The following is a 54,558-nucleotide window of genomic DNA, read 5'->3' on the forward strand; positions in this document are numbered from 1 at the left end:
GTGTCGACCTCCACACGCTTGACCCAATCGTGCAGCGTCTGCGGCACGCATCCAATCTTGGGTGCGATGGATTCGATAGCTGCCCACAGCGACGGGTACTCCCCACGGTGCTCCTGCACCATCCTCACCGCGCGCTCACGCACCTCGGGTGAGAACTTGTTCGACTTGCTCATGGCTCAATCCTCTCAGAGTGTTGAGCCTCCTCAAAAACCGGGGCGATTCACACTGTCAGTCGGGCGCTTTCATTCTGAGCAAATTGCTGATCAAGTTTTGCTACAGCCGCGGCTGCCTCTGCCCTTTCTTGAGCAACCCGCTCGGACAGTGCATCAAACTTCGACTGCTGGGCCTCAGCTGCGATCTTTAAGTCCGTAAGCGTGATTCCAAGCGCGTCTCTTTGAGCACTAACCTCAGCAATGGTCTGCCTGCTGAACTCAGCCTGCTGCTGGAATAGCCGCACCACGGTTTCAGGAGAAAGCGTGTCAATCTTTGGGCCGAACGCCCATAGCAGCGACAGGATCTGTTGTTCTACGTAGTTGCTGGCGTTCGCGATATGCCCGGCGTTCTTGTTCGAAATGAACGCATTCAGCTCGGCGAGGATTTGCTGAAAGCCGGTCTGGAGCTGAGAAAGGCCAGGCGCACTTGTCAGTTCCGCTGGGGATTGGTCGAACAGAGCGGCGACCGTCTCCGCTACAAGGAAGACTTTGTCCCGCATTGCCGCGTAGGGCGCATTCGAAAGCATTGGCTCTTCGGCGAATGCCGGGGCCCCCTTTAGATCCAGGATGCTTGCAACGATAGTGCGAGCCGGATGTGCGGTCAGAGCCGTTGCCATACTGTCTCCTCGTCCGTTACTACCGATCTCCTGGAACCTCCAGACGCCGGCAGCTTTGTGGGTCTTATTGTGGGAACTGAAAGAAAAAACGCCCCGAAAGGGGCGTATTTCTTAGTCTGTTGGCGGAGCAGGCGGGATTCGAACCCGCGGAGGGCTATTAACCCTCACACGCTTTCCAGGCGTGCGACTTAAACCGCTCATCCACCGCTCCGAACAGCCTTCGATTCTAACCTGCACTCGGGCCCGTTTTGCCAGCCTGCACCATCCGCATGGCCGAAGCGATGAGCGCGGCTGTTTCCGACATGTTGCTGGGCACGATCAGCGTGGTGGTGGCGTCGGCCGCGACCTTGCCGTAGGCATCGACCGCGCGCTCGGCCACCTTGAGCTGCACCGCCTGCTCGCCGCCGGGCTGGCGGATGGCGGCGGCCACGCGCTCGATGGCGTCGGCGGTGGCGGTCGCGACGGCGGTGATGGCCGCGGCTTCGCCCTGGGCGTTGTTGATCTGCGCCTGCTTCTCCCCCTCGGAGCGGGCGATGAAGGCCTCGCGCTCGCCGGTGGCGATGTTGATCTGCTCCTGGCGCCGGCCTTCGGAGGCCGCGATGAGTGCCCGCTTGCCGCGCTCGGCGGTGATCTGCGCCTGCATGGCCAACAGGATCTCCTTCGGCGGCGTCAGGTCCTTGATCTCGTAGCGCAGCACCTTCACGCCCCAGTTGAGCGCCGCCTCGTCGATGGCAGCCACCACCTGGGCATTGATGATGTCGCGTTCCTCGAAGGTCTTGTCCAGCTCCAGCTTGCCGATCACGCTGCGCAGCGAGGTCTGCGCCAGCTGCGTGACGGCCATGATGTAGTTCGACGAACCGTAGCTCGCGCGCATCGGGTCGGTCACCTGGAAATACAGGATGCCGTCGACCTGCAACTGCGTGTTGTCGCGCGTGATGCAGATCTGGCTGGGCACGTCGAGCGGGATCTCCTTCAGGCTGTGCTTGTAGGCGACCTTGTCGATGAAGGGGATGAGGAAGTTCGGGCCGGGCGTCATCGTGCTGTGGTACTTGCCCAGGCGCTCGCGCACCCAGGCGTTCTGCTGCGGCACGAACTTGACCGACTGGCTGATGAAGATGACGGCGATGACGAGGATGACGAGGGGGACGGTGTATTCCATGGAGTGCTTCCTTGTTGAGGGGCTTCGGCTCGATTCAGATCTTGTCGAGGACGAGGCGGCTGCCGATGATTTCGGCCACGCGGTGCTCGCCGGTGCGGGGCGAGTCGCCGGGGCGGGGTACCACGGTCCACAGGGCCCCGCGGTAATGCACCTGGGCTGTCCCGTCGTCGTTCCAGTGGTCGACGTGCACGCGCTCCCCGATGTCGAGATTGACGTCGCGGTTGGCGCCGCTGGGTGCGGCTGGCGGATGGCGCCGGCGCACCAGGTACCACGCCGCCACGGACCCGACGCCCACGACGGCCGCGACGAGCAGCTGCGTGCGCAATCCGAAGCCCGCATGCGCGGAAATCGCCGCAGCGGCGAAGCCGGCGCCGAGCAGCAGCAGGTAGACCGTGCCGGTGAGCAGTTCCAGCACGATGGCGCCACTGGCGATGAGCCACCAGAGGGTGGAGTCGGCCATGTCATCTCCTCGTTGTTGCGGGCCGGCCATTCTCGGGCAAAAGGCGCACGGCGCTTTCACGCGAATTCCGTACACTTCGCCCCTCTTTGCGCTTTTGCCTCTTCGTCTCTTCGCGTCTCCGGAGCCACCCGCATGAAATTTCGCTTTCCCATCGTCATCATCGACGAGGACTTCCGCGCCGAGAACACCTCGGGGCTCGGCATCCGCGCGCTCGCGCAGGCCTTCGAGAGCGAGGGCTTCGAGGTGCTGGGCGTCACGAGCTACGGCGACCTGTCGCAGTTCGCCCAGCAGCAGAGCCGGGCCAGCGCCTTCATCCTGTCGATCGACGACGAGGAGTTCACGCCCGGCCCCGACCTCGACCCGGCCGTGCTGAACCTGCGCAGCTTCATCGAGCAGGTGCGCCGCAAGAACGCCGAGGTGCCGATCTACATCTACGGCGAAACCAAGACCTCGCGCCACATCCCGAACGACATCCTGCGCGAGCTGCACGGCTTCATCCACATGTTCGAGGACACGCCGGAGTTCGTGGCGCGCCACATCATCCGCGAGGCCAAGAGCTACCTCGAAGGCGTGCAGCCGCCTTTCTTCAAGGCGCTGATCGACTACGCGGAAGACGGTTCGTACTCGTGGCACTGCCCGGGGCACTCGGGCGGCGTGGCCTTCCTGAAGAGCCCGGTCGGCCAGATGTTCCACCAGTTCTTCGGCGAGAACATGCTGCGTGCCGACGTGTGCAACGCGGTGGAAGAGCTCGGCCAGCTGCTCGACCACACCGGCCCGGTGGCGGCCAGCGAGCGCAATGCGGCGCGCATCTTCAACGCCGACCACTGCTTCTTCGTGACCAACGGCACCAGCACCAGCAACAAGATGGTGTGGCACCACACGGTGGCGCCCGACGACGTGGTGGTGGTCGACCGCAACTGCCACAAGTCGATCCTGCACGCGATCATCATGACCGGCGCGATTCCGGTCTTCATGAAGCCCACGCGCAACCACTTCGGCATCATCGGCCCGATCCCCAAGAGCGAGTTCGAGCAGAGCGCGATCAAGGCCAAGATCAAGGCCAACCCACTGCTCAAGGACCGCGACCCGAACAAGGTCAAGCCGCGCGTCATGACGCTCACGCAGTCGACCTACGACGGCGTGATCTACAACACCGAGACCATCAAGAACATGCTCGACGGCTACGTCGACACCTTGCACTTCGACGAGGCCTGGCTGCCGCACGCGGCCTTCCACCCGTTCTACGGCGCCTACCACGCGATGGGCAAGCGCCGCATCCGGCCGAAGGAGTCGCTGGTGTTCGCCACGCAGTCCACGCACAAGCTGTTGGCCGGCATCAGCCAGGCCAGCCACGTGCTGGTGCAGGACTCGCAGAACCGCGCGCTCGACCGCGACCTGTTCAACGAGGCCTACCTGATGCACTCGTCGACCAGCCCGCAGTACGCGATCATCGCGAGCTGCGACGTGGCCGCCGCCATGATGGAGCCGCCCGGCGGCACCGCGCTGGTGGAAGAAAGCATCCTGGAGGCGCTCGACTTCCGCCGCGCGATGCGCAAGGTGGAAGCCGAATTCGGCAAGGACGAGTGGTGGTTCAAGGTCTGGGGCCCCGAGAAGCTGGTCGAGGAAGGCATCGGCCGCGCCGACGACTGGATCATGAAGGGCGAGGGCAGCACCGACAGCAAGGCCAAGAGCGCCAAGCGCAACTGGCACGGCTTCGGCAAGCTGGCCGACGGCTTCAACATGCTCGACCCGATCAAGTCGACCATCGTCACGCCGGGCCTGGACCTGCAGGGCAAGTTCTCCGACACCGGCATTCCCGCCAGCGTGGTGACCAAGTTCCTCGCCGAGCACGGCGTGATCGTCGAGAAGACCGGCCTCTACAGCTTCTTCATCATGTTCACCATCGGCATCACCAAGGGCCGCTGGAACACGCTGCTGACGGCGCTGCAGCAGTTCAAGGACGACTACGCCCGCAACCAGCCGATGTGGCGGATCATGCCGGAGTTCTGCCAGAACCATCCGGGCTACGAGCGCCTGGGCCTGCGCGACCTGTGCCACCGTGTGCACGAGCTCTACGCGCGCTACGACATCGCACGCCTGACCACCGAGATCTACCTGAGCGACCTGACGCCGGCGATGAAGCCGAGCGACGCCTTCGCCCACATCGCGCACCGCAAGACCGAGCGCGTCGAAATCGACCAGCTCGAAGGCCGCATCACGACGAGCCTGATCACGCCGTACCCGCCAGGCATCCCGCTGCTGATCCCTGGCGAGGTCTTCAACAAGAAGATCGTCGACTACCTGAAGTTCGCGCGGGAGTTCAACGCCGAGTGCCCGGGCTTCGAGACCGACATCCACGGCCTGGTGGCGCGCGTCGACGAGACGGGCAAGAAGCGCTACTACGCCGACTGCGTGCGCGCCGCCCAACCGGCCTGAGAGCGCTGGGCAGACGCGCTATCGGATGCAGTCCCATGGCGCGTCTGGACCCCGGCAACACCTCTCGCTACTGGCATGCGCCCGGCCTGTCGGGCATGGATCTGCTGCAGGCCGATTTCACGACGCACGACTACGCGCCGCACGTGCACGACTCCCTCGTCGTCGCGGTCACGGAGCTCGGCGGTTCGGAGTTCAGGAGCCGTGGCCGCACGGATGTCGCCCATCCGCGCGCGTTGCTCGTCTTCAATCCGTCCGAGCCGCATTCGGGCCGCATGGCCGGCAGCGCGCGCTGGCGCTATCGGTCGTTCTATCTGGCCGAGCCGGCCCTCCGCGACATGCTGCAGGCCGTCGGGCTCGATCGACCGGGGTATTTCACGTCGAATGCGGTGCCCGACCAGGACCTCGTCACGCGGTTCATGGCCCTTCACCACGCGTTGGAGGCGGATGCGCAGAACGCGTCCCTTCATCGCGAGTCGCTCGTCCGCACCTTCGGTGACCTGCTGCAGCGACACGGGCAGGCGGCCAAGCGCCTCCCCAAAGCGCCACGTGACGCGGCCGCGCTGGCACCCGCGCTCGAACTCGTGCGCGATGGCTATGCCGACAACCTGACGCTCGAGCAGCTGGGCGCGGCCGCGGGCCTGACGCCGTTCCAGCTGATCGTTGCGTTCAAGCGAACGCTGGGCCTGACGCCGCATGCGTACCTGACCCAATGGCGTCTGCGGCGGGCGCTCCGGCATCTGCGGGAGGGCCGGTCCGTCGCCGAGGCGGCGCTGGCTTCCGGCTTCTATGACCAGAGCGCCCTGAACAAGCACTTCAAGCGCACCTTCGGCATGACACCGCTGCAGTACGTGCGCGCGGGCGCATCCTGACGTCCGCGCGACGCTCAATTTCGACCAATAGCTTTCCGAGCCGTCCTGCCATGCTGGCCCCATCAGCAAGGCCATCCATGACGCGACTCTTCTGCCAAGACAACCCTGAGATCCTGACGCTGGACGCCACGGTCGTCCGGACCCGGCCCGGCGCGCTGCTTCTCTCCCGACATCCGCTCTATCCCGGCGGCGGCGGGCAGCTTCCGGACAGGGGCGTCATCCGGTGGCAAGGCGGCGAAGCCGCAGTCACCGGGTTTTGCGAGGAGGGCGGCGCGGTCTGGATCGAAGTGGCCGGCGGCATCGAGGTCGAGGGCGACGTGCAGGTTGGGGTCGACCCGGTGTTCCGCCAGCGCATGCGGGAGCTCCACACCGACCTGCACGTCCTGAATGCGCTCGTCTACCGGGACTTCGACGGTGCGTTGGTGACCGGCGTCCAGATGAACGACGACGGGACGGCGCGCATCGACTTCGACCTGCCGGATGCCGACAACGATCGTCTGCGCGCTCTGGAGCCGGAACTCAACGATGTCATCGCCCAGGACCTCGCGGTCGAGACAAGCTACGTCTCCATGACCGCCGCCCACGCCGAGAAGGGTCTGCTGCGTTCTCGCTCGGTGGCGCCGCCACCATCTTCGGAAGGCCTGATCCGCATCGTCGAGATCGCCGGGCTGGATCGTCAGGCCTGCGGGGGAACACATCTGGCCTCGACCGGGGCATCGCGTCCGATCCGAATCCTCAAGATCGAGAACAAGGGCCGTTCGAACCGCCGGGTGCGCATCGGCTTGCAGGGCCTGTGATGCGCAACGCGTTGTTCGCCCTGTGGACCCGCCCGGTCTGGCTGCTGTGGCTGCCGCCGGCGTTCTGGGCCGGCAACCTCGTGCTGGGCCGCGCACTCGGGCCTGTCTTTCCACCGGTCTCGCTGGCGGTCGGCCGCTGGGTCGTTGCGCTGGTCGTCCTGGCCCCCTTCGTCTGGCGGCAGGCCTGGCTTGAACGGGACCTGCTGGCCAGGCACTGGGCGTTGATCGCCGCCTGCGGCGCCTTCGGCATCGCCGGCTACAACGCACTCGGCTACCTCGCCTTGCAGACCGTGCCCGCCGCCAGCGTCGCTTTCCTCAATTCGACCCTGCCGCTCATGGTGCCGCTGGCGGCCGTGGCCCTCGGCGTCGAGCGCATCACGGGGAGGGCGCTGGTCGGCATCGCGATCTCGTTCGCGGGCGTTGCCTGGATCGTGGCCCGTGGCGACATGACCAGCCTCGCCGCACTGCGCGTCGACGGCGGCGAACTGCTGGTGCTCCTGGCCGTTGCCAACTACGCCATCTATTCCGTCCTGCTGCGACGCAAGCCCGCGGCGATCAGCCCGTTGGTGTTCCTGGCGGCGACCATGGCGGCAGGGTTGCTCGTGCTGATGCCGTTCTGGGCCGTCGAGCTTGCGCGGGGTGCGCGCATCCCGGCAGACCTGGCCTCGCTCGGCGCTGTGCTCTACATCGGCGTCTTCGCCTCGCTGTTCGCCTTCATCCTCTGGAACCGCTGCGTCGCGTCGCTCGGCGCGACGGTGACCGGCGTTTCGTTCCACCTTGTCGCACTGTTCACGGCGCTTCTTGCCTTCATCGTGCTGGGAGAGCCGGTGCGCGCTTTCCACGTTGCGGGCATGGTGCTGATCCTGCTCGGATTCTTCGTGGCGACACGCCGGACCGCGGGGCGCGCCGCCATGCCCGCGACGTCGTCACGACCTTGAGCCGCGCGGCATCGATCCGCAGCCGCCATCATGGACACGGTCGACATCCTCCGGACGCTGTGCGCCTTCGACACGACCTCCTGCCGGTCCAACCTCGATCTCATCCGCTGGGTGGCGGCGTACCTCGACGACCTTGGCATCGCGGCGCGGCTGGTCCACAGCGACGATGGCACGAAGGCCAATCTGCTCGCGACGATCGGCCCGGACGTGGCAGGCGGCATCGTCCTGTCCGGCCACACCGACGTGGTCCCGGTCGACGATCAGGATTGGCATTCCGACCCGTTCACACTGATCGAACGCGATGGGCGGTTCTACGGGCGGGGATCGGCCGACATGAAAGGATTCATCGCCGCATGCCTGGCGGCCGTGCCGCGCTGGCGCCGCCTGGGCCTGCGCCGCCCTGTCCATCTGGCGCTCTCCTACGACGAGGAGGTCGGCTGCTTCGGCGTTCCGCGCCTCATCGCCGATCTGCAGGCGCATGTGCAACCGCCCGCCCTGGCCGTCATCGGCGAGCCGACCGAAATGCGCATCGGTCGGGCCCATCGTGGCTTCTACGGGCAGCGCACCGTCTTTCGCGGCCGCCCAGCGCATTCCAGCCATCCGGCCCTGGGTGTCAGTGCCATCGAGCCGGCGGCGCTGTGGATCGCGGCGTTGGCGAAGTACGGGCGCACGCTGGCCCTGCACGGCAACCGCACGACCTTGAACATCGGGTGCCTCCGTGGCGGCACCGCGATCAACATCGTGCCCGGATGCTGCGAGGTGCTGTGGGAGTTCCGGCCACCGGATGCGTCCAGCACGGCCGCCGTGAAGGCCGAGGTCGAGCGCCTGCTGTCCGGGCTGCCGACGGGCGTGGCCGTGGAAACGGCCCAGATCGCGGAAGTGCCCGCGCTCGCGGCGAAGAACGCCGGCGAGGCGGCGGCCATCGCCCGGTCGTTCGGCGCGCGGTGGCCACCGGCCGAGCTTCCCTTCGGCACCGAGGCCGGCTTCTTCGAGCGGGCCGGCATCCCTTCGCTGGTCTGCGGGCCGGGCGCCATCGCGCAGGCGCATCAGCCCAACGAATGGATCGCGGCCAGCGAGCTCTGTGCCGCCGATCGATTTCTCGAGGGTGTCGGGAAGTGGCTCGCTGCGGACCGGCCCTAGCCGAAGCGCAGCGCCATCACGCCCGTCACCACCACCGCCGTGCCGGCGGCGCGCTGCCATCCGAAGGGTTCGCGCAGCAGCAGGGTGCCGATCACCGCGGCGAACAGCACGGAGGTCTCGCGTAGCGCCGCCACCAGCGCGACGGGCGCGCGCGTCATCGCCCACAGCGCGATCGCGTAGCTGCCCATCGAGGCGAGGGTGCCGAAGGCGGCGAGCTTCCAGCGCCCCGCCATGTAGCGGACCGCGGCGCCGCGTTGGTCGCCGCGCTGCCACATCACCAGCAGCAGGTAGGGAATGCCGTCGAACAGGAAGAGCGCGGCGACGTAGGCCAGCGCGTCGCCCGAGGCGCGCACGCCCAGGCCGTCGACCACCGTGTAGAGCGCGATGATGGCGGCGTTGCCGAAGGCGAAGCGCAACGCCTGGCGCCGCTGTGCTTCGCCACCGGCATGCAGCGACGAACGCGACAGCCCGAGCGTGAGCACGCCGGCACACACCACGGCCACGCCGGCCCACGAGACGGCCGACAGGTGCTCGCCGATGAAGGCCACGCTGCCGATGGCCACGAGCAGCGGCGCGCTGCCGCGCATCACGGGGTAGGTCAGGCCGAGGTCGCCGTGCCGATAGGCGCCCGCCAGGGCGATGTAGTAGCCCAGATGGATGGCGGTCGATGTGAAGATGTAGGGCCATGACGCCGCCGCCGGCAGGCCGGTCCACAGCAGCACCGGAAGCGCGACGAAGAAACCCAGGCTGTGGATGAGCGCGGTGTCGAGCTGCTTGTCGCGGCCGGACTTGATGAGCGCGTTCCAGCCGGCGTGCAGCAGCGCGCCGAACAGGACGGCCATCACGACCGGGCCGCTGATCGTCACGCGCGGGCCAGCATGCAGCGTTGTGCGCGTGCCAGGTAGTGCGCGAGTGGCGGCGTGGGGCGGTCCGGCGATTTGGCCTGGTCGTCCCACAGGCGCAGCGCGACCGCGTCGGCCGCGTGTTCCTGCGCGATGAAGGTGTCGGCCTGTTCGGGCGAGAAGATGCCGCCTTGCAGTTCGAGGCTGCGCTTGGAGTCGTCCGACAGCTGCTGCCAGTAGCCGGCGCGCGTCGCGCACAGGTAGCGCTTGGCGTCGACGTGCCACTGGATCGCCTTGAGCACGCGTTCGCCGAACACGCCGCGCAGGAAGGGCAGGGCGAAGTACTGGTGCACGTCGTCCACGCCGCGGAGTGTGGGCGTCTCGCCCTGGTCGTTGAGCAGGTGGCCCAGGTCGTGCAGCAGGGCGGCCGTGACCAGTTCGTCGTCGGCGCCCGCCTGTTCGGCGAGCAGCGCGGTCTGCAGCGCGTGCTCGAGCTGGGTGACGGGTTCGCCGCTGTACTGGGCGGCGCCATGGCGGGCGAAGAGCCCGTCGATGTCGCTCAGGCTCAAGGCCATGGTGTCAGGCCTCCACGGCCGCGGCGGGCTTGCGCGCAGGCGTGCGCGCCGCCGCCTGCTTCTGTTCGTAGTTGCGCAGCGTGCGCTCGCGGCTGTTCATCACGTGCTGGTACATGGCCTGGCCGGCGGCTTCGGGGTCGCCCGCGGCGATGGCCTTGACGATCTGGCGATGTTCGCGCGAGTAGACCGTCATCGATTCGGTCGTGAGGTTCTGCCGACGGAACAGCGACAGCTCGTTGACCAGGCGCCGGTAGGTGGCGAGCAGCTTGCTGTTGCCGGCCAGCTCCAGCAGCCGGTCGTGGAACTTGAGGTTGAAGCGGTGGTAGTCGTGCGCGTTGTCGCCCTTGACGGCCTGCTCCATCGCGTCGACCAGCTGCCGCAGCTCGCGCACCTCGGCGGGCGTGATGCCCTGGGCCAGCTTGCGGCCGACATAGAGGTCCATCACGGCGCGCACCTCGAAGATCTCGAGGGCTTCCTCGACCGGCACGTCGCGCACGAACACGCCGCGGTTCTTCTCGGTGCGCACGAGGCCGGCTTCCTCGAGCATGCGGAAGGCCTCGCGCACCGGGCCGCGCGAGACGCCGATCTGGTCGGCCAGCGTGGCTTCGGTGAGCTTGGCACCGGAAGGGAGCGTGCCGTCCAGGATCATGCGTTCGATCTCGCGCTGCACCAGGTTGGCGAGCGAATTCGACTGCAGTTGCGCGATGGCGGGGTTGCTGGAGATCTTGGTAGCCATGGCCTCATCCTACTTTCGACGTCGTAGATTGTCTACGATCTTCAAAAGACAATAGACGAAATGCGCGAGGTGGCCCCGATTTTGCTTGGCGCCTGTGTCACGGATATGTCGTTTCGTGTCGGCACAGTCCTTTCTTTTTCGACAAGGAGCTTCTCGATGTCTCTCGCCAAGTCACTCATCGCCGGCCTGATCGGCCTGGCCTTCGCCGGCGCCGCGCTGGCCCAGAAAACCCAGCTCATCGTCTACACGGCGCTGGAGACGGACCAGCTCAAGGCCTACCAGGAGGCCTTCAACAAGGTCGAACCCAACATCGAGATCAAGTGGGTGCGTGATTCGACGGGCGTGGTCACCGCCAAGCTGCTGGCCGAGAAGGCCAACCCGCAAGCCGACGTGATCATGGGCGTGGCCGCCACCAGTCTGGCGCTGTTCGAGCGCAACGGCATGCTCGAGCCCTACGCGCCGTTGAATCTCGACGCGATCATGCCGGCCTACCGCGACAAGAAGTCGCCGCCCGCCTGGTTCGGCATGGACGTGTTCGGTGCGGTGGTGTGCTTCAACACCGTCGAAGCCAAGAAGAAGAACATCCCGATCCCGACCACCTGGAAGGATCTGACCAAGCCCGAGTTCAAGGGCCAGGTCGTGATGCCGAACCCGGCATCGTCGGGCACCGGCTACCTCGACGTGGTGTCGTGGCTGCAGCTGTGGGGCGACGACGGCGGCAAGGGCGGCGGCTGGAAGTACATGGACGCGCTGCACGAGAACATCGGCCAGTACACGCACTCGGGCTCCAAGCCCTGCAACATGGCGGCGGCCGGCGAATACGTGGCCGGCGTGTCCTTCGAGTACCGCGGCCACACCAACAAGGCCAAGGGCGCCCCGATCGAACTGGTGTTCCCGAAGGAAGGCCTGGGCTGGGACCTGGAAGGCTTCGCCATCTACAAGGGCACCAAGAAGCTCGAGGCCGCAAAGAAGCTGGCCGACTGGGCCTCGTCGAAGGACGCGATGATCCTGTACGGCAAGAACTTCGCCATCACCGCGCAGCCCGGCGTGGCCCCCAAGCTCGCGAACATTCCGGCCGACTACGAGTCGCGCCTGATCAAGCTCGACTTCGACAAGGCCGCTGCCGGCCGCGAGCGCACGCTGGCCGAATGGTCCAAGCGCTACGACGCCAAGAGCGAGCCGAAGAAGTAAGCCGGGGCCGCGCGTGACCAAGGCCTACCTCGAACTGCAGGGCATCCACAAGCGCTTCGGCAGCTTCACCGCGCTCGACGACATCCACCTGTCGATCGAGCGCGGGGAGTTCGTCTGCTTTCTGGGGCCCTCGGGCTGCGGCAAGACCACGCTGCTGCGCATCATCGCGGGCCTGGAGACGCAGACGGCCGGGCGCATCGTGCAGGCCGGCCGCGACATCTCGGTGCTGCCGCCGGGCGGGCGCGACTACGGGATCATGTTCCAGTCCTACGCGCTGTTCCCTAACCTCACGGTCGCGCAGAACGTCGCCTACGGGCTGGTCAACCGCAAGCAGTCGCGCGCGCAGGTCGCGCCGCGCGTCGACGAACTGCTGAAGCTGGTCGGCCTGCCGGGCAGCGGCGGCAAGTATCCGGCGCAACTGTCGGGCGGCCAGCAGCAGCGCATTGCGCTGGCGCGCGCGCTCGCGACTTCGCCGGGGCTGCTGCTGCTCGACGAGCCGCTGTCGGCGCTCGACGCCATCGTGCGCGTCCATCTGCGCAACGAGATCCGCTCGCTGCAACGCGAGCTCGGCGTGACGACCGTGATGGTGACGCACGACCAGGAAGAGGCGCTGTCGGTGGCCGACCGCATCGTCGTCATGAACCATGGCGTGATCGAGCAGGTCGGCACGCCGATGCAGGTGTACCGCGAGCCGGCGTCGCCCTTCGTGGCGGACTTCGTCGGCAAGGTGAACCGCCTGACCGGTGTGGCCGAGGGCGAGCGCTGGTTCCGCTGCGGCGAGAAGCGGCTGCAGTGCGCGCCGGGCGCCGGGGCGGACTTCCGCGCCGGACGCGAGGTCGCGCTGTACCTGCGCCCCGAAGACCGCGTGGTCGGCGTCGGCGTGCGCGACGACGATCCGCTGCGCTGCGAGGGCACGGTCCGGCACATCGAGTTCCTCGGCGGCAACTGCCTGGCCGAGGTCGACGTGCAGGGCATGCCCGGCCAGCCGCTGCAGTTGCAGTACTCGCTCAACCAGATGGACGAGTTCGGCGTGCATGAAGGCGCGAACGTGCGTTTCGCGCTGCGCGCCGACCGGCTGCGCGTGTTCCCGGTGGCAGCGGGCTGATGGTCGCCCCCCCTGTCTACGTGAAGACGCCGCCGCTGCGGCAGCAGGCGCACTGGAGCGACCGGCTCGCGAACCTGGCGCTTCTGGGCATCGTGGCGCTGCTGTGCATCGGCCTGCTGGCGCCGCTCCTGCTGATCCTGTCCAAGGCGCTCGATGCACCCCAGGGTGGCATCGCCTCCGGCACCAGCGCCTTCGCCGCCTACCTCGCGTCGCCGGCGCTGCTGCAAAGCCTGTGGCACAGCGTGTGGGTGTCGCTGATGGTGACCGCCATCGTGGTGCCGCTGGCCTTCACCTTCGCTTACGCGCTCACGCGCAGCTGCATGCCGTTCAAGCCGCTGTTGCGCACCGTCACGCTGCTGCCGCTGCTGGCGCCGTCGCTGCTGTCGGCCATCTCGCTGATCTACTGGTTCGGCAACCAGGGCCTGGCCAAGGAGTTCTGGCGTGTGCTGGGCTTCAGCAGCATCTACGGCGCCCCCGGTATCGTGCTGGCGGAGTGCTTCGCGGCGTTCCCGCACGCGCTGATGATTCTCGTCACCGCGCTCACGCTGGCCGATGCGCGGCTCTACGAGGCGGCCGACGCCCTGGGCACCGGCACCGTGCGCAAGTTCTTCACCATCACGCTGCCCGGCGCGAAGTACGGATTGATCTCGGCAGCGCTGGTGTGCTTCACGCTCGTCGTCACCGATTTCGGCATCCCGAAGGTGGTCGGGGGCAACTTCAACATGCTGGCGACCGACGTGTTCAAGCTGGTCATCGGCCAGCAGGACTTCCAGCGCGGTGCGGTGGTCGCCTTGCTGCTGCTGACGCCGGCGGCGCTCACCTTCGGCATCGACTACCTGGTGCAGCGCAAACAGACCGCCACGCTCACGGCGCGCGCCGTGGCGCTGGTGCCCAGGCGCGCGCGCGTGTTCGACGGCGCCATGACGCTCTACTGCATCGTCATCGTCGCGCTGATGCTCGCGATGTTCCTGATGGCGGTCTTCGCGTCCTTCGCGACGCTCTGGCCCTACAACCTGGCACCGAGCCTGACGCACTACGTCTCGGGCCTGGTCGACGCGGAGCTGGGCGACGCGATGATCAACAGCCTGAAGCTCGCGGCCTGCACGGCTGTGCTCGGCACGGCGGTGGTGTTCGTCGGCGCCTACCTGCTGGAGAAGACCCACGGCCTCGATGGGGTGCGCCCGATCGTGCGCCTGCTCGCGATGCTGCCGATGGCGGTGCCGGGCCTGGTGCTCGGCCTGGGCTACATCTTCTTCTTCAACGCGCCGTCGAATCCGCTCAACGTGCTGTACCAGACGCTGCCCTTGCTGGTGCTGTGCACCATGGTCCACTTCTACACGACCGGCCATCTGACGATGGTGACCGCGCTGAAGTCGATGGACGCGGAATTCGAGGCGGTGTCGGCCTCGCTCAAGGTGCCGTTCTACAAGACCTTCTGGCGCGTTACGCTGCCGATCTGCCTGCCCACGCTGCTCGACGTGTCGCGCTACTTCTTCATCAACGCGATGACGACGATCTCGGCCGTGGTGTTCCTGTACTCGCCGGATACCAAGCTCGCCTCGGTCGCCATCCTGAACCTCGACGAAGCCGGCGACACCGGCCCGGCCGCCGCCATGGCGGTGCTGATCGCGGCCACCTCGGCGGTCGTCACGGTGCTCTACATGGCCCTGGGCAAGTGGGTCGACCGGCGCACGCAGGCCTGGCGGTCACCGGGCCGATGAGCGGCCGCTTCGACGGCCGCACGCGTTCTTCCTTTTCTTCCGAACCATGACTTCAGCAAGCACGAATTTCGATCTCATCGTCGTCGGCGCCGGCATCGTCGGCCTGGCGCACGCCTATGTGGCGGCGCGCCGCGGCCTGCGCGTGTGCGTGGTGGAGCGCGACGCGGCCTGCGTGGGCGCGTCCATCCGCAACTTCGGCTTCGTCACCGTCACGGGGCAGGGCGCCGGCGACACCTGGCGCCGCGCCCGACGCGCCCGCGAGATCTGGGGCGAGGTTGCGCCGCAGGCCGGCATCGAGGCGCTGCACCGGGGCCTGTACCTCACGGCTTTCCGCCCGCAGGCGCTCAAGGTGCTCGAGGCCTTCATGGCCACCGAGATGGGCGAGGGCTGCGAACTGCTCGACCTGGGCGAAGCCGCCCGGCGCGCGCCGGTGCTGCAGCTCGACGGTGCGCAAGGCGTGCTCTACAGCCCGCATGAGATGCGCGTCGAGTCGCGCACCGCCATCGGCCTGCTGGCGCGCTGGCTGGCCGAGGCGCACGGCGTGGAGTTCCGATTCGGCGAAGCCGTCCTCGAGGTCGCGGCGCCGCGCGTGCGCACCTCGCGTGCCGTGCTGCATGGCGAGCGCGTGGCCGTCTGCACCAACACCGACCTGAATGGCCTGTTCGCCGAGCGCCTGGTGCCCCACCAGTTGTGCCTGTGCCAGCTGCACATGCTGCGGGTGCAGCCCGAGCCGGGCTTCAGGCTGCCGGGCTCCGTGATGGCCGACCTGAGCCTGGTGCGCTACCACGGCTACAGCCAGCTGCCCGAGGCGGCGCCGCTGATCGAACAGATGCGCCGGGAGGAGGGCGAATCGCTGGCCCACGGCATCCACCTGATCGTCGTGCAGAGCGCCGATGGCTCGCTGGTGGTGGGCGATTCGCACCACTACGGCGCCGTGCTCGAACCCTTCGCGGATCAGCGCGTCGACGACCTGATCCTGCGGCACCTGCGCGAGACGCTCAAGCTGCAGCAGGCCACCGTGACCCAGCGCTGGGTCGGCACCTACCCCTCGTCGGCCAGCACCGACTGCCTGATCGACCGCCCCGACGACGCCACGCGGATGGTGATCGTCACCAGCGGCACCGGCGCCAGCACCGCCTTCGGCATCGCCGAGGACGTGTTCGCCGATTGGTAACCCTATTCATCCCGTCCACCATGACCTCCCCACCCACTTCCCTCGGCGCCGTCGTCTTCGACTGGGCCGGCACCATCCTCGACTTCGGCTCCTGCGCTCCGATGGGTGCCTTCGTGCGCCTGTTCGAGAAGTTCGGCGTCGCGCTCACCATCGACGAGGCGCGCGGCCCCATGGGCATGGCCAAGTGGGACCACATCCACGCGCTCGGCCAACTGCCCCGCATCGCCGCGCAGTGGCAGCAGGTGCACGGCAAGCCCTTCACCGATGCCGACGTCGACCATCTCTACGAGGTCTTCACGCCGATGAACGCGGCGGTGGTAGCCGACTTCGCCGATTTCATTCCCGGCGCGGTGCAGATAGTCGATACGCTGCGCGCGCGCGGGCTGAAGATCGGCTCCACCACCGGCTACAACCGCCCGATCATGGACATCGTGACGCCCATCGCCGCGGCCGGCGGCTACGTGCCCGACAACCTGGTGTGTGCCGGCGACCTGGCGGCCGGCCGGCCGTCGCCGCTGATGATGTACCGCACCTTCGCCGACCTCGGCGTGTGGCCGCCGTCGCGCGTGGTGAAGGTGGACGACACCGGCGTCGGCATCGAGGAAGGCCTGAACGCCGGCACCTGGACGGTGGGGCTGGCCGTCAGCGGCAATGCGGTAGGCCTGCCGCTGGCGCAATGGGAGGCGCTCGACGCCGCGCAGCAGGATGCACTGCGCCAGACCGCCACCGCCAAGTTGAAGGCGACTGGCGCGCACTACGTGATCGACAGCGTGGCCGATCTGTTGCCGGTGCTCGACGACATCGAGGCGAAGCTGAAGCAGGGCCTGACGCCCTGAAGGCGATCAGTTCGGCGCGTCGGTCCGCACCCGCATGAAGCGGGCGAAGCGCGGCAGCCCGCTCGGGTGGGTGCCGTTGTAGCGGTAGGTCACCCAGGTGCCGATCGGCGGCGGGTCGCGACGCTGCGCATCGGTGAAGCCGCTGCCCAGCCGGAAGCGCTGCCCCTGCGGCGTCTCGACGATCAGGGCGCCGAGGCGGCCGGCGTGCCTGCCCTGGCCGGGCGTGTGGCCGACGACGCGTGCCTCGGCATCGTCGTAGGGCTTGAACTTCAGGAGGTCGGCGTTGCGCTCGCCGCGGTAGGGGGCGCTGCCGCGGTGGAGCATCAGGCCCTCGCCGCCGAGCTTCACCGTCTTGGTCAGCAGCGCCTGCAGATCGGCATGCGTGGTGGCGCGCTGCTGCGCGACCGGCACCACCCACGGCGCCGCCGGGATCGGCAGCAGCTTGCGCAGCGCGGCCAGCCGCATGTCGAAGTCACCGGGCTCGGCGGGCAGGTCGAACACCATGAATCGCATCTCGCGCCAGGCCGCGTCGCTGGGGCTTTCGCTGCGCACGGTCGAGGTGGCCAGTTCGAAGCGGCCGCGGCCGGCCCAGAGTTCGCCGTCGAGGGGCACGGCAGGCAGCGGCGCGGTGAACCAGGCCGGCGCCGCGACGCGGATGCCACCGCGCGTCCAGAGCCGCTGGCCGTCCCAGTAGCCGCGCACGCCGTCGTATTTCTCGCTGACCCAGTAGCCGTCGAGCGGCATGCCGGGCCGGTACACGTCGGCCAGCATGAGCGCCGGTGCGGCGGCGTGAGCAAGCGGCGCCAGCACAGTCGCCAGGCCGGCCATCATCAGAAAGTGACGTCGTTGCATCGCGACCCTCCCAGGCCGCTCTCCGCGCGAAGAGCAGGAAATCAGGCAGCCGGCTCGTCGATGCCGCCCACCACGTTGCTGAAGCCGCCGTCGACGTAGGTGATCTCGGCCGTCACGCCGCCGGCCAGGTCGCTCAGCAGGAAGGCCGCGACGTTGCCGACATCCTCGATCGTGATGTTGCGGCGGATCGGCGACACCTCGGCCACGGTCGCGAGGATCTTGCCGAAGCCCTTGATGCCGCTGGCCGCGAGCGTCTTGACCGGGCCGGCGCTGATGCCGTTCACGCGCATGCCCTTGGGGCCGAGCGACTGCGCCAGGTAGCGCACCGAGGCTTCCAGGCTGGCCTTGGCCAGGCCCATGGTGTTGTAGTTGGGCAGGGCGCGGATGGCGCCGAGGTAGGTCAGCGTGAGCAGGGCCGACTTGTCGCGCAGGTAGGGCAGGGCCGCCTTGGCCATCGCCGGGAAGCTGTAGGCGCTGATGTCGTGCGCGATCTTGAAGCCCTCGCGCGACAGGCCGTCGAGGAAGTCGCCCGCGATCGCCTCGCGCGGTGCGAAGCCGATGCTGTGCACGAAGCCGTCGAACTGCGGCCAGGTCTGCGACAGGTCGGCGAAGAGCTTCTCGATCTGCGCATCGTCGCCCACGTCGCAGTCGAAGATCAATTTCGAGTCGAAGTCGGCGGCGAATTCGGTGATACGGTCCTTGAAGCGCTCGCCGACGTAGCTGAAGGCGAGTTCCGCGCCCTGTTGATGACAGGCCTTGGCGATGCCATACGCGATCGACCGGTTGCTCAGCACGCCGGTGATCAGAATTTTTTTGCCTGAAAGAAAGCCCATGGAGTTGCCTCGTGAAAATCTTGGGCAGAATTCTCGCATGCGTGGTTGGCTGCTCCTGGTGATGTTGCTCTCGGCGGCCCCCTCGTGGGCCGCCCATGCCTACGCGCAGTTCGGCGACGTCAAGTACCCGGCGGGGTTCACGCATTTCGACTACGTGAACCCGCAGGCGCCCAAGGGCGGCGAGATCCGCATGGTGCCGCCCACGCGGCCCACCAATTTCGACAAGTTCAACCCGTTCACGCTCAAGGGCACTGCGCCCTACGGCATCGGCTCGCTGATGATCGAGAGCCTGCTCACGGGCAATTCCGAAGAGCCGACCACCGCCTATGGCCTGCTGGCCGAGGACGTGGAGGTGGCCGAGGACAAGCGCTCCGCCACCTTCCGGCTGAACCCGAAGGCGCGCTTCCACGACGGCTCGCCGGTGCAGGCGGCCGACGTGGTGCACTCCTTTCGCATGCTGATGAGCAAGGAGGCGGCGCCGCAGTTCAAGACCATCTACGCCGAGGTCAAGGACGTGATCGCCGTCGACGCCCGCACCGTGCGCTTCGACTTCGCCAGCCCGAACCCCGAACTGCCCCTGGTGGTGGGCGGCATGGCCGTCTTCAGCCGCGCCTGGGGCCAGGGCAAGGCCTTCGACCAGATCATGACCGAGGTGCCGATCGGCTCCGGACCCTACCGGATCGCCAACCCGCGCATGGGGCGCGACATCACCTACACGCGCGACCCGGCCTATTGGGGCGCCGACCTGCCGGTGCGCAAAGGCCTGTTCAACTTCGACCGCGTGTCTTTCAAGATCTACCTCGACGAGACCTCGAAGTTCGAGGGTCTGAAGGCGGGCGAGTACGACTTCATGCGCGAATTCACCTCGCGCAACTGGGCGCGCCAGTACACCGGCAAGCAGTTCACCTCGGGCGAGATCGTCAAGCGCGCTTTCGAGAACAAGAACCCGGGCGACTTCCAGGGCTACGTCTTCAATGTGCGCAAGGACAAGTTCAAGGACATCCGCGTGCGCCAGGCCATCGGGCTCGCGATGGACTTCGAGTGGCTCAACAGGCAGCTCTTCTACGGCCTGTACAAGCGGGTCGAGGGCTACTACCCGAACAGCGAGTTCCATGCCGAGGGCCTGCCCAAGCCCGACGAGCTGGCGCTGCTCGAGCCGCTGCGCAGCCAGTTGCGGCCCGAGGTCTTCGGCCCGGCCGTGGTGTCGTCCAGCACCGCGCCGCCCGGCAGCCTGCGCGAGAACCTGCGCAAGGCACGCACGTTGCTTGCGGAAGCCGGATGGACCTACCGCGACGGCGCGCTGCGCAATGCGAAGAACGAGCCCTTCACCATCGAATTCCTGAACGACCAGCCCTCGCTGATCCGGGTGGCGACACCGTTCCAGACCGCGTTGCAGAAGCTGGGCATCCAGATGAGCTTCCGCACGGTGGACTTCTCGTTGTCGCAGCAGCGCATGGACAACTTCGATTTCGAGATGACGACGATCCGTCTGCCCGGCAGCACCGCGCCGGGCGGCGAACTGCTCGAACTGTTCGGATCGAAGGCCGCGTCGACCAACGGCTCGGCGAACATCTGGGGCATCGCCGACCCGGCCGTGGACGCGCTGCTGCAGAAGGTGGTGGCGTCCAGGACCCGGCCCGAACTCGTGACGGCCATGCGCGCGCTCGATCGGGTGCTGTCGCACGGCTACTACTCGGTGCCGCAGTATTACGGCGACGCCTTCCTGATCGGCTACCGGCCGGCACCTTTCGTGCTGCCACCGACCGTCCCGCCGTACTACCAGGCCGACACCTGGGCGATGAGCACCTGGTGGGCCTCGCCCGCGAACAAGTGATCGGGCGCCACGCATGACCAGCTACATCCTCAAGCGCCTGCTGCTCATGGTGCCGACCCTGTTCGGCGTGCTGCTGCTGACCTTCGCCGTGATCCAGTTCGTGCCGGGCGGCCCGGTGGAGCAGATGGTGGCGCAACTGCAGGGGCGCGATTCGGGCGGCGAACGCGCCGCCGCAAGCGGTGCCGGCTACCGCGGCCGCCAGGGTCTGGACGAGAAACGCATCGAAGAGATCAAGCAGCTCTACGGCTTCGACAAGCCCGCGCCGGAGCGCTTCTGGCAGATGCTCAAGAGCTACGCGCGCTTCGACCTGGGCACCAGCTTCTACCAGCGCAAGGACGTGTGGCAGCTGGTGAAGGAGAAGATGCCGGTGTCGATCAGCCTCGGCCTCTGGACCTTCTTCATCAGCTACCTGATCGCCGTGCCGCTGGGTGTGGCCAAGGCGGTGCGGGCCGGCTCGCGCTTCGACTTCGTCACCACGCTCATCGTGCTGATCGGCTATGCGATACCGGGCTTCGTGCTGGGCGTGGCGCTGCTGGTCATCTTCGGCGGGCAGCTGCAGTGGTTCCCGCTGCGGGGGCTGACCTCGCCCAATTGGGAATCGATGGGGTGGGGCGCGCGCATCGTCGACTACCTCTGGCACATCACGCTGCCGATCACGGCGATGGTGCTCGGCAGCTTCGCGGTCACGGCCATGCTGACCAAGAATTCCTTTCTCGAGGAAATCCGCAAGCAGTACGTGCTGACCGCGCGCGCCAAGGGGTTGAGCGAGCGGCAGGTGCTGTGGAAGCATGTGTTCCGCAACGCACTGATCCCGATCATCACCGGCTTCCCGGCGGCCTTCATCGGTGCCTTTTTTACCGGCGCGCTGCTGATCGAGACCTTGTTCTCGCTCGATGGCCTCGGCCTCCTGAGCTACGAGAGCGTGATCCGGCGCGACTACCCGGTGGTGCTGGGCACGCTCTATCTCTTCACGCTGATCGGGCTGGTGACCAAGCTGATTTCCGATCTCTGCTATGTATGGGTCGATCCGAGGGTGAAGTTTGACTAGCGCCGTGCCGCCCCTCTCCGACAGCCCCGGCCGGCGTGCCTGGCACCGCTTCAAGCGCAACCGCCTGGGCTTCTGGAGCCTGCTGCTCTTCAGCGTGCTGGTCGTGCTGAGCCTCTTTGCCGAGCTGCTGTCGACCGACAAGCCGCTGGTCGTGCGCTACGAAGGCACGACCTACTTCCCGGTTCTGCGCGACTATTCGGAGAAAACCTTCGGCGGCGACTTCGAGACACCGGCCGACTACCTCGACCCCTTCATCCGCGAGCGCATCACGCAGGGCGGCAACTGGGCGGTCTACGCGCCCAACCCCTACGGCCCCAAGACGCTGAACTACTTCGCGACCTCGCCGAACCCGGCCGCGCCGTCGCGCGAGAACTTCTTCGGCAGCGACGACCGCGGGCGCGACCTGCTGGCGCAGCTGATCTACGGCTTCCGCGTGAGCGTGCTGTTCGCGCTGGCGCTGACCTTCATCGGCGTCGTGCTCGGCGTCATCACGGGCGCGATCCAGGGCTTCTTCGGCGGCAAGATCGACCTGGCCTTCCAGCGCTTCATCGAGATCTGGGGCTCGATGCCCGAGCTGTACCTGCTGATCATCTTCAGCGCCATCTTCGCGCCCAGCGTCGCGCTGCTGCTGGTGCTGCTGAGCCTGTTCGGCTGGATGGGCCTGTCGGACTACGTGCGTGCCGAATTCCTGCGCAATCGGCAGATGGACTACGTGCGGGCCGCGCGCGCCCTGGGCGTGAGCAACCTGCAGATCATGTGGCGCCACATCCTGCCCAACAGCATGACGCCGGTGGTGACCTTCCTGCCGTTCCGCATGAGCGCGGCGATTTTGGCGCTGACCTCGCTCGACTTCCTCGGCCTCGGCGTGCCCCCGGGCACGCCGTCGCTGGGCGAACTGCTGAGCCAGGGCAAGGCCAACATCGACGCCTGGTGGATCTCGCTGTCGACCTTCGGCGTGCTGGTCGTGACGCTGATGCTGCTGACCTTCATGGGCGACGCGTTGCGCGATGCACTCGACCCCCGAAAGATGGACACATGATGACACCGCTGCTCGACGTTCAAGGGCTGCGCGTCGCCTTCGGCGGCAAGGCGGTGGTGCATGGCATCGACTTCCAGATCGGCGTCGGCGAGAAGCTCGCGCTGGTGGGGGAGTCCGGATCGGGTAAGACCGTGACGGCGCTCAGCCTGCTGCGCCTGGTTCAGAACGCCGAGGTCCAAGGCAGTGCGCGCTTCGCCGATGCGGCGGGCGGCGAGCGCGACCTGCTGGCGTTGTCCGAACATGCGCTGCGCGGCATCCGCGGCAAGGAGATCGCGATGATCTTCCAGGAGCCGATGACCGCGCTGAACGCGCTCTACAGCGTGGGCGACCAGATCGCCGAGGTGCTCGAACTGCACGAGGGCCTGTCCAAGCGTGACGCGCTGGCGGCGGCGGTGCAGCTGCTCGCCGACACCGGCATTCAGGAGCCGGCCCGGCGCGCACAGGCCTTTCCGCACCAGCTCTCGGGCGGCCAGCGGCAGCGGGCCATGATCGCCATGGCGCTGGCCTGCAAGCCGCGCCTGCTGCTGGCCGACGAGCCGACCACCGCGTTGGACGTCACGGTGCGTGGTCAGATCCTCGACCTGCTGAGCGCGCTGCAGCAGAAGCACGGCATGGCGGTGCTGCTGATCACGCACGACCTGAACCTGGTGCGCCGCTTCGCCGACCGCGTGGCAGTGATGGAAGGCGGCCACATCGTGGAGCAGGGCGCGGTGGCCGATGTGTTCGGTGCGCCGCAGCACGCCTACACACGCCGGCTGATCGACAGCCGGCCGACGCGCGACGTCGTCCCACCACCGGCCGCCGACGCGCCGCCGGTGCTGGCCGCGCAGGGCCTGCGCGTGAGCTACCCCGTGCCGCGCCCCGGCGTCGCAGGCTGGTTCCGCGCCGGCGCCTTCGTGGCGGTGGAGGGCGCCGATTTCCGGATCGCCCGGGGCGAGACGCTGGGTGTGGTCGGCGAATCGGGCTCGGGCAAGTCGACGCTCGCGCTCGCCACGCTGGGCCTGCTGCCCCATGAGGGCGCGCTGGAGGTCGATGGCCGACACTGGGGTGCCGGCAGCACGCAGGACCGCGCGCTGCACCGGACCATGCAAGTGGTCTTCCAGGACCCGTTCTCCTCGCTCTCGCCGCGCATGACGGTGGAACAGATCGTCGGCGAGGGGCTGACCGTGCACTCGCCCGAACTCGACCGCGCCGCGCGCCGGGTGCGCGTACTGACGGCGCTGGCCGATGTCGGCCTGGGCGAGGCGCAGTTCCCGGCCTTGCTCGACCGCTATCCGCACGAGTTCTCGGGCGGACAGCGCCAGCGGCTGGCGATCGCGCGCGCGCTGATCGTCGACCCGTCGCTGCTGGTGCTCGACGAGCCGACCAGCGCGCTCGACGTCACCATCCAGAAGCAGGTGCTCGGGCTGCTGCAGCGGCTGCAGCGCGAGCGCGGGCTGAGCTATCTGCTGATTACGCACGACATCGAGGTCATCGCCGCCATGGCGCACCAGGTCATCGTGATGAAGGACGGCGCCATCCTCGAACACGGGCCGGTCGAGCGGGTGCTCGACGCCCCTGAACATCCCTACACACGCAAGCTCGTGGCGGCCGCTGTGGCCGATTAGACAAAGAGACGCCCCTAAGAATGTCGAATATCGGAAAAGATCGGCGGGACGCATGGCGTGCCGCGCTGGCGTGCATGGTCACGCTGGCCGTGGCGATGGGCCTGGGCCGCTTCGCCTTCACGCCCATGCTCCCCCTCATGCTGCACGAGGGCAAGCTCGACCTGCAGGCGGGCGGCGTGCTGGCCTCGCTTAACTACCTCGGCTACTTCATCGGTGCCGTGTCGTGCGCGTCGATCCGGCTGCGGCCGGCCTTCATGGTGCGCAGCGGCCTGCTGGCGACGGCGGCGCTGCTGCTGGGCATGGGGCTGTTGCACGGTTTCACCGTGTGGGGTGCGCTGCGTGGCGCGGCCGGGGTGGTCAGCGCCTGGGTGTTCGTCTTTGCCTCCGGCTGGGGCCTTCGGCGCCTGGCCGAAACCCATTCGCCGGCGCTGGGCGGCGTGATCTACACCGGCCCCGGGATCGGGATCGCCGTGACAGGCCTGCTCGGCGGCGTGACGGGGCGCTGGGGCTCGGATGCCGCGTGGATCGGCTACGGCCTGCTGGCGCTGGCGCTCATCGCGCTGATCTGGCGGGTGTTCGACGACGGCGCGGCGGCGTCGACGGGCGCGGGCAGGGCGCCCGAAGCGCCGCAACCCGAGACGACGGCCCGCCACCGCAGCGATGCGCGCTGGATCGTCGGCCTCTATGGCCTGGCCGGCTTCGGCTACATCATCACGGCGACTTTCTTGCCGGTGATCGCGCGACAGGCGCTGCCGGGCTCGTCCTGGCCCGATTTCTTCTGGCCGCTGTTCGGCCTGGCGATCGTGCCTGGCGCCTTGATCGGTGCCCGCGCCCCCGTGCAATGGGACAACCGGCTCCTGCTGGCCATCGCCTATGCGCTGCAGGCGGCCGGCGTCGTGCTGTCGGTGCTGTGGCCGACCATCGCGGGTTTCGCCGTGGGCAGCCTGCTGCTGGGCATGCCGTTCACCGCGATCACCCTGTTCGCCGTGCGCGAGGCACGGCGGCTGCGCGGGAACGCGGCGGCAGGGCTGATCGGCTATGCCACCGCCGCCTACGGCGTCGGCCAGATCCTCGGGCCGCTGTTCGCGGCTCCACTGGCGCAGCGCACCGGCTCCTTCGCCGTGCCCTTGCTGGTGGCTGCAGCCGCTCTGGCATTGGGTTCCTTGCTCTTTCTGGGGGTCTGGCGAAAAGCGAGAATGCGTGCCACCGCTTTCTCGGCTTAAAGCGTCACTCATTTGAGAACCTTTTGGCATATAATTCGAGGCTCACGACCAAACGGGCGGGTACCAACCGCCCGTTTTTTATTGGGCGAAGCATTTCTCGATGACAGCGAGCATGGCGAACTCGGTGGTATCCATCGAATGATGGCGCGGAGCGATCGGCAAGAGCAATTTCAAGGGCATATACAGACACGTGGCATTGCAGCAAGTAGTGGAACAAACCGTGGCCGGACTCGGCTACGACCTGGTCGAGATCGAACGATCGGCCGGGGGATTGCTGCGCGTCACGATTGATCTGCCCTGGGTTGCCCCCACCTCCGAGGCTGTGATCGGTGCGCCCGAGCCGTTCGTGACGGTCGAGGATTGCGAGAAGGTCACGCGTCAACTGCAATTTGCGCTGGAAGTCGACGGGGCCGACTACAAGCGCCTCGAGGTGTCGTCGCCGGGCATCGACCGCCCGCTGCGGCACGAACAGGATTTCGAGCGTTTCGTCGGCGAAGTGATCGACGTGACGCTGAAGGCGCCGATGGGCGCCGCGGCCGGCGGCCAGGTGGCGGCCAACCGCAAGAAGTTTCGCGGCACGCTGGAGCGTGCCGACGGCGGAGGGTGGCAGATCGTCTGGAGCGAGGCCCCCGAACCCAAGCCCGGACAAAAGATCAGCAAGAAGCGCGCGCCTGCACCGTTGCATGCGCTCGGCTTCGCATTGGACGAACTGCGCGAAGCGCGGCTCGCGCCGATCGTGGACTTCAAGGGCCGCAGGCCCAAGACCCCGGCGGGGTCGCTGGAACAGGCCCCCGAGGGCCTTTCGGACATTGGCGACACGGACGTGTCGGACTGACAAGAGGAGCGTAGTGGCATGAATCGCGAAATGTTGATGTTGGTGGATGCGATCTCGCGCGAGAAGAACGTCGAACGCGACGTGGTCTTCGGCGCGGTCGAATCCGCACTGGCGCAAGCCACCAAGAAGCTCCATCAGGGCGACGTGGACATCCGCGTGGCCGTGGACCGCGACAGCGGCGACTACGAAACCTTCCGCCGCTGGCACGTCGTTCCCGATGAAGCCGGCCTGCAGCTGCCCGACCAGGAAATCCTCCTGTTCGAAGCCAAGGAAGAGATGCCCGACATCGAGGTCGACGAGTACATCGAGGAAACGGTGGACTCGGTGCCGATCGGCCGTATCGGCGCCATGGCCGCCAAGCAGGTGATCCTGCAGAAGATCCGCGACGCCGAGCGCGAGATGCTGCTCAACGACTTCATGTCGCGCGGCGACAAGATCTTCGTGGGCACCGTCAAGCGCCTGGACAAGGGCGACATCATCGTGGAAGCCGGGCGTGTCGAAGGGCGCCTGCGCCGCAGCGAGATGATCGCCAAGGAAAACCTGCGCAACGGCGACCGCGTGCGCGCCATGATCATGGAAGTCGACCTGACGCTGCGCGGCGCGCCGATCATCCTGTCGCGCTCGGCGCCCGAGTTCATGATCGAGCTGTTCCGCCAGGAAGTGCCCGAGATCGAGCAGGGTCTGCTCGAGATCAAGAGCTGCGCCCGTGACCCGGGTTCGCGCGCCAAGATCGCCGTGCTCTCGCACGACAAGCGTGTCGACCCGATCGGCACCTGCGTCGGCGTGCGCGGCACCCGTGTGAACGCGGTGACGAACGAACTCGCCGGCGAGCGCGTCGACATCGTGCTGTGGTCCGAAGACCCGGCCCAGTTCGTGATCGGCGCGCTGGCCCCGGCCAACGTGTCGTCGATCGTGGTCGACGAAGAAAAGCATGCCATGGACGTGGTGGTCGACGAGGAAAACCTCGCCATCGCCATCGGCCGCGGCGGCCAGAACGTGCGCCTGGCGTCCGACCTGACGGGTTGGAAAATCAACATCATGGACGCGAACGAGTCTGCCCAGAAGCAGGCGCTCGAAACCGATTCGAGCCGCAAGCTCTTCATGGAGAAGCTCGATGTGGACGAGGAAATCGCCGACATCCTGATCAACGAAGGTTTCACCAGCCTCGAAGAAGTGGCCTACGTGCCGATCTCCGAGCTGCTCGAAATCGAGAGCTTCGACGAAGACACGATCAATGAGCTGCGCACCCGTGCCAAGGATGCTTTGCTCACGATGGAAATCGCGAAGGAAGAAAGCGCCGAAGGCGTCTCGCAGAATCTGCGCGACCTCGAAGGCCTCGACCCCGAGCTCATTCCAAAGCTGGCCGAGGCGGGTGTCCACACCCGCGACGACCTGGCCGACCTCGCGGTCGACGAACTCACCGAGATCACCGGCCACAGCGCCGATGACGCCAAAGCCCTCATCTTGAAAGCCCGTGAACATTGGTTCGCGGGCCAAGAGTGACGGTCATGGGAGCACGAAGCACATATGTCCAGCACCACAGTCGCCGAGTTCGCGAACGAACTCAAGAAGACCCCCGAAATCCTGCTTGACCAGCTCAAGAGCGCAGGCGTGGCGAAAGCCGCGCCGACCGACGCGCTCACCGAGGCGGACAAGCAACGCCTGCTCGGCTTCCTGAAGGCCAGCCACGGCACGGCGGAGCCCGAGCGCAAGAAGATCACCCTGGTCAAGAAATCGACCAGCGAGATCAAGCAGGCGGACGCCACCGGCCGTGCCCGCACGATCCAGGTGGAAGTGCGCAAGAAGCGCACCTTCATCCAGCGCGACGAAGGCCCCGGCAGCACGCCCGAGCCGACGCCGGCCGCCGCGGCACCCGTGAGCGAGCCTGCTGCGCCCAAGATTGACGAAGCCGAACTCGGCCGCCGTGAGGAAGAGGCACGCCGCCAGGCCGAGCTGATCCGCCGCCAGGAAGAAGAACTGGCCGAGAAGCGTCGCCAGCGCGAGGAAACCGAAGCCCGCGAACGCGAGAAGGCCGAGCGCGCCGAGCAGGCCGAAGTGGCCGAGCGCGAAGCCAAGGCGGCTGCGGCTGCCAAGGAAAAGGCCGCTGCGACCGCCGTGGTCGGCAAGGCTGCGCCCGAGGTCGCGCCTGTCGCCGCGGTAGCCGACGCCGCCACGAGCAAGGCGACGGCCGATGCGGTCGCCGCCACGCAGGCCAAGGAAGACGCCAAGGCCAAGGCCGCCGCCGAATCGAAGGCCCGCGCCGACGAGGAAGCCGCCCGCGCCAAGGACCTGGATGAGCGCCGCCGCAAGGCCCTGGCCGAAGCCGAGGCCATCCGCGCCATGATGAACGCACCGGCCCGTGTGCTGGTGCCGCACAAGGCGCCCGAAAAGGAAGTGCCGAAGCCGGCCGTCAAGGGCACGCTGCACAAGCCGGTCGCGCCCGCAGCGCGTCCGGGTGCACCTGCCGCCCCGGGCGCCGCGACGGCTCCGGGTGCCAGCAAGGACGTGAAGTCGGCCAAGCTCTCGTCGAGCTGGGCGGGCGATCCGGCCAAGAAGAAGGAAATCAAGACACGCGGCGATGCCAGCGGTGGCGTCGGTCGCGGCAATTGGCGCGGGGGCCCGCGCGGCCGTCGCGGCAACGACCGTGGCGGACACGAGGACCACACGCCGGCCGCACCGGTCGAGGCGCGCGTGCTCGAAGTGCATGTGCCCGAGACCATCACGGTGGCCGAACTGGCCCACAAGATGGCCGTCAAGGCGCAGGAAGTCATCAAGCAGCTGATGAAGCTCGGCATGATGGCGACCATCAACCAGTCTCTCGACCAGGACACCGCGATGATCATCGTGGAGGACATGGGCCACACGGCCGTGGTCGCTGCGCTGGACGATCCGGAAGCCTTCACCGACGAGGACGTCGGCGCCCAGGCCGGTGAATCCCTGCCGCGTGCGCCAGTCGTGACCGTGATGGGTCACGTCGACCACGGCAAGACCTCGCTGCTGGACTACATCCGGCGCGCCAAGGTCGCCGCGGGCGAAGCCGGCGGCATCACGCAGCACATCGGCGCCTACCACGTCGAGACGCCGCGCGGCATGGTGTCCTTCCTCGACACCCCGGGTCACGAGGCGTTCACCGCCATGCGTGCCCGCGGTGCGCAGGCCACCGACATCGTCATCCTGGTGGTGGCGGCCGACGACGGCGTCATGCCGCAGACCAAGGAAGCCATCAAGCACGCGAAAGCGGCAGGTGTGCCGATCGTGGTCGCGATCAACAAGATCGACAAGCCCGATGCCAGCCCGGACCGCGTCAAGCAGGAACTGGTGGCCGAAGAGGTCGTGCCCGAAGAGTATGGCGGCGACGTGCCGTTCGTGCCGGTGTCGGCCAAGACCGGCCAGGGCATCGACGAACTGCTCGAGCAGGTGCTGCTGCAGGCCGAAGTGCTGGAACTCAAGGCGCCGGTGGATGCCGCCGCCAAGGGTCTGGTCATCGAAGCCCAGCTCGACAAGGGCCGCGGCCCGGTCGCGACCGTGCTGGTCCAGTCCGGCACGCTCAAGACCGGCGACGTGGTGCTCGCAGGCTCGACCTACGGCCGCGTGCGCGCCATGCTCGACGAGGACGGCAAGCCGATCAAGACGGCCGGTCCGTCGATCCCGGTGGAAATCCAGGGTCTGACCGAAGTGCCGCAGGCGGGCGACGAGTTCATGGTGATGGCCGACGAGCGCCGTGCGCGCGAAATCGCCACCTACCGTGCCGGCAAGTTCCGCAACACCAAGCTGGCCAAGCAGCAGGCGTCGAACCTGCAGAACATGTTCACCGACCTGTCGGCGGGCGAGGTGCAGACGCTGCGCCTGATCATCAAGGCCGACGTGCAGGGTTCGCAGGAAGCGCTGGCCCAGTCGCTGCTCAAGCTGGCGACCGACGAGGTCAAGGTGCAGATCGTATACGCCGGTGTCGGCGGCATCAGCGAGAACGACATCAACCTGGCCATCGCGTCGAAGGCGGTCGTCATCGGCTTCAACGTGCGGGCCGACGCCGGCGCGCGCAAGCTGGCCGAAGGCAACGGCGTGACGCTGAACTACTACAGCATCATCTACGACGCCGTGGACGAGGTGAAGGTGGCGATGTCCGGCATGCTGGCGCCCGAGCGTCGCGAAGAAATCATCGGCTCGGCCGAGATCCGCACGGTGTTCGTGGCCTCGAAGATCGGCACGGTCGCGGGTTCGTACATCACCTCCGGGTCGGTCAACCGCAGCGCGCATTTCCGCCTGCTGCGCGACAACGTGGTGGTCTACACGGGCGAGGTCGATTCGATCAAGCGCATGAAGGACGACGTCCGCGAAGTACGCGAAGGCTTCGAGTGCGGTATCAAGCTCAAGAACTACAACGACATCAAAGAGGGCGATCAGCTCGAATTCTTTGAAATCAAGGAAATCGCCCGGACGCTGTAAGGCGCCCCAGCGACAACGACGATGCCAAAGCGCAAAGCCGCCGCCCCCAACCGCGCCTTCAAGGTGGCCGATCAGATCCAGCGCGATCTGACGGAGCTGATCGCGCGCGAGTTGAAGGACCCGCGCGTGGGCATGGTCACGATCCAGGCGGTCGAGGTCACGCCCGACTACGCGCACGCGAAGATCTACTTCAGCCTGCTCGTGGGCGACCCGGTCGTCACGACCGAAGCGCTGAACCAGGCTGCGGGGTTCCTGCGCAACGGCCTGTTCAAGCGCCTGCAGATCCACACGGTGCCCACGCTGCACTTCCTGTTCGACCGCACCACCGAGCGTGCGGCCGACATGAACGCGCTGATCGCCCAGGCCGTCGCTTCGCGCTCGAAAGAGGAATAGCCATGCACGCGCCACGCACACGGGTGCAGCGGCGCCCTGTGCATGGGGTGTTGCTGCTCGACAAGCCGCTGGGTTTCTCCAGCAACCAGGCCTTGCAGAAGGCCAAGTGGTTGCTGCGCGCCGAGAAGGCGGGCCACACCGGCACGCTCGATCCGCTCGCGACCGGCGTGCTGCCGCTGTGCTTCGGCGCGGCGACCAAGTTCAGCCAGCTGCATCTCGATGCAGACAAGACCTACGTGGCGACGGTGCAGCTTGGCGTGAAAACGTCGACTGGCGATGCCGAGGGCGAGGTGATCTCCGAACGCCCGGTGCAGGTGACGCCCGACGATCTGACGCGCGTGACGGCGCAGTTCACCGGCCCCATCCGCCAGGTGCCGCCGATGCACAGCGCCCTGAAGAAGGACGGCAAGGCACTCTACGAATACGCCCGCGAGGGGATTGACGTCGAGCGGGCACCGCGCGACGTGTCGATCCACGCGCTGGCGCTGACCGCGCTGTCGCCAGACACCCTCCGCCTCGTCGCCACCGTCAGCAAGGGCACCTACATCCGGACGCTCGGCGAAGACATCGGCGAGGCGCTGGGCTGCGGCGCGCACCTCACGTCGCTGCGGCGCACCGCCACCGGCAACTTCACCGAGACGCAATGCGTCACGATCGAGGCACTGGAAGCGATGTCCGAGGACGAACGCCTGGCCCGCCTGCTGCCGGCCGAAGCGCTGGTCGCCGGCCACAGCCGCGTCACGCTGGGCACGGAAGATGCGGCGCGTTTCCTGTCGGGCCTGCGCCGCCGCGGCGGTTGGGCCGACGCCACCGAGGTGGCCGTCTTCGGCGAGGAGCCGGCGGCCTTCCTCGGCACGGCCCATGTCATGGCCAACGAATTGATCCCGGGGCGCTTGCTGAACCCCATCGAAATCCAGCAAATCCTTTTGAACGCACCAGCGAACGCAACTCTCTGCGAGACCACACCATGAGTACCCCCAAGCAAATCCGCAACATCGCCATCATTGCCCACGTGGACCATGGCAAGACCACGATGGTCGACCAGCTGCTGCGCCAGTCCGGCACCTTCGCCGAGCACGAGAAGGTCGTCGACACCGTGATGGACAACAACGCGATCGAAAAAGAACGCGGCATCACCATCCTGGCCAAGAACTGCGCCGTGACCTGGGAAGGCACGCACATCAACATCGTCGACACCCCCGGCCACGCGGACTTCGGCGGTGAAGTGGAACGCGCGCTGTCGATGGTCGACGGCGTGGTGCTGCTGATCGATGCGCAGGAAGGCCCGATGCCGCAGACGCGCTTCGTGACCAAGAAGGCGCTGGCCCTGGGCCTGAAGCCGATCCTGGTGGTGAACAAGGTCGACAAGCCGGGCGCACGCCCCGATTTCGTGGTCAATGCCGCTTTCGACCTGTTCGACAAGCTCGGCGCGACCGACGAACAACTCGATTTCCCCGTGGTGTATGCCTCGGGCATCAACGGCTGGTCATCGCTGGAAGAAGGCGCAGCGGGCGAACAGTGGGGCCCCGACATGTCGGCCCTGTTCAACACCATCCTCAAGCACGTGCCGGCCCAGAAGGGTGATCCGGACGCCCCGCTGCAACTGCAGATCTCGGCACTCGATTTCTCGACCTTCGTCGGCCGCATCGGCGTGGGCCGCATCAGCCAGGGCACCATCAAGCCGATGATGGACGTGGTGGTCATGGAAGGCCCGGATGGCAAGGCCATCAAGGGCCGCGTCAACCAGGTGCTGACCTTCCAGGGCCTGGAGCGCGTGCAGGCGACCGAGGCCGGCCCGGGTGAAATCGTGCTGATCAACGGCATCGCCGACCTGAACATCGGCGTCACCGTGACCGACCCGGCCAAGCCGTCGCCGCTGCCCATGCTCAAGGTCGACGAGCCGACGCTGACCATGAACTTCTGCGTCAATACCAGCCCGCTGGCTGGCCGCGAAGGCAAGTTCGTCACCAGCCGCCAGATCTGGGACCGCCTGCAGAAGGAACTGCAGCACAACGTGGCGCTGCGCGTGGCCGAGACCGACGAAGAAGGCATCTTCGAAGTCATGGGCCGCGGCGAACTGCACCTGACCATCCTGCTGGAAAACATGCGCCGCGAAGGCTTCGAGATGGCCGTGAGCAAGCCGCGCGTGGTGATGAAGGACGTGAACGGCGAGAAGCACGAACCCATCGAGCTGGTGACCGCCGACATCGAAGAGCAGCACCAGGGCGGCGTGATGCAGGCCCTGGGTGAGCGCAAGGGCGAGCTGGTCAACATGGAACCGGACGGCCGTGGCCGTGTCCGCCTCGAGTACCGCATTCCGGCGCGCGGCCTGATCGGCTTCACCAACGAATTCCTGAACCTGACGCGCGGCTCGGGCCTCATCAGCAACATCTTCGACAGCTACGAGCCGCACAAGGGCGACATCGGCGGCCGCAAGAACGGCGTGCTGATCTCCATGGACGACGGTGAAATCTTCACCTACGCCCTGGGCAAGCTCGACGACCGCGGCCGCATGTTCGTCAAGGCGAACGACCCGGTGTACGAAGGCATGATCGTCGGCATCCACAGCCGCGACAACGATCTGGTGGTGAACGCCACCCGCACCAAGCAGCTGACGAACTTCCGCGTGTCCGGCAAAGAAGACGCGGTCAAGATCACGCCGCCGATCGAACTCACGCTGGAGTACGGCGTGGAATTCATTGAGGACGACGAGCTGGTCGAGATCACGCCCAAGAGCGTTCGCCTGCGCAAGCGCTTCCTCAAGGAAAGCGAACGCAAGCGCGCCGGCCGCTGATCTTCGGCTCAGCGTTTGGGGCCGCCTTGACCCTGACCCACGGCCGTGCGGTCTGGATGATGGTCGGCGTGACCCTGATGTGGGCCACGGCCGGCGTCGTCACGCGCCATCTCGAGGGGGCGCGAAGCTTCGAGGTGACCTTCTGGCGCAGCGCGTTCACCGCGCTCGCGCTTTTGGTCATCCTGCCGGCCTGGCAGGGGCGCAGCGTTTTCTCGAACATCCGCCAGGGCGGGCGAGCGCTGTGGGTCTCCGGCGTCTGCTGGAGCGTGATGTTCACCGCCTTCATGGTGGCGCTCACGCTGACCAGCACTGCGAATGTGCTGGTCACGCTGGCCACGGGGCCGCTGCTGACCGCGCTGGCGGCACGCCTCTTCATCGGCCACCGACTGCCGCTGCGCACCTGGCTCGCCATCGCGGCGGCCGGCGTGGGCATCGGCTGGATGTACGGCGCGCAACTGGGCAACGGCGAATGGTTGGGCACGCTGGTGGCGTTGTGCGTGCCCATCGCCGGTGCCGCCAACTGGACATCGGTGCAGCATGCGAATGCGCAAGGACAGCGCATCGACCTCGTGCCTGCCGTGCTGATCGGCGCCGTGCTGTCCTCGCTGCTGACGCTGCCGCTCGCCTGGCCGCTCGAGGCCACCGGCCGCGACCTGATGCTGCTGGGCTTCCTCGGCGTGTTCCAGCTGGCGATCCCGTGCGTGATTTCGGTGATATGCGCCCGTGTGTTGAGTGCGCCGGAGGTGTCGCTGCTGGCGCTTCTGGAGGTGATTTTCGGCATCACGCTGGCGTGGATCGGCGCGGGCGAGGTGCCGGGCGCCACCGTGCTGACAGGCGGTGCAGTCGTGGTGGGCGCGCTGGTCGTCAACGAGTTGTTGGCGGTACGCGCGCGTCGCGCAGGCTGAACATCGATTGCCCATGAAAAAGCCGGCGCGAGCCGGCTTTTCGTCGAGGCTCCGATCGGTTCAGGGGCGCGCGATCTTCCAGACGCCGCCCACGCCGTCGCCGGTGCGGTCGCCGGCCTTGGCATCCTTGGCCCAGTAGTAGAGCGGGGCGCCCTTGTAGGCCCACTGCTTCTTGCCGTCGTCGCGCACGACGACGCTGTAGGCGCCCATCGGCTGGGCGGCATCGGGGGCGACCAGTGCAGGCCAGTTGGTGATGCAGGGGCCATTGCAGGCCGACTTGCCGCTGCCCACCGTATCGCGGGCGAAGGTGTAGAGCGTCATGCCGTTCGGGCCGACCAGCACGCCATCGGCCGTGCGGGTGGGCGTGTCGGGTGCCGACGCGGTCTTGTTCATCATGCCGCAGCCGGACAGCAGGGCAATGGCGAGGATGGAAGTGCTGAGCAGTTTCATGGAGAGTTCTCCTTCGGTTAAAAAAACTTGTGTGACAGGGTGGACGCGCAGGAGCGTCACTGCTGACGGTACACCAGCGTGGCCAGCCGCAGCAACGCGTCGCGTGGGAGTTTCCCGGCCAGGGCATACCCGAAGCCGTGGTCGACCCAGTAGAAGCTGGGCACCGGCCCGTCGGTCGAAAAACGGAAGGCCGATTCGCCGGCTTGCGTGGCGTCGGCCGGCGTCGCCAGCGTTCCCAGGTAGAGCGTGACGCGCTGGCCGCCACGGTCTTCAAACATGAACTGTGCGCGCGCACCGGTGTCGCCGGGCAGCAGCCGGCCGCCCACCAGCGCGTAGCCTTCGGCCGACAGGTCGGGCATCTTCAGCGGTTTGTCGAGCCGGCGCGAGAGCCATTGGACCAGGTGCTGTTCCTCCGCGGCGGCCACCTCGACCGGGTGACGCTTCTCGGGCGCGTACACGGCATGGGCCACGGACGCCGCATGCACGAACTCGCGCGTAGCCGGCACGCGGGCCAGTTGACTCGCGCCGCTGGCGGACGTCCATTGCCCGTTGGCCAGCCAGCCGGCGCCGAAGGCGATCAACACTGCTGCAGCCAAGCCGCCCCAGCGCGTCCATCGCGCCTGGCGTGCGAAGCGGCGATCGGCTTGGCCAGCGGCGGCGAGCAGTGCCGGTGGGATCGGTGCATCAAGGACGTCGCGGTGCAACTGGCGCAGGGCGGCACGCTGCGTTTCCCAGTCGGGAAGCTCGTGGTGGGGTGGCGGAGGGTGGTTCATGGCGTGGCCGCCTTCATTTGAGTCGACGCAAGGCCGGACGGCTGTCGGTCGACGCCGCGCCTTCCATCAGCGCGTGCAGGCGGGCACGCGCCCGCGAAAGCCGCGACATCACGGTGCCCACCGGAATCGCGAGGATCCGGGCGACCTCGGCATACGACAGGTCTTCGAGCGCCACCAGCAGGAGCACGGCGCGCTGGTCGTCTGGCAGCAGCATCAGGCAGCGCTGCAGGTCGAGCGTGCGCTCGAGGCCGGCGTCGGCATCGGCGCCGTGCGGTTCATGCCCGACCTCGTCGACGTCCACCATGGCGCGTGGCGGCGCACGGCGCACCTGGTTGGCGAAGACGTTGTGCATCAGCGTGAAGAGCCAGGCCCGCAGGTCGGTGCCGGCCGTCCAGAGCCGCCACTTGACGCAGGCGCGCTCGAGCGTGTCCTGCACCAGGTCGTCGGCGGCCCAGGCGTCGCCGGTCAAGGCCCGCGCATAGCGGCGCAGGCTGGGGATGTGGTCGACGAGCGGGCGGGTGTCCATGGCGATTGCTGGATGAACACCGGGCGACGCGCGCTTATTCCATCGCCCTCGAAATAAGCTCAGGTGCGCAGCACCCGCGTCTTGATCCGCTGGGCCGGGTTGCCGGCGTAGACGCCCCAGGGCTCGAGCGATTTGAAGGTCACGGCGCAGGCACCGAGCACGGCGCCTTCGCCCACCACGACACCGGGCCCGACGAAGGCGCCGGCGGCGATCCAGGCCCTCGCGCCGATGGTGATCGGCCGGGTCGTCAGCTGGAATACCGGCGACGTGATGTCGTGCGTGCCGGCGCACAGGTGGGCGCCCTGCGACACGAGCGCGTCCGGGCCGAGGTGGATCGGCGCCATGTTGTAGCAATTCACATGCTGGGCCAGCACCGCGCGGTCTTCCAGATGCAGATGGGGCGGGTACCAGACACGCGCGCTGCCACGCACGTCGGCGCCGACACCGAGCCTGGCGCCGAACAGCTTCAGCAGGAAGCGCCGCCACGGTTTGAGCGGCGTCGGCGTCCAGGACGCGAAGACCAGCCAGGTCAGGTTCCAGGCGCCTCGCAGCAGGCGGTTGGACAGCGAGAAGCTGGGTCCGCCTTCGCTGGGATTGCTGCGGCTGGCGTCGAGCGGTTGGATGGCCATGGTTGTCGGTCCTGTCGGCGGTTCAGCGGTTTCGGCTCTTCATGGCGCGCTCGACCTCGCGCTTGCCTTCGCGGTCCTTGATGGTGTCGCGCTTGTCGTGCTCGGCCTTGCCCTTGGCGAGCGCGATCTCGCACTTCACCTTGCCGGCCTTCCAGTGCAGGTTGAGCGGCACGAGCGTGTAGCCCTTCTGCTCGATCTTGCCGGTGAGGCGGCGGATCTGTTCCTTGTGCAGCAGCAGCTTCTTGGTGCGGATCGAATCCGGCGTGGTGTGGGTCGAGGCGCTGCGCAACGGGTTGATCTGCAGGCCCACGACGAACATCTCGCCGTCGCGGATGACCACATAGCCGTCGGTGAGCTGCACCTTGCCCTCGCGCAGCGACTTCACCTCCCAGCCCTCGAGCACGAGGCCGGCCTCGAACTTCTCCTCGAAGAAGTAGTTGTAGGCGGCCTTCTTGTTGTCGGCGATGCGGGCGGAGGAGTCTTGTTGTTTCTTGGTGGCCATGGCGATCTCAGATGGGGGCGCATGGCATCAATACAATCGAAACGCACACACCGTGTCGATTCTATGAAAACCGTCCACAAGTCCGTTCTCATCTGGTACAGCGCTGATGAGATGTACGCCCTTGTCACCGATGTGGCCAAGTACCCCGAGTTCCTGCCGTGGTGCGACCGCGCCCGCGTGATCGAGGAAGGCGAGGCGGGCATGACCGCCGAGGTCGGCCTCGCCTTCGGCGGGCTGCGCCAGCAGTTCACCACCCGCAACACGCATGTGCCGGGACGCGAGGTGCAGCTCAAGCTGGTCGAGGGGCCGTTCTCCAACCTCGATGGCCACTGGAAGTTCAACCCCGTCGGCGAAGCGGGCGAGCGCGCCTGCCGCGTGGAACTCGACCTGAGCTACGGCTTCAGCAATTTCGCGTTGCAGGCGCTCGTTGGCCCGGTGTTCGACAAGATCGCGTCCAGCCTGGTCGAGGCCTTCGTCAAACGCGCTGAACAGGTCTACGGAGCCACCTGATGGTCGCCGTCACGCTGGTCTGTGCGCCGGCGCCCCGCACCGTTTTCGAGGAAATGCTGACGCTGCCGCCGGGCACTACCCTGGAAGACGCCGTGCGTGCGAGCGGCCTGCCGGCCCGTTTCGCGGGCCTGGATTGGCGTGCGCTGACCGCGGGCATCTGGGGCCGTGCCGCCGGATGGGATCAGGTGCTGGCCGAAGGCGATCGGGTCGAACTGTGCCGCGCGCTGCTGGTCGATCCGAAGGTCGCGCGGCGCGAGCGCTTCAAGCAGCAGGGCCGCAAGGGCACGGGGCTGTTCGCGCGGCAGCGCGAGGGCGGCAAGGCCGGGTACTGAGGCAAGAGGGTACGGTGAAGCGTCGCAGCCCGGCTCGGAGCGCCGGGCGCACCGTCATTTGCAGTCGCTGTCGATGATGCTCTGCAGGCGCTGCTGCTCGACGGCGCGCGCCTTGTCGTCCATCACCTCCCGCTCGCCCTGGGCATTGAGCCGTGCCACGCGGATGCCGCTGTCGAAGGTGGCCTTGCCCTGGCGGGCCCGGTTGCAGTTGTCGGCCTTGGCCTTCGCGACCTTCTGCGCTTCCGCGGCCTGCTTGGCTTTCTCGGCCTCTTCGGCCTTGCGCGTCTTCTCTTCGAGTTCCTTGTCGACGCCGGTCGGTCGGGCGCCACTGGCCGCGCCGACGGGCGGACGGGCCGGTTCGGAACCCGCCACGGCCGGCTCTGCAGGGGCGGGCGCGAAGGCAGGACGTGCACTCGGCGAGCCGGGGCGCCGCACGATGTTCTTCTCGGGCACGTCGGTGGGCGGGGCCTGATCGCTGAAGACCTTCTTGCCGTCCTTGTCGACCCATTGCCACTGCGCGCTCGCGGCCAGCGGCAGCACGCACACACCCCACAGCATCAGCAAGCGCACGAAGTTCATGCGGGCAGTTTAGCGCTCCCTTACGTTTTGCAATATGTTTGGGCCGCCGCGGGCCGGATGACAGTTGGTATTCGGGCACAGTCCGCGGCGGAACGCGGGGCCGTACGGAAGAGGGCAACCCGGCGTCGCGCCGCGACCGCGGGCAAGCCTCGTTACAATCCGTCTTTTGGAGCCTTCCCCATGCGCCTTCTCGGCAAAGCGCTCACCTTCGACGATGTGTTGCTGGTGCCAGCGTTCTCCCAGGTCCTGCCCAAGGACACCTCCCTCTCCACCCAGTTTTCCCGCAACATCTCGCTGAACCTGCCGCTGGTTTCCGCGGCGATGGACACCGTGACCGAGGCCCGCCTCGCGATCGCGATCGCGCAGGAAGGCGGCATGGGCATCGTGCACAAGAACCTCACGGCGCAGCAGCAGGCGGCCGAGGTGTCCAAGGTCAAGCGCTACGAATCCGGCGTGCTGCGCGACCCGGTGGTCATCACCCCCACGCACACGGTGCGCGAGGTGATGGCACTGTCGGAGCAACTCGGCATCTCCGGCTTCCCGGTGGTCGACGCCGGCAAGGTGGTCGGCATCGTGACCGGCCGCGACCTGCGCTTCGAGACCCGCTACAACGCGCCCGTCAGCGAGATCATGACGCCGCGCGACAAGCTCATCACCGTGCCCGACGGCACGACGCTGGCCGACGCCAAGGCGCTGCTCAACAAGTACAAGCTCGAACGCCTGCTGGTGATCGACGGCGCCTTCGAGCTCAAGGGCCTGATCACGGTGAAGGACATCACCAAGCAGACCACCTTCCCGAACGCGGCGCGCGACCCGAACGGCCGGCTGCGCGTGGGCGCGGCGGTGGGCGTGGGCGAGGGCACCGAAGAGCGCGTCGAAGCGCTGGTGCGCGCCGGCGTCGACGCCATCGTGGTCGACACGGCGCACGGCCACAGCAAGGGCGTGATCGACCGCGTGCGCTGGGTCAAGCAGAACTACCCGCAGGTCGACGTGATCGGCGGCAACATCGCCACCGGCGACGCCGCGCGCGCGCTGGCCGATGCCGGTGCCGATGCGGTCAAGGTCGGCATCGGCCCGGGCTCCATCTGCACCACCCGCATCGTGGCCGGCGTGGGCGTGCCGCAGATCATGGCGGTCGACAGCGTCGCCACCGCGCTGCAGGGCACCGGCGTGCCGCTCATCTCCGATGGCGGCGTGCGCTACTCGGGCGACATCGCCAAGGCCATCGCCGCCGGCGCCAGCACCGTCATGATGGGCAGCATGTTCGCCGGCACCGAAGAGGCGCCGGGCGAAATCGTGCTGTACCAGGGCCGCAGCTACAAGAGCTACCGCGGCATGGGCTCCATCGGCGCGATGCAGCAGGGCAGCGCCGACCGCTACTTCCAGGAGTCGAGCACCGGCAACCCCAACACCGACAAGCTGGTGCCCGAAGGCATCGAAGGCCGGGTGCCGTACAAGGGCTCGATCGTCTCGATCATCTACCAGATGGCCGGTGGCGTTCGCGCCAGCATGGGCTACTGTGGTTGCCCCACCATCGAGGACATGAAGAACAAGGCCGAGTTCGTGGAGATCACGACGGCCGGCATCCGCGAGAGCCATGTGCACGACGTGCAGATCACGAAGGAAGCGCCGAACTACCGCGCCGAGTGACCCTGATTCTGGCCCGACTTTTCGAGTCGGGCCAGATCGTGGTTAAAATTCGGGCCAGACTTTTCAATTCTGGCCCCCATGCAATCCATCGGCATCGCTGAAGCCAAGAACAACTTCTCGGCCCTGATCGACCTGGTCGAGAAGGGGGAGGAGGTTCGCATCACGCGCCACGGCAAAGAGGTGGTGCGGATGCTGCCGGTGCGCCGCAAGCCAGTCATTACCGACGAGCAGATCGAGCGCGAACTGCGGCAGATCGACGCGCTGCATGCATCGATCCGCCCCGGGCCTGCCGTGCGCGCCCTGCGCGAAGAAGGGCAGCAGGCATGACCGCCTTCGTGATGGACGCCTCGGTCACCGCCGCGTGGCTGCTGCCCGACCACGCCAACGCGCACACCCGCAAGCTCTACGCCGCCATCCGCCGCGACGAGGTCGAGCCGCAGGCGCCCAACGCCTGGCAGTGGGAATGTGCCAACATCCTCGCCAACGGCGTGCGCAGCGGCCGCATTCCGTCGTCCGCGATCGAAGGGCTGTGGAGCGTGCTTGATGCCATCCGCCACCGGGTCGAACTGCACGAGCTCGCCCCCGCCCAGCACAAGGCCGTACTGGCCGTCGCCATCGATGCCGGCGTGTCGCTCTACGACGCCGGCTACCTCTGGCTGGCCCGCTCGCTCGACCTCCCGCTCGCCACCCTCGACGAGCAACTCATCCAGGCTGCGCCCTCCGCGGGCGTGAAGCTGTTCGACATTTCAACGCTCTGAGTCCATGCCCATGCAACACGACAAGATCCTCATCCTCGATTTCGGCTCGCAAGTCACCCAGCTGATCGCACGCCGCGTGCGCGAGGCGCATGTGCTGAGCGAGGTGCATCCCTGCGACGTGACCGACGACTGGGTGCGCGCGTACGCCGCCGACGGGCACCTCAAGGGCGTGATCCTGTCCGGCAGCCATGCCAGCGTCTACGAGGACACCACCGACAAGTGCCCGCAGGCCGTGTTCGACCTCGGTGTGCCGGTGCTGGGCATCTGCTACGGCATGCAGGCCATGGCGCACCAGCTCGGCGGCAAGGTCGAGAGTGGCCACCAGCGCGAGTTCGGCTTTGCCGCCGTGCGCGCCCACGGCCACACCGCGCTGCTCAAGGACATCGCCGACTTCACCACGCCCGAAGGCCACGGCATGCTCAACGTGTGGATGAGCCACGGCGACAAGGTCACCGAGCTGCCGCCCGGCTTCAAGCTGATGGCCAGCACCGACAGCTGCCCCATCGCCGGCATGGCCGACGAGGCGCGCCGCTACTACGCGGTGCAGTTCCACCCCGAGGTCACGCACACCGTGCAGGGCAAGGCGATCCTCGAGCGCTTCGTGCTCGGCATCTGCGAGGCCAAGCCCGACTGGGTCATGCGCGACCACATCGCCGAGGCGGTGCAGAAGATCCGCGCGCAGGTGGGCGACGAGGAGGTCATCCTCGGCCTCTCCGGCGGTGTCGACTCGTCGGTGGCCGCTGCGTTGATCCACCGCGCCATCGGCGACCAGCTGACCTGCGTCTTCGTCGACCACGGCCTGCTGCGACTGAACGAGGGCGACCTGGTCATGGAGATGTTCGAGGGCAAGCTCCATGCGAAGGTGATTCGCGTCGACGCCAGCGACCTGTTCCTCGGCAAGCTCGCCGGCGTGAGCGACCCCGAAGCCAAGCGCAAGATCATCGGCGGCGAGTTCGTCACCGTGTTCAAGCAGGAGGCCGCCAAGCTCAAGGCCGGCGATGGGGGCCACAAGGGCGCGACCTTCCTGGCGCAGGGCACCATCTACCCGGACGTCATCGAGTCGGGCGGCGCCAAGAGCAAGAAGGCCGTGACGATCAAGAGCCACCACAACGTGGGCGGACTGCCGGAGCAACTGGGCCTGAAGCTGCTCGAGCCGCTGCGCGACCTGTTCAAGGACGAGGTCCGCGAGCTCGGTGTGGCACTCGGCCTGCCGCCCGAGATGGTCTACCGCCACCCGTTCCCCGGCCCGGGCCTGGGCGTGCGCATCCTCGGCGAAGTGAAGAAGGAATACGCCGACCTGCTGCGCCGCGCCGACGCGATCTTCATCGAGGAACTGCGCAACTTCGTCGACCCGGAAACCGGCAAGACCTGGTACGACCTCACCAGCCAGGCCTTCACCGTGTTCCTGCCGGTCAAGAGCGTCGGTGTGATGGGCGACGGCCGCACCTACGACTACGTGGTGGCGCTGCGCGCCGTGCAGACCAGCGACTTCATGACCGCCGACTGGGCCGAGCTGCCGTATGCGCTGCTCAAGAAGGTGTCGGGCCGCATCATCAACGAGGTGCGCGGCATCAACCGCGTGACCTACGACGTGTCGAGCAAGCCGCCAGCGACGATCGAGTGGGAATGATTGGCCGGCACCCGGCGCGGACGGCAAGGCCGAAACTGCGCCGGGCCACCTGAAAGCGAACTACATTGACCAGGGCAAGCTCGGCGCCGCCTCTGGCGAGGGCTTCTACGTCTGCGAACCACCGGTCGCCTGACCCGGAAACAACCCAAAGAAGGAGCTAGCCATGCGCTACAGCAGCGGAAATTACGAAGCATTCGTTCGTCCCCGCAAACCTGAGGGCGCCGACAGGAAGACGGCGTGGTTCGTCGGATCGGGCCTCGCCGGGCTTGCTGGCGCGGCCTTCCTGATCCGGGATGGCGGCGTGGCGGGCGAACGCATCACCATCCTCGAAGAGTTGGCCATTCCAGGCGGCGCACTCGATGGTCTCGATGTCCCTGAAAAGGGATTCGTCATCCGCGGCGGGCGCGAGATGGAGTCGCATTTCGAATGTCTCTGGGATCTCTACCGCTCGATCCCGTCGCGGGAGATCGAAGACGCGAGCGTCCTGGACGAGTTCTACCGGCTCGACAGAGATGATCCGAACGTCTCGCTGCAGCGCGTGACGCAGAACCAGGGCCAAGACGTGCCCGACAAGGCCCTGCTGACGCTGAACGACAAGGCCCAGAAGGACTTGCTCTCGGTCTTCCTCGCGACCCGGGAGGAGATGGAAAACAAGCGCATCAACGAGGTCTTCGGCGAGGATTTCCTCAAGAGCAACTTCTGGCTCTACTGGCGCACCATGTTCGCCTTCGAGGAGTGGCATTCGGCGCTCGAGATGAAGCTGTATCTGCATCGCTTCATCCACCACATCGGCGGCCTGGCGGACTTCTCTTCGCTCAAGTTCAATCGCTACAACCAATATGAATCGATGGCCCTGCCGCTGGTGAAGTGGCTGCAGGACCGCGGCGTCAAGTTCCGCTATGGCGTCGAGGTCACCGATGTCGATTTCGACATCCAGGCCGGGCGCAAGCAGGCGACACGGATCCACTGGAGCGAGAAGGGCGTCGAAGGCGGTGTCGACCTCGGGCCGGACGATCTCGTCTTCATCACCATCGGCTCGCTGACCGAGAACTCGGACAACGGCGATCACCATACCCCGGCCCGGTTGAAGGAAGGGCCGGCGCCGGCCTGGGACCTGTGGCGCCGCATCGCCGCCAAGGACCCCACCTTCGGCCGTCCGGACGTGTTCGGCGCGCACATCCCGGAGACCAAGTGGGCGTCGGCGACGATCACCACGTTGGACCCTCGCATTCCGAAATACATCGAGAAGATCGCCAAGCGCGATCCATTCAGCGGCAAGGTGGTGACGGCCGGTATCGTCACCGTCAAGGATTCGAGCTGGCTGTTGAGCTGGACCGTGAGTCGGCAGCCGCATTTCAAGAAACAACCGAAGGACCAGATCGTCGCTTGGTTCTACGCGCTGTTCGTGGATAGGCCTGGCGATTATGTGAAGAAGCCGATGCAGGACTGCACCGGCGAGGAGATCACCCAGGAATGGCTCTATCACATGGGCGTTCCGGTCGAGGACATTCCGGAACTGGCCGCGACGGGCGCGAAGGCCGTGCCGGTGATGATGCCGTACATCACCGCCTTCTTCATGCCGCGCCAGGCCGGCGACCGGCCCGACGTGGTCCCCGAGGGTGCCGTCAACTTCGCCTTCATCGGCCAGTTCGCCGAGTCCAGGCAGCGCGACTGCATCTTCACCACCGAGTATTCGGTCCGCACCCCGATGGAGGCCGTCTACACCTTGCTCGATGTCGAGCGTGGCGTGCCGGAGGTGTTCAACTCGACCTACGACATCCGCACGCTGCTTGCCGCGATCGGGCCGCTGAGGGACGGAAAGGGAATCGACATTCCCGTGCCGGCCTTCCTGCGCAATCTGCTGATGCGCAGGCTGGACAAGACCCAGATCGGCGCGCTGCTGCACGAGTTCAAGCTGGTCAGCGAAGACTGACGACACCACGCCCACCAGCGTGGCGGGCAAGGACCGGAGGCTCCATGCATTCTGCCCAGCTTGAACTGGATGCCAGCAACCTGCACAAACTGGCACGTCGGCTGGGCATCAAGGCGCCGTCGGCGGCAGGCAGCCGAGTCCGCGCAGCGTGAGCTCGATCGCCTCGTCCAGCGGCGTATGCGGCTCGGCGCCGAGTGCGCGCGCAAGGCGGGCGCCGTCCAGCCGCACGGGCTGCTGCCAGAGGTAGCGCATCTCCAGCAGTTCGCGCAGCGTGGGCACGAAGGGCGCCGCGAGACGGACCAGCGCCCACGGAAAGGCGGCGGTCGCGGTGGTCAGGCCATGGCGCGCCGCGACGCGGCCGATGGCGGCGGCCATCTGCGTGCCGTCGGCATCCCAATGGCCGGCCATGTGAAAGGCCGCGAAGGGCGGCAGGGCGCTGCGCCGCGCCAGCAGTTCGACCATCGTGCGAGCCACGTCGGGCAGGTATGACCACGCATGCCCCACGCCGGCGTCGCCGGGCAGCCGGATCGTCTTCACCGGACGGCCGGGTTTGACCAGGCCCTGCGAGAACCAGCTGCTGCCGGCTCGCGGACCGAAGAAATCGCCTGCGCGAACCACGATGGCCCGCGCGCCCTGCGCGGTGGCACCATGGATCCGCCGCTCCAGCTCGACGCGAATCGCCCCCTTGCGTGTCTGCGGATGCTGCGGCGCGTCTTCCTGCAGCAGCGGGAAGGCGTCCGGGCCGTAGTTGTAGACGGTGCCGGGCAGCATGATGGTGGCTTGTTCGGCGACGGCCGCCGCGATGGTGTTGTCGATCATCGGCAGCACCAGTTCGGCCCAGCGCCGGTAGCCGGGCGGATTCACCGCATGGACGATCACGGTGCAGCCCTGCGCGGCGCGCCGCACGTCGTCGCGGTTCATCGCATCGCCGCGCAGCCAGGTGATGCCGTCGCGTCGTTCGACCGGGCTGGCCAGTCCGCGCTGCAACGCCTGCACCCGCCAGCCGCTGTCGCGCAGCTGCCGCGCGACCTCGCCGCCGATGCCGCCGGTGGCGCCCAGGACCAAGGCGGCGCCGGAGCAGGAGATGTCGAGGGGTTGCATGCGCTGTTTCCTGAATGTGAGGGGAGGGAATGCGCCGATTCTGGCGACCCGTCACCCGGAAAGAAATTGCCTAAATAAGCGTAGCGGCTATACATTCATGTATGACCAAAAGCATCGGATGGGAGCTGTACCGCAGCTTCCTTGCCGTTCTCGCCGAAGGCTCGCTCTCGGGGGCCGCGCGGGCGCTCGGGTTGACGCAGCCCACGGTGGGGCGGCACGTTTCGGCCCTGGAGGCCGCCTTGGGCCAGGCCCTCTTCACACGGTCGCAGACCGGCCTGCTCGCGACGGAGGCGGCCCTGTCGCTCAGCGCCTATGCCGAAGCCATGCAGCGCAGCGCGGCGGCGTTGGAGCGGGCGGCCATCGGTGCGGGCGAGGGCGTGTCAGGCACGGTCCGGATCTCCGCCAGCGAAGTCATCGCCGTCCATGTGCTGCCGCCGGCGCTGGCGCGCCTGAGGAAGGCGCATCCGGGTCTGCGGCTCGAACTGGTGGCGACCAACCGCGTGCAGGACCTGCTCCAGCGCGAGGTCGACATCGCCATCCGGATGACGCCGCCGACCCAGGAAGCGCTGATCGCGCGGCGCGTCGGCGATGTGGCGCTGGGCCTCTTTGCCCGCGACGACTACCTCGCAGAACACGGAACACCCCAGCGGCTGGCCGATCTGTCGCGGCACGCGCTGATCGGCTTCGATGCGGAGACACCCTTCCTGCGCGCGGCAAGGCAGAAGTTTCCCGCCTGGGCCCGCGAAGCCTTTTCGCTGCGCAGCGACAGCGATCTGGCCCAGTGGGCGCTGGTCCAGGCCGGCTGCGGCATCGGGATCGGTCAGGCCGCCCTGGCGGCGCGAGACAGCCGGCTGGTGCGCGTGCTGGCCAGCGAATGCACCTTCGCACTCGAGACCTGGGTCACGATGCATGAAGACCTGCGCGGCAGCCCGCGGTGCAAGGCGGTGTTCGATGCGTTGGTCGACTGGCTTCGGGCGTACACCGGCTGAATCGCCGGCCCCCCCTACGGCACCCCTACAGCAGGGGAGCGAGCTGGGGGAGGCGTCGACTGGCCCACAGGTTCACCAGGGCGTCGAGTTCGCTCGCGTAAATGCCGGTCGAGCGCTCGGTGCGCCCGTCCGCATCGGGGACACGGCTGTCCAGGCACGCGTGCCACAGCGACTTGCGCAGCTGCCGGTACTGTCCGAGGCATTCGTAGCCGTAGGGGGCCGAGGCCGAGAGCGCACATCGGCGGATCAGCAGGCCGCTGGTGTGCGCATAGGCCAGCCCCTTGGTCGACACCAGCAGGAAGGCGCCATCGTCCTGAATCACACGCTCGCGCGGTATATCGGACGTGAGCTCGGGGATGGAGGATGGCTTCTGCTTGGACATGACTCCAGGTATATCGGCAGCATCGCGGCAGGCTGAAGGACACTGGCCATGACCGCTATGCGTCCGGCCCGGCCTCGGCGCAGAAGGCCGGGCGGCCGGACGGCCTGTGCAACTGTTCGGCCAGCGCCTGCACGCTCAGCGGCGCCGAGCCTTCGGCCTTGTTGCTGATCGTGACGTACACGTTCTGCCCGGCGCCCGCGGTGCCGGCGATCACGCGGGCCAGGGCCGTGCGGGTGTCGATGTCGGGATGGACCATCTTGTCGAACGGCGCATACAGCGCCTCGGCATCTTCGTAGCCGTAGGCGCCGTGTCGGCGATTCACGTTCCAGCGGCAGACCAGCGGCCCCGGCCAGAGGGCGCGCAGCATCGGCAGCTGTTCGGCGATGGGCGGCAGCTTGGGGTGCAGGCCGAGGCAGTAGGTGGCGCCGGCGTCGCGCAGAAGATCGGCGAGCGCCGGGGTGAGCAGTTCGGGGTCGCGCACCTCCACCGCGATCACGCCGTCCGGCGCATCGGGGCGCAGCGCGGGCAGGGCGCGCAGCATCGCTGCCAGGCGCTCGAACAGCTCCGCACGGCGCGCCAGCAAGGGCAGCGGCAGCGGGCTGAGCTGGAACACCAGCGCACCGACCTTGGCGCCCAGGCCGTCGAGCGCCGGCCGGACGAATTCGTGCACCGCGAGTTCGGGATTCAGGAAGGCCGGATTCGGCTGCCGGCCGCGGCCTTCCTCGCCGCGCACCAACGCATCGGTCACCAGGCTCGGCGCCTTGACCACGAAGCGGAAATCGGGCGGCACCAGGGCCGCCAGCCGCGCGTACTGGATCGCGCTGAGTGGGCGGTAGAAGGCACGGTCGACGCAGACGGTGCGCAGCAGCGGGTGGCGGGCATAGGCCGTGAGCCCGTCCTTGGCCAGCCGTGATTCGGCATAGGTGCCGTCCCAGACGATGCCGGCCCAGCCGGGATACGACCAGGTCGAGGTGCCCAGCCGGACGTGGCGCGGCAGGGCGTCCGCCATGGCTTGCAGCGCGGGGGCGACCGGCTGGGCGGCAATGGCACCCCCGCGTGCGGCGCGGGGCGCCGGTGTGGCGGCCGATGCTGTGGCCGGCGACGGCGCATCGGCCTCGTCGGGGAGATCGGGAAAGAGCGAATCCTGCATGTCGAAGCGATGAATGCCGCATTCTCGCTGCGGGCCCCGATGCGCTCGCGGACAATGGGCGCACCGCACGGGAACACGCCACCATGTACATGCCGCCACAGTTCAATGCCAAGGACCGCGCCCATGCGCTGCGGCTTTTGCGCGAACATCCGTTCGCCAGCCTGATCTCGAACGACGACGAAGGCCTGCCCTTCGTCTCGCACCTGCCGGTGGTGGTGGACGATCCGGACGCCGACGAACTGGTGCTGCTCGCCCATTGCGCCAAGCCCAATCCGCATTGGCGGTACCTGCGTGACCGTTCGACGGCGGTGCTCACCGTGATGGGGCCGCATGCGTACCTGTCGCCGTCGGTCTATCCGGACCTGGCGCGGGTCCCGACCTGGAACTACCTGGCGGTGCACTGCACGGTCGAGGCCACGCTGGTCGAGACGCCCGTCGAGAAAGACCAGCTCCTCAAGCGGCTGATCGGCGACCACGAGCCGGCGTATGCGCAGCAATGGCGCGACCTGGGCGACGACTTCCAGCAGAAGATGCTGGCCGGGATGGTCGGTTTCACGCTGCGCGTCACGGCGCTGCAGTGCAAGCTGAAGCTCAACCAGCACCGCCCGGAAGCGCACGCGGCCATGCATGCGCAGTACCGCGAAGGTTCGCCCGACGAACAGGCGCTGGCCCAGTGGATGGAGCGCCTGGGCATGGCGATGCACGCGCCGGAGGGCCCTTGAAACTGCGGGTACTGGGTGCGGCACCGGTTGCGCCGGACGACGCGCACTGGATGGCCCTGGCCCTGGCCGAAGCGCGCGCCGCGGGCGCGGCCGGCGAAGTGCCCGTGGGCGCCGTGCTGATCCGCAACGGCGAACTGGTCGCCACCGGCCGCAACGCACCTGTGGCATCGCACGACCCCAGCGCCCATGCCGAGATCGCCGCCCTGCGCGCTGGCGCGGCGGCCCTCGGCAACTACCGGCTGGATGGCTGCGAACTGTTCGTGACGCTCGAGCCCTGCGCGATGTGCGCCGGCGCCATCCTGCATGCGCGGCTGGCGCGCGTGGTGTATGGCGCGGCCGACCTGAAGACCGGGGCGGCGGGCTCGGTCGTCGACCTGTTCGCGCAGCCGCGGCTCAACCACCGTACCGTCGTGCAGCGCGGCGTGCTGGCCGACGAGTGCGCGCAGTTGCTGCAGTCCTTTTTTCAGGATCGGCGCGTGGCGGCGCGCGAGTCCGCGCAGCCGCTGCGCGACGATGCGTTGCGCACGCCCGAGGCGAGCTTCGCGCAGATGGCCCCGCCGGAGCGCTTCGCGGCCCGTTACGTCAGCGACCTGCCGGCGCTCGGCGGCTGGCGCATGCACTACCTCGACGAGGGGCCGCCGGCCTCATCGCCGACCGTGCTGTGCCTGCACGGGCCGGGGCAGTGGAGCCACGGATTCCGTCATCTGGTCGCGCAGCCCGGCGTCCGTTGGCTCGCCCCGGACCTCGTCGGCTGCGGCCGAAGCGACAAGCCCAAGCGTGATGCCGTGCACCGGTGGACATGGCACCGCGACGTGCTGCTGGCGTGGCTCGATCGCTGCGCCCCAGCCAGCCCGGTGCTGCTGGCGCCCGCGCCGGGCGCCGAGCCGCTCGCGGCGCTGCTCGAGGCCGCGGCGCCCGGGCGCTTCGTCGGAACGCTTGCGGTGCCCGACGCCTTCGACGGTTCGATGGACGGCGCATGGCGCGCACCGTTCCCCGATCGCGGCTACGAGGCGGCCCTGCGCGCGCTCGGCGCCGCGCCGCCGCGTTCGTCGGGCCCCGATGCCGCGCAAGCCGCGCAATGGCTCGACAGGGCAATGGGATACTTCCCGGCGTGAGCAAACATATCTACATCTATTCCCCGTCCAGCGCCGTGCGGGACAAGGCCGCCTTCCGGCGCGGCGTGAAGCGGCTTCAGGCCCTCGGCCATACCGTCGAGATCGACGAGGCCGCGCTCTCCAGCCACCAGCGTTTCGCCGGCGACGACGACACGCGTCTGGCGGCCATCGGCCGTGCGGCCGCCAGCGGCGCGCAGATCGCCCTGATCTCGCGCGGCGGCTACGGCCTGACCCGCATCCTGGATGCGATTCCCTACAAGGCCGTGGCCAAGGCCGTGTCGCGCGGCACGGAATTCGTGGGCCTGAGCGACTTCACCGCCTTCCAGAACGCGCTGCTCGCCAAGACCGGCGCGGTGAGCTGGGCCGGCCCCGCGGTCGGCGAGGACTTCGGCGCGGCCGACGGGCCGGACGACATCATGGAAGCCTGCTTCGAGGACCTGATCGACGGCCAGGGCGAAGGCACCGGCTGGCGCCTGCCGGCGCGTGACGGCGAGGCGCCGGTGCTGCGGCACGTTCGTGAGGCGGTGCTGTGGGGCGGCAACCTGTCCGTGCTGGTGAGCCTGCTGGGCACGCCGTACTTTCCGGCGGTGGACAAGGGGGTTCTCTTCCTCGAGGATGTTCACGAGCACCCCTACCGCCTCGAGCGCATGCTCGATCAGCTTCGGCATGCGGGCGTGCTGGCGCGTCAGCGCGCCGTGGTGCTGGGTCAGTTCACGTCCTTCAAGAAGGTGCCGCACGACCGGGGCTTCAGCCTCCGCACGGTGGTCGACCGGTTGCGCAGCCAGTTGAAGGTGCCGGTCCTGACCGGGCTTCCCTTCGGTCATGTGCCGACCAAGGTGCTGCTGCCGGTGGGCGCGAAGGTCGAAATGGCGCTCGACGGGCGCGACGTATTCATGGTGTGGGGGCACCGTCACGCGCACCACGGCCATCACCACAGCTGACAACCCGCACGAGGAGGCGGGCAGGGCGGCCCGCGCGGGAGGGGCTGTTTCAGGCCGTGAAGCGGTGGACGCGTGGGCCCATCGTTTGCGGCAGACCACCCTTGAACAGGCTGTTGATGCGGCGCATCTGGCGTCGCGCCGACGGCTCGCCGTCGATTTCGGCGAGGGTGGTCAGCACGTCCTGACGCAGGTACCAGAGTGCTTCGAGGTCGTCAGCGAAACGAACGCGTTGGGTGACGCGATGCACGGTATTCCCGGGCCGAGCCTCGAGCAACGACAGCATCGTCGTTCGGATCTCGACCAGCTGACGATCGGTCGACCGGCGAAAACCGAGACCCGAAAACGGCAGGAGACGAAGAAGACTGCTGGGAAACATGGAGCAAAGGCGGTGTGCCTGGAGCCATCGATGGTTATGACGTTATAGGCAGGCCATGTCAGCCACAAGTGAAGAAACAATTAAACATGTTTTAAAACAACATACTTCACGCTTTTGCTCAAGTCGGTTCTCGAAATGAATACCTCCGTCTTATCATCGCTTTGAAGTCTCCCGGCCCACCTCCCCGCGCCTGCGCAGACGCTGTCGGCCGTTGGCCAAGTCGGCAGGCCGGTGTGCGATCCAAGGAGAAAGATCACCCGTCATCACGATGGAAAGCAATTGCTTTGCCATAATCAATCAGCGATTGCTACGAAAAACTGCACAACATGGGCGCCAATTCAACGGTCGTTTTCGCGGACTTGACGGGAAGCACTCGGGTTTTCGAGGCAATGGGGAATGCTCGCGCGACGGACACCGTCACGCGCCTGACCCAGTGGATCGGCGGCGTGTGCGAGGCGCACGGCGGCCGGGTCGTCAAGATGCTGGGCGACGGCGTCCTGGCGATTTTCCCGGCTGGCGACATCGCAACGGCCGCCGTTCTCGAATTGCAGCGCAACCACCAGAAGCGCCTCCAGGCCTGGCCGGCAAGCTTGCGCATGGACCTTCAGATCGGCGTGGCGAGCGGCGACGTGCTGGAAGTGGACGGTGATTGCTACGGTGATGCCGTCAACCTCGCATCGCGCCTGAGCGACCTGGCCGGCCCCGGGCAGATCTGGGTCACCGAATCGGTGGTCGAGCAATTGAAGGAGGGCGAGGTGCGGCACCGCAACCTCGGTCCGATTACCATCCGCGGCAAGAATGAAACGCCCATCGTGCACCGCATCGATTGGCAGGAGGAGATGTCGGAGTTTCTCACGATGCCGGCCACCTTGGCTCAGACGAACCGGGCGGTGGATTCGTCCTTCGGACAGATCGAACTGTCCTGGCTCGACGTGCGCGCCCTGTTCAGCGCCGCAGACCTGCCCATTCATCTGGGCCGCGTGGACGAGGCGCAGTTCGTGGTGAACGATCCGCGCGTCTCCCGCCTGCACGCGCGCATCGAGGCGCGGCAGGGCAGTTGCGTGCTGGTGGACGTCAGCACCTATGGGACCTGGGTCCGCTTCCACGGCAGCGCGGGTGTCAGCGGCGAGATCGCCTTGCGGCGTGACGAATGCGTGCTGCACGGCAGCGGCGAGATCGGCCTGGGAGCACCGCTGAGCGACTTCAGCGCACCCACCATTGCGTTCAAGACGACCGGCGGCGATCTGCTGCTGGCGCGGCGCGACGCCCGCTGACGACCCGACCGCGACGGCGCGGCGCAGGAGCCGCGACCAGCCGCGCCATTTAGAGCCCGCGGCCCACCATGCCTGACATGCCTCCGTCTACCGCAACGGCTTCTCCTCCCGCCATCGCGGCCGCCGACCGTGACTCGCGCCACGCCGCCATCGCACTCGGCGCCACGCTCCCCGGCGACACCGTGCTCTACCTGCTGCTACCGATGTACGGTGCGGTCTTCGGCGTCACACTGGCGGAAACCGGACTGTTGCTCGCGGCCAATCGGCTGGTGCGCATCGCCGGCTATGGCTGGGTGGCGCGCTTCTATGCCCGTCACGGCGACCGGCCGACCTGCACCCTGGCCGTGGTCGCCGCTGCATTCTGCGCACTCGGCTACGCCACGCTCTCGGGATTCTGGGCACTGCTACCGCTGCGACTCGTGTGGGGCCTGTGTTTCGCCGCGCTGAATCTGGCCACGCAGGCGCTTGCAACGGCGGAGCCGAGGGGGGCGGCGCTGCGTTCGGGGCGCTCGCGCGCCTTCATCGCCCTCGGGCCCGTGCTCGCCTTGCCCGCCGGGGCGGTGCTCGCCCAAGCCGCCGGGCCGCGGCCGATCTTTGCCCTGTTGGCCATCGTCGCGCTGGGCGGACTGTTCGCCGCGCGCCGGCTGCCCAGCGTGCCGCATCCGACGCTCGGGCAGTCGCGCCCGCGTCCGCGTCGCCCCAATGCCCTGGACACGTGGTCCTTTCTCGAGGGCTTCACGCTCGATGGCCTGTTCATCATCGGTCTGTCTTTCCTCGGCAAGGATCTGCAGGCAGGCGGCGCCGTGGTGGTGGCCGGCGTGCTGCTGGCGATGCGCTACGGCGCGGAGATCGTGCTGAGCCCGCTGGGTGGCCGGATGGCGCAACGCTGGGGGGCCGAACGGCTGCTGGTCGTGCTGTCGCTGGTCACCGCCATCGCGCTGCTGGGGTTCGGCGCCGGCTGGCTCTGGAGCTGTGCGGCAGCGATCGTGGTGCTGCGCGCCCTGCAACTGCCCTTGCTCGCCCCCATCGTGGCGCATCGCCATCCGGGACCTGGCCGCGTCCAGGCGCTGGCCGCCCGCTCGGTGTGGCGCGACATCGGCGCCGGCGCCGGCCCGCTGGTGGCCGGGCTCGTGCTGCCGATGGTGGCGCCGCTGTGGGTGTACGGCGCGGCCGCGCTGCTGCTCGCGCTGGCGGCGCTGGCTTGCGGGCGCGGGGCTGCGCCCGGGCCAGTGCGCTGAGAAGCGCCACCGGGGCCATCTGTCAGCGGGGGGCACCCCATAGCAGCACGTGCAGACGCTGTACTGTGACCATCCCTCCCTTGATCCAACGCAAGGAAGTGCCCCGGTCACTCCCTAGACTGATGCGGTCGAGTTCTCGCGAGCGGAACGCTCAGTGCTCGATGACCGTTCATCCCTATCAACCTAGGAGATTGCAATGACCACACTGGCGCGCCTTGACAGGATCGAGAACCTCTTCCCGGAGCTCATGCGGCGATGGGCCCGGCCCCTGCAGATGCTCGACGACACGGACATTCCCGCCGACCTGCGCGTGGACGTCAGCGAGAACGACCACGAGTACCTGGTCAGCGCCGAGATTCCCGGCGCGAAGAAGGAAGACAT

At 67.6% G+C, this 54,558-nt stretch carries 54 protein-coding genes, 1 tRNA gene and 1 pseudogene (1 of these 56 only partly in view); 36 read left to right on the plus strand and 20 right to left on the minus strand.

Annotation, left to right across the window (positions count from 1 at the left end; translation table 11 throughout):
• The 5 genes and pseudogenes from N8A90_RS12350 to N8A90_RS12370 form a co-directional block, all read right to left on the minus strand.
• Positions 1-173: pseudogene (locus tag N8A90_RS12350) on the minus strand (IS3 family transposase); the annotation flags it as partial.
• Positions 174-220: 47 nt separating this feature from the next.
• Complete coding sequence (locus N8A90_RS12355) at positions 221-829, minus strand: hypothetical protein (protein WP_262075193.1); 609 nt, start codon at positions 827-829, stop codon at positions 221-223.
• Positions 830-949: 120 nt separating this feature from the next.
• Positions 950-1,040, minus strand: a tRNA-Ser gene (locus tag N8A90_RS12360).
• A gap of 15 nt (positions 1,041-1,055) precedes the next feature.
• On the minus strand, positions 1,056-1,988 hold the full coding sequence (locus N8A90_RS12365) for an SPFH domain-containing protein (protein WP_262075194.1): 933 nt from the start codon (positions 1,986-1,988) through the stop codon (positions 1,056-1,058).
• A 34-nt stretch (positions 1,989-2,022) separates the two neighbouring features.
• Positions 2,023-2,448, minus strand: coding sequence for an NfeD family protein (locus N8A90_RS12370; RefSeq protein ID WP_262075195.1), 426 nt, complete (start codon positions 2,446-2,448; stop codon positions 2,023-2,025).
• Positions 2,449-2,580: 132 nt separating this feature from the next.
• On the opposite strand from N8A90_RS12370, the gene N8A90_RS12375 reads away from it, so the two are divergent.
• The 5 genes from N8A90_RS12375 to argE all read left to right on the plus strand — a co-directional run bounded on the left by N8A90_RS12375 (position 2,581) and on the right by argE (position 8,628).
• Complete coding sequence (locus N8A90_RS12375) at positions 2,581-4,884, plus strand: arginine/lysine/ornithine decarboxylase (RefSeq protein ID WP_262075196.1); 2,304 nt, start codon at positions 2,581-2,583, stop codon at positions 4,882-4,884.
• Positions 4,885-4,919: 35 nt separating this feature from the next.
• A complete protein-coding gene (locus N8A90_RS12380) occupies positions 4,920-5,753 on the plus strand; it encodes an AraC family transcriptional regulator (RefSeq protein ID WP_262075197.1) in 834 nt (277 codons plus the stop codon).
• Between the two features lie 77 nt (positions 5,754-5,830).
• Complete coding sequence (locus N8A90_RS12385; protein ID WP_262075198.1) at positions 5,831-6,550, plus strand: alanyl-tRNA editing protein; 720 nt, start codon at positions 5,831-5,833, stop codon at positions 6,548-6,550.
• On the plus strand, positions 6,550-7,488 hold the full coding sequence (locus N8A90_RS12390) for a DMT family transporter (protein ID WP_262075199.1): 939 nt from the start codon (positions 6,550-6,552) through the stop codon (positions 7,486-7,488). Before N8A90_RS12385 ends, N8A90_RS12390 begins: the two co-directional genes overlap by 1 nt.
• 30 nt (positions 7,489-7,518) lie before the next feature.
• On the plus strand, positions 7,519-8,628 hold the full coding sequence (argE, locus tag N8A90_RS12395; RefSeq protein WP_262075200.1) for an acetylornithine deacetylase: 1,110 nt from the start codon (positions 7,519-7,521) through the stop codon (positions 8,626-8,628).
• Here the strand turns inward: argE and N8A90_RS12400 are convergent.
• From N8A90_RS12400 to N8A90_RS12410, 3 genes are read right to left on the minus strand one after another with little or no spacing between them, the layout of a single operon-like run.
• Positions 8,625-9,494, minus strand: coding sequence for an EamA family transporter (locus tag N8A90_RS12400; protein ID WP_262075201.1), 870 nt, complete (start codon positions 9,492-9,494; stop codon positions 8,625-8,627). The genes argE and N8A90_RS12400 overlap by 4 nt on opposite strands.
• Positions 9,491-10,045 carry a phosphonate degradation HD-domain oxygenase gene (locus N8A90_RS12405; protein ID WP_262075202.1) on the minus strand — a complete coding sequence of 185 codons (555 nt, stop codon included), beginning with the start codon at positions 10,043-10,045 and terminating at the stop codon, positions 9,491-9,493. The genes N8A90_RS12400 and N8A90_RS12405 overlap by 4 nt, the downstream gene beginning before the upstream one ends.
• 4 nt (positions 10,046-10,049) lie before the next feature.
• Positions 10,050-10,781, minus strand: coding sequence for a phosphonate utilization associated transcriptional regulator (locus N8A90_RS12410; RefSeq protein WP_262075203.1), 732 nt, complete (start codon positions 10,779-10,781; stop codon positions 10,050-10,052).
• Positions 10,782-10,937: 156 nt separating this feature from the next.
• On the opposite strand from N8A90_RS12410, the gene N8A90_RS12415 reads away from it, so the two are divergent.
• Genes N8A90_RS12415 through phnX form a run of 5 tightly spaced genes read left to right on the plus strand, consistent with a single transcriptional unit; the run spans position 10,938 to position 16,808 of the window.
• Complete coding sequence (locus N8A90_RS12415; RefSeq protein WP_262075204.1) at positions 10,938-11,972, plus strand: putative 2-aminoethylphosphonate ABC transporter substrate-binding protein; 1,035 nt, start codon at positions 10,938-10,940, stop codon at positions 11,970-11,972.
• Between the two features lie 13 nt (positions 11,973-11,985).
• Positions 11,986-13,077 carry a putative 2-aminoethylphosphonate ABC transporter ATP-binding protein gene (locus N8A90_RS12420; RefSeq protein ID WP_262075205.1) on the plus strand — a complete coding sequence of 364 codons (1,092 nt, stop codon included), beginning with the start codon at positions 11,986-11,988 and terminating at the stop codon, positions 13,075-13,077.
• Positions 13,077-14,798: a putative 2-aminoethylphosphonate ABC transporter permease subunit gene (locus N8A90_RS12425; protein WP_262075207.1), complete on the plus strand. Its 1,722-nt coding sequence runs from the start codon at positions 13,077-13,079 to the stop codon at positions 14,796-14,798. The genes N8A90_RS12420 and N8A90_RS12425 overlap by 1 nt, the downstream gene beginning before the upstream one ends.
• A gap of 46 nt (positions 14,799-14,844) precedes the next feature.
• Positions 14,845-15,972 (plus strand): TIGR03364 family FAD-dependent oxidoreductase, encoded by a 1,128-nt coding sequence (locus tag N8A90_RS12430; RefSeq protein WP_262075208.1) that lies wholly within the window; start codon positions 14,845-14,847, stop codon positions 15,970-15,972.
• Between the two features lie 20 nt (positions 15,973-15,992).
• A complete protein-coding gene (gene phnX, locus N8A90_RS12435; RefSeq protein WP_262075210.1) occupies positions 15,993-16,808 on the plus strand; it encodes a phosphonoacetaldehyde hydrolase in 816 nt (271 codons plus the stop codon).
• 6 nt (positions 16,809-16,814) lie between these two features.
• Here the strand turns inward: phnX and N8A90_RS12440 are convergent, their stop codons facing one another.
• Both N8A90_RS12440 and fabI read right to left on the minus strand, forming a co-directional pair.
• On the minus strand, positions 16,815-17,660 hold the full coding sequence (locus N8A90_RS12440) for a DNA ligase (protein ID WP_262075211.1): 846 nt from the start codon (positions 17,658-17,660) through the stop codon (positions 16,815-16,817).
• A 41-nt stretch (positions 17,661-17,701) separates the two neighbouring features.
• Positions 17,702-18,493 (minus strand): enoyl-ACP reductase FabI, encoded by a 792-nt coding sequence (gene fabI, locus N8A90_RS12445; protein WP_262075212.1) that lies wholly within the window; start codon positions 18,491-18,493, stop codon positions 17,702-17,704.
• A 37-nt stretch (positions 18,494-18,530) separates the two neighbouring features.
• Here fabI and N8A90_RS12450 point away from each other — a divergent pair, with 37 nt between their 5' ends.
• The 12 genes from N8A90_RS12450 to N8A90_RS12505 all read left to right on the plus strand — a co-directional run bounded on the left by N8A90_RS12450 (position 18,531) and on the right by N8A90_RS12505 (position 34,617).
• The gene (locus N8A90_RS12450) at positions 18,531-20,327 is read left to right on the plus strand and encodes an extracellular solute-binding protein (protein WP_262075213.1); all 1,797 of its coding nucleotides are present in this window, start codon (positions 18,531-18,533) and stop codon (positions 20,325-20,327) included.
• A 13-nt stretch (positions 20,328-20,340) separates the two neighbouring features.
• Positions 20,341-21,375, plus strand: a complete 1,035-nt coding sequence (locus N8A90_RS12455) for a microcin C ABC transporter permease YejB (RefSeq protein WP_262075214.1) — start codon at positions 20,341-20,343, stop codon at positions 21,373-21,375.
• A gap of 4 nt (positions 21,376-21,379) precedes the next feature.
• Positions 21,380-22,414 carry an ABC transporter permease gene (locus tag N8A90_RS12460; protein ID WP_262075215.1) on the plus strand — a complete coding sequence of 345 codons (1,035 nt, stop codon included), beginning with the start codon at positions 21,380-21,382 and terminating at the stop codon, positions 22,412-22,414.
• The gene (locus N8A90_RS12465; RefSeq protein WP_262075216.1) at positions 22,411-24,021 is read left to right on the plus strand and encodes an ABC transporter ATP-binding protein; all 1,611 of its coding nucleotides are present in this window, start codon (positions 22,411-22,413) and stop codon (positions 24,019-24,021) included. The genes N8A90_RS12460 and N8A90_RS12465 overlap by 4 nt, the downstream gene beginning before the upstream one ends.
• 20 nt (positions 24,022-24,041) lie before the next feature.
• Positions 24,042-25,244 (plus strand): YbfB/YjiJ family MFS transporter, encoded by a 1,203-nt coding sequence (locus N8A90_RS12470; protein ID WP_262075217.1) that lies wholly within the window; start codon positions 24,042-24,044, stop codon positions 25,242-25,244.
• Between the two features lie 190 nt (positions 25,245-25,434).
• Entirely contained in the window at positions 25,435-26,079 is a 645-nt protein-coding gene (gene rimP / locus N8A90_RS12475; RefSeq protein ID WP_262075218.1) for a ribosome maturation factor RimP, read from the plus strand.
• A gap of 18 nt (positions 26,080-26,097) precedes the next feature.
• Complete coding sequence (gene nusA, locus N8A90_RS12480) at positions 26,098-27,582, plus strand: transcription termination factor NusA (protein WP_262075219.1); 1,485 nt, start codon at positions 26,098-26,100, stop codon at positions 27,580-27,582.
• 24 nt (positions 27,583-27,606) lie between these two features.
• On the plus strand, positions 27,607-30,525 hold the full coding sequence (gene infB / locus N8A90_RS12485; protein WP_262075220.1) for a translation initiation factor IF-2: 2,919 nt from the start codon (positions 27,607-27,609) through the stop codon (positions 30,523-30,525).
• Positions 30,526-30,546: 21 nt separating this feature from the next.
• Entirely contained in the window at positions 30,547-30,918 is a 372-nt protein-coding gene (gene rbfA / locus N8A90_RS12490; protein WP_262075221.1) for a 30S ribosome-binding factor RbfA, read from the plus strand.
• Between the two features lie 2 nt (positions 30,919-30,920).
• Positions 30,921-31,889 carry a tRNA pseudouridine(55) synthase TruB gene (gene truB / locus N8A90_RS12495; RefSeq protein ID WP_262075222.1) on the plus strand — a complete coding sequence of 323 codons (969 nt, stop codon included), beginning with the start codon at positions 30,921-30,923 and terminating at the stop codon, positions 31,887-31,889.
• Positions 31,886-33,712: a translational GTPase TypA gene (gene typA, locus N8A90_RS12500; protein WP_262075224.1), complete on the plus strand. Its 1,827-nt coding sequence runs from the start codon at positions 31,886-31,888 to the stop codon at positions 33,710-33,712. Before truB ends, typA begins: the two co-directional genes overlap by 4 nt.
• Positions 33,713-33,738: 26 nt before the next feature.
• The gene (locus N8A90_RS12505) at positions 33,739-34,617 is read left to right on the plus strand and encodes a DMT family transporter (protein ID WP_262075226.1); all 879 of its coding nucleotides are present in this window, start codon (positions 33,739-33,741) and stop codon (positions 34,615-34,617) included.
• Between the two features lie 60 nt (positions 34,618-34,677).
• On the opposite strand, the gene N8A90_RS12510 is transcribed toward N8A90_RS12505, so the two are convergent.
• Genes N8A90_RS12510 through smpB form a run of 5 tightly spaced genes read right to left on the minus strand, consistent with a single transcriptional unit; the run spans position 34,678 to position 37,497 of the window.
• Positions 34,678-35,067, minus strand: a complete 390-nt coding sequence (locus N8A90_RS12510; RefSeq protein ID WP_262075227.1) for an ATP-binding protein — start codon at positions 35,065-35,067, stop codon at positions 34,678-34,680.
• Between the two features lie 56 nt (positions 35,068-35,123).
• A complete protein-coding gene (locus N8A90_RS12515) occupies positions 35,124-35,840 on the minus strand; it encodes an anti-sigma factor family protein (RefSeq protein ID WP_262075228.1) in 717 nt (238 codons plus the stop codon).
• Positions 35,841-35,853: 13 nt separating this feature from the next.
• A complete protein-coding gene (locus tag N8A90_RS12520) occupies positions 35,854-36,366 on the minus strand; it encodes a sigma-70 family RNA polymerase sigma factor (RefSeq protein ID WP_262075229.1) in 513 nt (170 codons plus the stop codon).
• Positions 36,367-36,425: 59 nt separating this feature from the next.
• Positions 36,426-36,995 carry a putative colanic acid biosynthesis acetyltransferase gene (locus N8A90_RS12525; RefSeq protein WP_262075230.1) on the minus strand — a complete coding sequence of 190 codons (570 nt, stop codon included), beginning with the start codon at positions 36,993-36,995 and terminating at the stop codon, positions 36,426-36,428.
• A gap of 22 nt (positions 36,996-37,017) precedes the next feature.
• The gene (gene smpB / locus N8A90_RS12530) at positions 37,018-37,497 is read right to left on the minus strand and encodes an SsrA-binding protein SmpB (protein ID WP_262075231.1); all 480 of its coding nucleotides are present in this window, start codon (positions 37,495-37,497) and stop codon (positions 37,018-37,020) included.
• Positions 37,498-37,560: 63 nt separating this feature from the next.
• On the opposite strand from smpB, the gene N8A90_RS12535 reads away from it, so the two are divergent.
• Both N8A90_RS12535 and N8A90_RS12540 read left to right on the plus strand, forming a co-directional pair.
• A complete protein-coding gene (locus N8A90_RS12535; protein ID WP_262075232.1) occupies positions 37,561-38,007 on the plus strand; it encodes a type II toxin-antitoxin system RatA family toxin in 447 nt (148 codons plus the stop codon).
• Positions 38,007-38,339 carry an RnfH family protein gene (locus N8A90_RS12540; protein ID WP_262075233.1) on the plus strand — a complete coding sequence of 111 codons (333 nt, stop codon included), beginning with the start codon at positions 38,007-38,009 and terminating at the stop codon, positions 38,337-38,339. The genes N8A90_RS12535 and N8A90_RS12540 overlap by 1 nt, the downstream gene beginning before the upstream one ends.
• Positions 38,340-38,393: 54 nt before the next feature.
• On the opposite strand, the gene N8A90_RS12545 is transcribed toward N8A90_RS12540, so the two are convergent.
• Positions 38,394-38,918, minus strand: a complete 525-nt coding sequence (locus N8A90_RS12545; RefSeq protein WP_262075234.1) for a DUF4124 domain-containing protein — start codon at positions 38,916-38,918, stop codon at positions 38,394-38,396.
• Positions 38,919-39,098: 180 nt separating this feature from the next.
• Here N8A90_RS12545 and guaB point away from each other — a divergent pair, with 180 nt between their 5' ends.
• The 5 genes from guaB (at position 39,099) to N8A90_RS12570 (ending at position 44,889) form a co-directional block, all read left to right on the plus strand.
• Entirely contained in the window at positions 39,099-40,568 is a 1,470-nt protein-coding gene (gene guaB / locus N8A90_RS12550; protein WP_262075235.1) for an IMP dehydrogenase, read from the plus strand.
• 78 nt (positions 40,569-40,646) lie between these two features.
• The gene (locus tag N8A90_RS12555) at positions 40,647-40,895 is read left to right on the plus strand and encodes a type II toxin-antitoxin system Phd/YefM family antitoxin (RefSeq protein ID WP_262075236.1); all 249 of its coding nucleotides are present in this window, start codon (positions 40,647-40,649) and stop codon (positions 40,893-40,895) included.
• On the plus strand, positions 40,892-41,326 hold the full coding sequence (locus N8A90_RS12560) for a type II toxin-antitoxin system VapC family toxin (RefSeq protein ID WP_262075237.1): 435 nt from the start codon (positions 40,892-40,894) through the stop codon (positions 41,324-41,326). The genes N8A90_RS12555 and N8A90_RS12560 overlap by 4 nt, the downstream gene beginning before the upstream one ends.
• 10 nt (positions 41,327-41,336) lie before the next feature.
• Complete coding sequence (gene guaA / locus N8A90_RS12565) at positions 41,337-42,956, plus strand: glutamine-hydrolyzing GMP synthase (RefSeq protein ID WP_262075238.1); 1,620 nt, start codon at positions 41,337-41,339, stop codon at positions 42,954-42,956.
• 163 nt (positions 42,957-43,119) lie between these two features.
• Entirely contained in the window at positions 43,120-44,889 is a 1,770-nt protein-coding gene (locus tag N8A90_RS12570; RefSeq protein WP_262075239.1) for an oleate hydratase, read from the plus strand.
• Between the two features lie 108 nt (positions 44,890-44,997).
• Here N8A90_RS12570 and N8A90_RS12575 read toward each other — a convergent pair whose 3' ends face one another.
• Positions 44,998-45,990 (minus strand): NAD-dependent epimerase/dehydratase family protein, encoded by a 993-nt coding sequence (locus tag N8A90_RS12575; protein ID WP_262075240.1) that lies wholly within the window; start codon positions 45,988-45,990, stop codon positions 44,998-45,000.
• A 101-nt stretch (positions 45,991-46,091) separates the two neighbouring features.
• Here N8A90_RS12575 and N8A90_RS12580 point away from each other — a divergent pair, with 101 nt between their 5' ends.
• On the plus strand, positions 46,092-46,979 hold the full coding sequence (locus tag N8A90_RS12580) for a LysR family transcriptional regulator (protein ID WP_262075241.1): 888 nt from the start codon (positions 46,092-46,094) through the stop codon (positions 46,977-46,979).
• Positions 46,980-47,004: 25 nt separating this feature from the next.
• Here the strand turns inward: N8A90_RS12580 and N8A90_RS12585 are convergent, their stop codons facing one another.
• Entirely contained in the window at positions 47,005-47,361 is a 357-nt protein-coding gene (locus tag N8A90_RS12585) for a hypothetical protein (protein ID WP_262075242.1), read from the minus strand.
• A gap of 55 nt (positions 47,362-47,416) precedes the next feature.
• Entirely contained in the window at positions 47,417-48,511 is a 1,095-nt protein-coding gene (locus N8A90_RS12590; protein ID WP_262075243.1) for a DUF72 domain-containing protein, read from the minus strand.
• An 83-nt stretch (positions 48,512-48,594) separates the two neighbouring features.
• Between N8A90_RS12590 and N8A90_RS12595 the strand changes: the two genes are divergently transcribed.
• Genes N8A90_RS12595 through N8A90_RS12605 form a run of 3 tightly spaced genes read left to right on the plus strand, consistent with a single transcriptional unit; the run spans position 48,595 to position 51,289 of the window.
• Positions 48,595-49,233, plus strand: coding sequence for an FMN-binding negative transcriptional regulator (locus N8A90_RS12595; RefSeq protein WP_262075244.1), 639 nt, complete (start codon positions 48,595-48,597; stop codon positions 49,231-49,233).
• 50 nt (positions 49,234-49,283) lie between these two features.
• Positions 49,284-50,348 carry a tRNA adenosine(34) deaminase TadA gene (tadA, locus tag N8A90_RS12600; RefSeq protein ID WP_410087678.1) on the plus strand — a complete coding sequence of 355 codons (1,065 nt, stop codon included), beginning with the start codon at positions 49,284-49,286 and terminating at the stop codon, positions 50,346-50,348.
• Positions 50,345-51,289: an LD-carboxypeptidase gene (locus tag N8A90_RS12605; RefSeq protein ID WP_262075246.1), complete on the plus strand. Its 945-nt coding sequence runs from the start codon at positions 50,345-50,347 to the stop codon at positions 51,287-51,289. The genes tadA and N8A90_RS12605 overlap by 4 nt, the downstream gene beginning before the upstream one ends.
• Positions 51,290-51,338: 49 nt before the next feature.
• Here N8A90_RS12605 and N8A90_RS12610 read toward each other — a convergent pair whose 3' ends face one another.
• The gene (locus N8A90_RS12610; RefSeq protein ID WP_262075247.1) at positions 51,339-51,665 is read right to left on the minus strand and encodes a hypothetical protein; all 327 of its coding nucleotides are present in this window, start codon (positions 51,663-51,665) and stop codon (positions 51,339-51,341) included.
• Positions 51,666-51,991: 326 nt separating this feature from the next.
• Here N8A90_RS12610 and N8A90_RS12615 point away from each other — a divergent pair, with 326 nt between their 5' ends.
• The 3 genes from N8A90_RS12615 to N8A90_RS12625 all read left to right on the plus strand — a co-directional run.
• The gene (locus N8A90_RS12615; RefSeq protein ID WP_262075248.1) at positions 51,992-52,939 is read left to right on the plus strand and encodes an adenylate/guanylate cyclase domain-containing protein; all 948 of its coding nucleotides are present in this window, start codon (positions 51,992-51,994) and stop codon (positions 52,937-52,939) included.
• A 77-nt stretch (positions 52,940-53,016) separates the two neighbouring features.
• On the plus strand, positions 53,017-54,177 hold the full coding sequence (locus N8A90_RS12620; RefSeq protein ID WP_262075249.1) for an MFS transporter: 1,161 nt from the start codon (positions 53,017-53,019) through the stop codon (positions 54,175-54,177).
• Between the two features lie 196 nt (positions 54,178-54,373).
• Positions 54,374-54,558 carry the beginning of an Hsp20/alpha crystallin family protein gene (locus N8A90_RS12625; protein WP_262072812.1) on the plus strand. It continues 238 nt past the right edge of the window, so 185 of the gene's 423 nt are visible here — the first part of the coding sequence; the start codon lies at positions 54,374-54,376; the stop codon falls past the right edge of the window.

This window comes from Variovorax sp. N23 (assembly GCF_025486315.1).
Taxonomy (GTDB): Bacteria; Pseudomonadota; Gammaproteobacteria; order Burkholderiales; family Burkholderiaceae_C; genus Variovorax.

What these genes read in the sequence shown, in the direction of transcription:
- N8A90_RS12355 (WP_262075193.1), bottom strand. Translation starts at nt 829, where the DNA reads ATGGCAACGGCTCTGACCGCACATCCGGCTCGCACTATCGTTGCAAGC.
- N8A90_RS12365 (WP_262075194.1), bottom strand. Translation starts at nt 1,988, where the DNA reads ATGGAATACACCGTCCCCCTCGTCATCCTCGTCATCGCCGTCATCTTC.
- N8A90_RS12370 (WP_262075195.1), bottom strand. Translation starts at nt 2,448, where the DNA reads ATGGCCGACTCCACCCTCTGGTGGCTCATCGCCAGTGGCGCCATCGTG.
- N8A90_RS12375 (WP_262075196.1), top strand. Translation starts at nt 2,581, where the DNA reads ATGAAATTTCGCTTTCCCATCGTCATCATCGACGAGGACTTCCGCGCC.
- N8A90_RS12380 (WP_262075197.1), top strand. Translation starts at nt 4,920, where the DNA reads ATGGCGCGTCTGGACCCCGGCAACACCTCTCGCTACTGGCATGCGCCC.
- N8A90_RS12385 (WP_262075198.1), top strand. Translation starts at nt 5,831, where the DNA reads ATGACGCGACTCTTCTGCCAAGACAACCCTGAGATCCTGACGCTGGAC.
- N8A90_RS12390 (WP_262075199.1), top strand. Translation starts at nt 6,550, where the DNA reads ATGCGCAACGCGTTGTTCGCCCTGTGGACCCGCCCGGTCTGGCTGCTG.
- argE (WP_262075200.1), top strand. Translation starts at nt 7,519, where the DNA reads ATGGACACGGTCGACATCCTCCGGACGCTGTGCGCCTTCGACACGACC.
- N8A90_RS12405 (WP_262075202.1), bottom strand. Translation starts at nt 10,045, where the DNA reads ATGGCCTTGAGCCTGAGCGACATCGACGGGCTCTTCGCCCGCCATGGC.
- N8A90_RS12410 (WP_262075203.1), bottom strand. Translation starts at nt 10,781, where the DNA reads ATGGCTACCAAGATCTCCAGCAACCCCGCCATCGCGCAACTGCAGTCG.
- N8A90_RS12415 (WP_262075204.1), top strand. Translation starts at nt 10,938, where the DNA reads ATGTCTCTCGCCAAGTCACTCATCGCCGGCCTGATCGGCCTGGCCTTC.
- N8A90_RS12425 (WP_262075207.1), top strand. Translation starts at nt 13,077, where the DNA reads ATGGTCGCCCCCCCTGTCTACGTGAAGACGCCGCCGCTGCGGCAGCAG.
- N8A90_RS12430 (WP_262075208.1), top strand. Translation starts at nt 14,845, where the DNA reads ATGACTTCAGCAAGCACGAATTTCGATCTCATCGTCGTCGGCGCCGGC.
- phnX (WP_262075210.1), top strand. Translation starts at nt 15,993, where the DNA reads ATGACCTCCCCACCCACTTCCCTCGGCGCCGTCGTCTTCGACTGGGCC.
- N8A90_RS12440 (WP_262075211.1), bottom strand. Translation starts at nt 17,660, where the DNA reads ATGCAACGACGTCACTTTCTGATGATGGCCGGCCTGGCGACTGTGCTG.
- fabI (WP_262075212.1), bottom strand. Translation starts at nt 18,493, where the DNA reads ATGGGCTTTCTTTCAGGCAAAAAAATTCTGATCACCGGCGTGCTGAGC.
- N8A90_RS12450 (WP_262075213.1), top strand. Translation starts at nt 18,531, where the DNA reads ATGCGTGGTTGGCTGCTCCTGGTGATGTTGCTCTCGGCGGCCCCCTCG.
- N8A90_RS12455 (WP_262075214.1), top strand. Translation starts at nt 20,341, where the DNA reads ATGACCAGCTACATCCTCAAGCGCCTGCTGCTCATGGTGCCGACCCTG.
- N8A90_RS12465 (WP_262075216.1), top strand. Translation starts at nt 22,411, where the DNA reads ATGATGACACCGCTGCTCGACGTTCAAGGGCTGCGCGTCGCCTTCGGC.
- N8A90_RS12470 (WP_262075217.1), top strand. Translation starts at nt 24,042, where the DNA reads ATGTCGAATATCGGAAAAGATCGGCGGGACGCATGGCGTGCCGCGCTG.
- nusA (WP_262075219.1), top strand. Translation starts at nt 26,098, where the DNA reads ATGAATCGCGAAATGTTGATGTTGGTGGATGCGATCTCGCGCGAGAAG.
- infB (WP_262075220.1), top strand. Translation starts at nt 27,607, where the DNA reads ATGTCCAGCACCACAGTCGCCGAGTTCGCGAACGAACTCAAGAAGACC.
- rbfA (WP_262075221.1), top strand. Translation starts at nt 30,547, where the DNA reads ATGCCAAAGCGCAAAGCCGCCGCCCCCAACCGCGCCTTCAAGGTGGCC.
- truB (WP_262075222.1), top strand. Translation starts at nt 30,921, where the DNA reads ATGCACGCGCCACGCACACGGGTGCAGCGGCGCCCTGTGCATGGGGTG.
- typA (WP_262075224.1), top strand. Translation starts at nt 31,886, where the DNA reads ATGAGTACCCCCAAGCAAATCCGCAACATCGCCATCATTGCCCACGTG.
- N8A90_RS12510 (WP_262075227.1), bottom strand. Translation starts at nt 35,067, where the DNA reads ATGAAACTGCTCAGCACTTCCATCCTCGCCATTGCCCTGCTGTCCGGC.
- N8A90_RS12515 (WP_262075228.1), bottom strand. Translation starts at nt 35,840, where the DNA reads ATGAACCACCCTCCGCCACCCCACCACGAGCTTCCCGACTGGGAAACG.
- N8A90_RS12520 (WP_262075229.1), bottom strand. Translation starts at nt 36,366, where the DNA reads ATGGACACCCGCCCGCTCGTCGACCACATCCCCAGCCTGCGCCGCTAT.
- N8A90_RS12525 (WP_262075230.1), bottom strand. Translation starts at nt 36,995, where the DNA reads ATGGCCATCCAACCGCTCGACGCCAGCCGCAGCAATCCCAGCGAAGGC.
- smpB (WP_262075231.1), bottom strand. Translation starts at nt 37,497, where the DNA reads ATGGCCACCAAGAAACAACAAGACTCCTCCGCCCGCATCGCCGACAAC.
- N8A90_RS12535 (WP_262075232.1), top strand. Translation starts at nt 37,561, where the DNA reads ATGAAAACCGTCCACAAGTCCGTTCTCATCTGGTACAGCGCTGATGAG.
- N8A90_RS12540 (WP_262075233.1), top strand. Translation starts at nt 38,007, where the DNA reads ATGGTCGCCGTCACGCTGGTCTGTGCGCCGGCGCCCCGCACCGTTTTC.
- N8A90_RS12545 (WP_262075234.1), bottom strand. Translation starts at nt 38,918, where the DNA reads ATGAACTTCGTGCGCTTGCTGATGCTGTGGGGTGTGTGCGTGCTGCCG.
- guaB (WP_262075235.1), top strand. Translation starts at nt 39,099, where the DNA reads ATGCGCCTTCTCGGCAAAGCGCTCACCTTCGACGATGTGTTGCTGGTG.
- N8A90_RS12555 (WP_262075236.1), top strand. Translation starts at nt 40,647, where the DNA reads ATGCAATCCATCGGCATCGCTGAAGCCAAGAACAACTTCTCGGCCCTG.
- N8A90_RS12560 (WP_262075237.1), top strand. Translation starts at nt 40,892, where the DNA reads ATGACCGCCTTCGTGATGGACGCCTCGGTCACCGCCGCGTGGCTGCTG.
- guaA (WP_262075238.1), top strand. Translation starts at nt 41,337, where the DNA reads ATGCAACACGACAAGATCCTCATCCTCGATTTCGGCTCGCAAGTCACC.
- N8A90_RS12570 (WP_262075239.1), top strand. Translation starts at nt 43,120, where the DNA reads ATGCGCTACAGCAGCGGAAATTACGAAGCATTCGTTCGTCCCCGCAAA.
- N8A90_RS12575 (WP_262075240.1), bottom strand. Translation starts at nt 45,990, where the DNA reads ATGCAACCCCTCGACATCTCCTGCTCCGGCGCCGCCTTGGTCCTGGGC.
- N8A90_RS12580 (WP_262075241.1), top strand. Translation starts at nt 46,092, where the DNA reads ATGACCAAAAGCATCGGATGGGAGCTGTACCGCAGCTTCCTTGCCGTT.
- N8A90_RS12585 (WP_262075242.1), bottom strand. Translation starts at nt 47,361, where the DNA reads ATGTCCAAGCAGAAGCCATCCTCCATCCCCGAGCTCACGTCCGATATA.
- N8A90_RS12590 (WP_262075243.1), bottom strand. Translation starts at nt 48,511, where the DNA reads ATGCAGGATTCGCTCTTTCCCGATCTCCCCGACGAGGCCGATGCGCCG.
- N8A90_RS12595 (WP_262075244.1), top strand. Translation starts at nt 48,595, where the DNA reads ATGTACATGCCGCCACAGTTCAATGCCAAGGACCGCGCCCATGCGCTG.
- tadA (WP_410087678.1), top strand. Translation starts at nt 49,284, where the DNA reads ATGGCCCTGGCCCTGGCCGAAGCGCGCGCCGCGGGCGCGGCCGGCGAA.
- N8A90_RS12610 (WP_262075247.1), bottom strand. Translation starts at nt 51,665, where the DNA reads ATGTTTCCCAGCAGTCTTCTTCGTCTCCTGCCGTTTTCGGGTCTCGGT.
- N8A90_RS12615 (WP_262075248.1), top strand. Translation starts at nt 51,992, where the DNA reads ATGGGCGCCAATTCAACGGTCGTTTTCGCGGACTTGACGGGAAGCACT.
- N8A90_RS12620 (WP_262075249.1), top strand. Translation starts at nt 53,017, where the DNA reads ATGCCTCCGTCTACCGCAACGGCTTCTCCTCCCGCCATCGCGGCCGCC.